This is a genomic window from Massilia sp. YIM B02443 (genome assembly GCF_030411955.1).
In the GTDB taxonomy this organism is placed as follows: Bacteria; Pseudomonadota; Gammaproteobacteria; order Burkholderiales; family Burkholderiaceae_D; genus Telluria.
On the sequence record NZ_JASNRA010000035.1, the window covers coordinates 1 to 42,926 of the forward strand.

Below are 42,926 nucleotides of genomic sequence, written 5' to 3' on the forward strand. Positions count from 1 at the left end.
ATCGTCGACCGCTGGTACCCCAGCAGCAAGACTTGTTCAGGTTGTGGCGCCCGGTTAGGCCAGCTTGCGCTGGCGGACCGGCACTGGACCTGCCCCGGATGCGGGGTATTGCACGACCGGGACGTCAACGCAGCGATCAACCTGAGGAACATGGCGGTGAGTTCCACCGTGTCGGCCTGTGGAGGAGAAGGCTCTGGCCTTGCAGCAATGCGAGGTGAAACCGGCTCCGGCGAAGCAGGAATCCAACCGCAAAGCTAATTCCGGTTAGATTTGCATAAGTTTGGAGGAACGGTTCGGCGACGGGCCGCCGGCGTCGTGGACCAGCCTGTACGACCCGTCGCCGGTCAAGGCCCTGGTCGCCGACTACGTCGACTTCGGCGCGCTCAAGACCAGCCCAGTGCGCCTGCTGGTCAGCGCGGTGGACGTCGAAAGCGGCCGCCTGGCGGTGTTCGACAGCTACGTCGACAACCTGACGCCCGAGCACATCCTGGCCAGCGGCAGCCTGCCGCCGGGCTTCCCCTGGACCACCATCGACGGCCGTCACTACTGGGACGGCGGCATCGTCAGCAACTCGCCGCTGGAGCTGCTGGCCACGCACTGCGGCAGCGCCAGGAAGCGCGTGATCGTGGTCGACCTGTATCCGGAGGCCAAGGCGCTACCGACCAACCTGATGGAGGTGCTGGGCCGGCGCGACGAGATCGTCTACGCCGAGCGGATCCGGCGCGACGACGCCCACACGGCGCTGCTGCGCGACTGGCGCAAGCTGGTCGAGGGCATTCTGGCCTACGCCACCTCGCCGGCCCAGGCCGACCAGGTGCGCCAGTGGCCGACCTATATCCAGCTGATGGGCGACAAGGACGCCGCGCCCGACATTACCCGCATCGTGCGCCAGGGCTCGGAGTGCGAGACGGCCGCGCGCGACGTCGACTTCTCGGCCGGCACGGTCGAGCGCCACATCGCCGAAGGGCGCTCCGCAGCCGAGGCGGCGCTGGCGGCGCGCCGCGGCGAGGGCCGCGCAGTACAGGGATAGCGGACGGGTGCCGGAACTGCGCGCGCCGCAGATGGCCTAAAGCTTGTGGCCCAGGAGCGACAGGCCTGCGGTTTGCGCGTCTTGCAGCCGGCCGCCAATCCGATCAGCGAGGAGTCCATCATGCCCATCAAGCACATCGCCGTCGCCTGCCAGGGCGGCGGCAGCCACGCCGCCTACGCGGCCGGCGCACTGCCGGTCCTGCTGCCGCAATTTCACAACGCCAGGCTGGCCGCCGACCCGGGACCGGCCGGCGCCGGCGCCGAGGAGGTGCTGCAGCTGGCCGGCATCAGCGGCACCTCGGGCGGCGCCATCAGCGCGCTGCTGGCCTGGTACGGCTTCCTGCTGGGCGGGCCGGAGGCGGCGCGCAGCCGGCTCGAGAACTTCTGGCACGCCAACTGCGCCAACGCGCCCGGCGAAAAACTGTTCAACGACGCGCTGCAGTGGATGGGCAGCGTGGCCCAGGTCGACCTCAAGCTCAGCCCCTACCTGTCGCCGCTGCGCGACATCGAGACCGCCGCCACCGCCACCTGGCCGATGCTGGCCAGCATGTGGCCGCCGCTGGGCAGCTGGATCCGCGGCCATTATTTCCAGCTGCGCGAATCGGTGGCGCCGCACGTCGACTTCGACCTGGTCGGCGCGCTGGGCGACTTCTGCAGCATCCCGCTCGAGGTCAAGCGCTGGCAGGCCTGCGAGCTGGAAGCGCGCATCACCGCCGACGCGCCCGCACGCGAACGCCTGCGCGCGCGCCAGGACGACATCGCCCAGGACGTCCGCGCCCGGCTCGCCGTCGCGCCCTGGATCGTCGACTGGACCCGGCGCCACGACATCGCGCCCGACGCGCTGCTGCGCGCCGTGTTCGACGCCTGGCGCGCGCCCGAGCTGGTGTTCGAGGCGGCCACGCTGGAGCGCCTGGCCGACGCGGTGCGGCAGGCCACCGACGCCATCCCGCAACTCTTGATCGGCGCGGTCGACATCGACAGCGGCGCCTTCGTTGCCTTCAGCTCCGAGCGCGCCGCGCTGGACGCCGGCATCACGCTCGACGCGGTGGTGGCCTCGGCCTCGCTGCCGTGGGTGTTCATGGCGCAGACCATCCAGGGCACCGACCCGGAAACCCACGAGAAGCGCCGCATGTCGTGCTGGGACGGATTGTTCTCGCAGAACCCGCCGATCAAGAATTTCATCAGCGGCACCGCGGGACGCGCGCGCAAGCCGGACGGGATCTGGATCCTGCAGATCAACCAGGATACCTACGACTTCAGCAACCGGGTCGGCAAGGCCGGGGCCCAATCGGGCGACGAGCTCTGGCACCGGCGCGACACGCTGTCGGGCAACCTGTCGCTGAACCAGGAGGTGGCCTTCATCGAGGCGGTCAATGCGCGCCTGGATGACCCGGCCCAGCGCGCGGGCCGGCGCGACAAGCCGATCGAGGTGGTGCGCATCGTGATGGACGGCGAGGCGGTAGGCGCCAGCGCGCGGCGCGACATGGGTCTGTTCTCCAAGTCCGACCGCGACCCCGGCCTGGCCAAATCGCTGCTGGCGCACGGGCGCGAACAGGCGCGGCGCTACCTGGCGCTGCGCGCCCAGTCCGGCCAGCTGTGGGAAACGCTGGCGCAGGGCATCGGCGCCATGGGCGCCCAGCCCAGCGCGCGCCTGGCCCAGGCGCTGCCCTACCTGGCGGGGCGCGAGCGGCTGGCCGGCGGCCTGGTGGCGCCGGACGTGATCACGGTCGGGAGCGCGGGGCAGGCGACCCTGCGCTGGCACGCCAGCGAAGCGGTGCTGGACGGGCGCACCTTGCGCATCAAGGGCAGCACGCTGCTCAAGATGGATGACGGCGCCTGGCGCCTGGATGCGACCCGTTTGCTCGACGTCGAACAGCGCGGCGCCAGCGGCGCGCCGGCCGGGCCGCCGCTGCCAACGCGCGCCGGGGCGCCGTGGCCCGTTGCTGGCGAGCAACGACCTGACGGTGGCGCGGGCGAGACCCTGCATTGAAGCGGAAATATGCTGTGAGAATTGGAGAGGTTGCCTGCAATAATTTTGGCACGGTCGTACAATAACGTTCGGCACGGCACTGTTGGGACCGATGCGGCCAAATATTGTTTTCCTGCTACGACTATGTCCACTGCGTAAAATACTTATTTGTCCTGTTCATGAAATCCTATATAGTCCCGTTATATCTCAGCAGTATTAGCTAATAACCCGTGTTAGAAAGCGCACAAGTGAAGATGCAAACCGTATTCAAAGGTCTGGGCGTCGCGGCCGCATTGGTCGCGCTGGTGGCCTGCAACCGCCAGGCCGACACCGCCAAGGTGCCGGACACCGCCGCCGCCAACACCGCGCCGAATGGCGCCGCCGTCGATCCGCACGCAGCGATCGTGCCGGAGACGGTGGAATCGGACAAGACCGTCTCGGGCGCCAGCCCGGGCGAAGGCAGCACCGCCATCGGTGGCGTGGTTGCAGGACAGGACAAGGACAAGCCGCGCGACACGGGCGCGTCCGAACCGACCGGTGGCGACGGCGCCACCACCCAACCAGCGGCGGCGCCTGCCAAGTAAAGCAGGCGAAGTTGCAAGGCGTGAACGTTGCGAAGGCAGTACGGACGGCGGCCGGGGAGATCCCGGCTGTCCCGCGTTGCGGCGTGCACAATCCATTACTAGTAGGAGAACCTAGATGGGCATGAATCGTAGGCAGTTCCTCCGCGTAAGCGGTGCGGGACTGGCCGCTTCCACCATCGTCGCGCTCGGCTTCTCGCCGTTGCCGGCGATGGCGGAGACGCGGCACTTTAAATTGGCGCGCGCCAAAGAAACGCGCAATACCTGTCCGTACTGCTCGGTCGGCTGCGGCCTGCTGATGTACAGCATCGGCGATGGCGCGAAGAACGTCACGTCGGACATTATGCATATCGAGGGCGACCCGGACCATCCGGTGAACCGCGGTACGCTGTGCCCCAAGGGCGCCGGCCTGCTGGACTTCGTCCACAGCCCGAACCGCCTGAAATATCCGGAAGTGCGCGAGCCAGGCAGCAACGAATGGAAGCGCGTTTCCTGGGATGACGCGATGTCGCGCATCGCCAAGCTGATGAAGGAAGATCGCGACGCGAACTTCATCGCGACCAATGCCGAAGGCGCTCTGGTCAACCGCTGGACCAGCACCGGTATGCTGTGTGCGTCCGCGGCGAGCAACGAAACGGGCTACATCACGCACAAAGCGATGCGTTCGATGGGCATGCTCGTCTTCGATAACCAGGCTCGCGTTTGACACGGACCTACGGTGGCCGGTCTGGCCCCGACGTTCGGACGAGGTGCGATGACCAACCATTGGGTTGACATCAAGAATGCCGATGTAGTACTGATTATGGGCGGCAATGCCGCCGAAGCTCACCCATGCGGTTTCAAGTGGGTGATCGAAGCCAAGCATCACAATAAAGCGAAGCTGGTCGTGGTCGACCCGCGCTTCACGCGTTCGGCCGCCATGAGCGACTATTACGCGCCGATCCGCGCCGGTTCCGACATCGCCTTCCTGGGCGGCGTCCTGAACTACCTGCTGAGCAACAACAAGATCCAGACCGAATACGTCCGGAACTACACCAATGCGCCGTTCATCGTCGGCCCTGACTTCCAGTTCGAGGACGGCCTGTTCTCGGGCTACGACGAAGCCAAGCGCCGCTACGACAACAAGAGCTGGGGCTACGAGCTGGGCGAAGACGGCTATGCCAAGGTCGACATGACCATGGAACACCCGAATTGCGTCCTGCAGGTGATGAAGCGCCACTACGCGCGCTACACCCCGGAGCAGGTCAGCAAGATCACCGGCACCCCGGTCAAGCAGTTCCTGAAGGTATGTGAATACATCGCGTCGACCGCCGTCCCGGGCCGCGCCATGACCATCATGTACGCACTGGGCTGGACCCAGCACAGCCAGGGCTCGCAGATCATCCGTACCGGCGCCATCATGCAGCTGCTGCTGGGTAACGTCGGCGTCGCCGGCGGTGGCCTGAACGCGCTGCGCGGCCACTCCAACATCCAGGGCCTGACCGACCTCGGTCTGCTGTCGAACTCGCTGCCGGGCTACCTGTCGCTGGCGACCGACAAGGAACAGGACATCGAGACCTATTACAAGGCTCGCGCCCTGAAGCCGCTGCGTCCGAACCAGATGAGCTACTGGCAGAACTATCCCAAGTTCTTCGTCAGCCTGCAAAAAGCCTGGTGGGGCGATGCCGCGACCGCGGAAAACAACTGGGCCTTCGACTACCTGCCGAAGATCGACAAGCTGTACGACGTGCTGCAGGCGTTCGAGCTGATGGGTCAAGGTAAATTGAACGGTTACATCTGCCAGGGCTTCAACCCGGTCGGATCGTTCCCGAACAAGAAGAAGATCATCGCCGGCCTGTCGAAGCTGAAGTTCCTGGTGACGATGGACCCGCTGAACACCGAGACGTCCGAGTTCTGGAAGAACTTCGGCGAGTCGAACGACGTCGATACCGCGTCGATCCAGACCACCGTGTTCCGCCTGCCGACCACGCTGTTCGCCGAAGAAGACGGTTCGCTGTCGAACTCGTCGCGCTGGCTGCAGTGGCACTGGAAGGGCGCCGAGGCGCCGTACGAGTGCAAGCCGGACATCGAGATCATCGCCGACCTGTTCACGCGCATGAAGAATGCGTACCTGAAGGAAGGCGGCGCGTTCTCGGATCCGATCACCAAGCTGGCCTGGCCGTACAAGATTCCGCACAGCCCTTCGGCCGAAGAGCTGGCCATGGAATTCAACGGCAAGGCGCTGGCCGACATCTACGACGCCAAGGATCCGACCAAGATCGTGGTCAAGAAGGGCGAGCAGGTGCCGGGCTTCGGCGTGCTGCGCGACGACGGCACCACTTCGAGTGGCTGCTGGGTGTACGCCGGCGCCTGGACCCAGGCCGGCAACCAGATGGCGCGCCGCGACAACGCCGACCCGTATGGCATCGGCCAGACGCTGAACTGGGCCTGGGCCTGGCCGGCGAACCGCCGCATCCTGTACAACGGCGCCTCGACCGATCCGAAGGGCAAACCGTGGAATCCGGAGCGCACCCTGATCAAGTGGAGCGGCACCAGCTGGGTCGGTTCCGACATTCCGGACATCCGTCCTGATGCGGACCCGAACGAAGAGAACCGCGTGCAGCCGTTCATCATGACCTCGGAAGGCGTGGCGCGTCTGTTCGCACCGACCGGCATGGCCGAAGGCCCGCTGCCGGAGCACTACGAGCCGTTCGAGTCGCCGTTCCCGGTGAACCCGATGCACCCGAAGAACCTGAAGGCTCGCTCCAACCCTGCGGCGCGCGTGTTCAAGGGCGACATGGAAGCATTCGGCACTGCGAAAGACTTCCCGTACGTGGCGACCAGCTATCGTCTGACCGAGCACTTCCACTACTGGACCAAGAACGTGCAGAGCAACGCGATCATCCAGCCGCAGCAGTTCGTCGAAATCGGCGAGCAACTGGCGGCCGCCAAGGGCATCAAGAATGGCGACATGGTGAAAGTCTCGTCGATGCGCGGCTACATCAAGACCAAGGTGGTGGTGACCAAGCGTATCCCGCAACTCGATTGCGACGGCATGAAAGTCGATACGGTGGGTCTGCCGAACCACTGGGGCTTCGTGGGCCTGACCAAGCCAGGCTTCCTGGTCAACACGCTGACCCCGTTCGTGGGCGACGCGAATACCCAGACGCCTGAGTTCAAGTCGTTCCTGGTGAATATCGAAAAGGCCTGATAAATGTCTTCACTTCAATCTCTCGATATCGCCGCCCGTTCGGCGACCACGGCCACCACGCCGATGGCCCGTACTCACAAGGCCGAAGTGGCCAAGCTGATCGACGTCACCAGCTGCATCGGCTGCAAGGCATGCCAGGTGGCATGCATGCAGTGGAATGATCTGCGTGACGAGATCGGCGACAACCACGGCGTGTACGACAACCCGCTCGACCTGACCCCGCAGTCATGGACGGTGATGCGCTACTCGGAAATCACCACCAAGACCGAGGACGAAGGCGACCGTCTGGAGTGGCTGATCCGCAAGGACGGCTGCATGCACTGCGACGAACCGGGCTGCCTGAAGGCGTGCCCGGCGCCGGGCGCGATCGTCAAGTACACCAACGGTATCGTCGACTTCATCAGCGAGAACTGCATCGGCTGCGGCTACTGCGTCGCCGGTTGCCCGTTCGACGTGCCACGCATCAGCAAGGTGGACTCGAAGGCGTATAAATGCTCGCTGTGCGCGGACCGGGTGGCAGTCAACCTGGAACCGGCCTGCGTCAAGATCTGCCCGACTGGCGCCATCCGTTTCGGCACCAAGGAAGACATGATCGACTACGCAGCCGACCGCGTGGTGGACCTGAAGGAACGCGGCTACCAGAACGCCGGCCTGTACAACCCGGCCGGCGTCGGCGGCACGCACGTGATGTACGTGCTGCAGCACGCGGACAAGCCGGGCCTGTACCACGGCCTGCCCGAGAATCCTTCCATCAGCCCGACCGTGGCGCTGTGGAAGGGCGCCGCCAAGCCGCTGGGCGTGGCAGCGATGATCGGCGCGGCAGTGGCCGGCTTCTTCCACTACATGAAGGTCGGCCCGATCGAGACCCATGTGGACGATCCGGATGTGCAACCGACGCCGCCAGCCGCGGCGCGTGAAGACGAACGGGTATAAGGAGAAATCATGTTCATTACTCGTTATCGCGACTTCACGCGCATGAACCACTGGTTCGTGGCGCTGCTGTTCATCGCCGCGGGCCTGACCGGCCTGGCGCTGTTCCATCCGTCGATGTACTTCTTCTCGACGCTGTTCGGCGGCGGCTACTGGACCCGCGTCCTGCACCCGTTCTTCGGGCTGTTGATGGTGCTGGGCTTCGTCGGCCTGTTCTTCGCCGTGGTGCGCGACAACTTCTGGACCAAGTCGGATACCGCCTGGGTCAAGAAGGCGCCGCAACTGCTGAAGGGCGACGAAAGCGGCATGCCGCCGGTGCACAAGTACAACGCCGGTCAGAAGGGCGTGTTCTGGATCTTCGCCATCAGCCTGGTGCTGCTGTTGATCACCGGCTTCATGTTCTGGCAGCCATGGTTCGCGCACTTCTTCCCGATCCCGCTGCGCCGCATCGCGATGCTGGTGCACGCCATCGCCGCGTTCGCGCTGGTGATGAGCGTCATCATCCACGTGTACGCCGCCATCTGGGTCAAGGGCTCGTTCCGCGCCATGACCCGTGGCACGGTACACGAGGACTGGGCCAAGTCGCACCATCCGCTGTGGTATAAGGAAGTTGCTGGCAAGGCCAACCAAGAAGTTACTCGTAAGAAACATTAAGGAAGCTTCATTCCAATGAGTCTGTCCAAAGCAACACCGTTGATGAGCCCGGAAGAAATCGCGGTCCGGGCCGGTCAACAGATGCCTTACCTGCACGTACCCGTGCGGGCCGAGGTGTTCGCCAACCGGGAAACCCGCCTGCGCGAGCTGGCGGCCGGTCATGCGATGCGCGACTTCCTGCTGTTCGGCGCCGAACTGGCGCACGTCCAGCATGAAGTCTTGCAGGACTACCCGCAGGCAGCCCTGCCGAGCGAGGACGACCTGGCAGCCGCCGGGCGTGCCGCCCGGCCGCCGCTGCCGGCAGCCCTGTGGCCGCGCGATCCGGCCTGGCGTGTGGCGACCCGCCGCATGCTGGAACTGCTGGTCCCGCGCCTGGCCGGCAGCCCGGCGCAAGCCGTGGTGCAGGGCCTGCTCGACGGCGACGACAGCCATCTCGAAGGCCAGGCCGAACTGCTGCTCAATGGCGCAGCCGGCCTGGACATGAGTGCTGCGCCGCTGGTGGCGGCCGGCCTGCAGGTCTACTGGACCCAGCTGGTGCTGGAGGTGGAACGCCTGCACGGCAAGGCGCGCCAGGCGCCGTTCGGGCGTACGCTCGACACGACCCTGTGCCCATGCTGCGGCAGCCTGCCGGTGGCCTCGGTCACCAAGGTCGACGCCCAGGGCGGGAATTATCGTTACCTTCACTGTTCGCTGTGCTCGACGCAGTGGCATATGGTGCGGGTCAAGTGCAGCCACTGCGAAAGCACCAAGGGCATCCACTACCAGTCGCTGGAGGCGCTGGCCACCGACGGCGCCACCCAGGATCCGGGCATGGCCTCGGTGCAGGCCGAAACCTGCGACGAGTGCGGCCACTACCTGAAGATGGTGCGTCAGGAACGCGACCTGCATGTGGAACCGGTGGCGGACGACCTGGCGTCGCTGACGCTGGACATCCTGGTGTCGGAAGCGGGCTTCCAGCCGCATGGCATCAACCTGCTGCTGCTCACCGGCGAAGGCAATCCTTCGGCGGAGACCAGCTTTACCGAAACCGCAAGGAGTTCCTGATCATGTCGCTCGACGAGTCCGTGGTCCACGGCTCGAAGGCGACAGTCAAGGATCTGCCTTCGATCGATAAACTCTTGCGCCTGCCATCCGTGCAGGCCTTGATCCCCCTGCATGGCCACACCCTGGTCGCGGCGCAAGCGCGCGGCCTGGTGGACGGCCTGCGCGCCCAGGCTTTGGCGGGCGCGCTGGACGTCGCCGCGCTTGCTCCAGATGCTCTGGGGCAGGCCGTGGCGGCACGCGTCGCCGCCCGCCTGGCGCCGCGCATGCGGCGGGTGATTAATCTCACCGGCACCGTCATCCACACCAACCTCGGCCGCTCGGTGCTGCCGGAGGCGGCGATCCGTCACCTGACGGCGATGATGAGCGGTCCGAACAACCTCGAATACGATATCGCCAGCGGTTCGCGCGGCGATCGCGACAGCATCGTCGAAGGACTGCTGTGCGACATCACGGGCGCCGAAGCTGCGACCGTGGTCAACAACAATGCGGCGGCGGTGCTGCTGTCGCTGGCCGCCCTGAGCGCCGGGCGCGAGGCGATCGTCTCGCGCGGCGAGCAGGTCGAGATCGGCGGCGCCTTCCGCATGCCGGACGTGGTGGCCAGCGCCGGCGCCCACATGGTCGAAGTCGGGACCACGAACCGTACCCACCTCGCGGACTACGAGCGCGCCATCAGCGAGCGCACCGCGCTGCTGATGAAGATCCACACCAGTAACTACGCGATCCAGGGCTTTACCAGCTCGGTGTCGGAAGCCGAGCTGGCGCCGCTGGCGCGAGCGCGCGGCGTGGCCCTGGTCACCGACCTGGGCAGCGGTTCGCTGATCGACATGGGCAAGTATGGCTTGCCGCAGGAGCCGACGCCGCAGCAGATGCTGCTTGACGGCTGCGACGTCGTCACCTTCTCGGGCGACAAGCTGCTGGGCGGGCCGCAGGCCGGCCTGATCGTCGGCTCGAAAGAACTGGTGACGCGCATCCGCAAGCACCCGATGAAGCGTGCGCTGCGCCTGTCGAAACTGCCGCTGGCGGCGCTGGAGGCGACGCTGCAGCTGTATCTGCAACCCGAACTGCTGATCGATCAATTGCCGACGCTGCGTTGGCTGACGCGCAGTCAGGAGACGGTTGCTGCCACCGCTGCCTCATTGCTGCCGGCGTTCGGCGCCGCACTGGCGCCGCGCTTTTGCGTCACCCTGGCGTCGATGCAGAGCCAGATCGGCTCCGGCTCGCTGCCGGTCGACCGTCTGCCGTCGAGCGGACTGGCGATCACGCCCGTGTTGTCGGGCAAGCGCGGCGTCGGCAGCGCCCTGGATGCGCTGGCCGAAGCGCTGCGCGGCCTGCCGCTGCCGGTGATCGGCCGCATCGCCGACGACCGCCTGTGGCTGGATTGCCGCTGCATCGACGACCCGGCCGAGCTGCTGGGCCAGCTGCATGCATTGCGCGCCGCCGTCATCGGCGACTGAATTTAGGAAAGAAACAAGCATGATCGTAGGCACCGCAGGCCACATCGACCACGGCAAGACCGCACTGGTGCGCGCCCTGACCGGGATCGACGCCGACCGCCTGCCCGAAGAAAAGAAGCGCGGCATCACCATCGAACTCGGTTACGCATGGATGCCGGAGCCTGGAAATGCAGATGGCCGCATCGGCTTCGTCGACGTCCCCGGCCACGAAAAACTGGTGCGCACCATGGTCGCCGGCGCCAGCGGGATCGACTACGGCCTGCTGCTGATCGCGGCTGACGACGGCCCGATGCCGCAGACGATCGAGCACGCGACCATCCTGTCGCTGCTCGGCGTGCGCCGCGGCGCGGCCGTGATCACCAAGATCGACCGCGTCGACGCCGAGCGTCTCGCGGCCTGCGAAGCGCAGGTGCGCGCGCTGCTGGTCAGCGCGGGACTGGACGATTATCCGGTGCTGCAGGTGTCGAGCATTCGCGGCGACGGCATTGACGACTTGCGTGCGCGCCTGGCGACGGAGGCTGCGACGGCGCGCGGCGACAACACGCCGGGCGCGGGTTTCCGCATGGGCCTGGACCGCGCCTTCACGCTGGACGGCGTCGGCACCGTGGTCGCCGGCAGCATCGCCGCCGGCGCTGTCGTCATCGGCGACGCCCTGTGCCTGGCCGGCGCGCCGGACCGCAGCTACCGGGTGCGCAGCTTGCAGGTGCACAGCCGCGGCGCCGAGTCGGCCGATGCCGGCCAACGCTGCGCGGTCGGCCTGGCCGGCTTGGAACGCACGGATGACCTGCGCGGCCAGGTGCTATGCGATCCGGCGATCGCCTTGACCACCCAGCGTATCGACGTCTGGCTCGACGTCGCCGCCACCGAGGAACGCGCGCTGCGCTCGGGCACCCTGGTGCACCTGCACGCCGCCACGCAGGACCTGCTGGCCACCGTGGCCGTGCTGGGCCAGCCGTCGATCGCGCCGGGCTCCGGCGCGCTGGCGCAACTGGTGCTGCAGAAAGGCGTCAACGTCTGGCATGGCGACCGCTTCATCCTGCGCGACGCTTCGGCCGTGCGCACGGTGGCCGGCGGCAGCGTGCTCGATCCGCTCGGTCCTGCGCGCTACCGCCAGACGCCCGAGCGGCTGGCTTACCTGGACAGCCAGCGCGCCGCCGAGCCCTTGGCGCGCTTGCAGGGCGCGCTGGCCCAGGCCCAGTACGGCGTGAATGGCGCGGCCTGGCTGCGCAGCGCCGGCTTGGCAAGCTGGCCGTTCGCGCTGGACGACGTGCCGGATGCGGTGGTCGGCGCCGGCGGCGAGTGGCTCATCGCGCGTGCGCGCCTGGAACAAAACGAAGCCGGGCTGCTCGACGCGCTGCGCGACTTCCACGTCAAATACCCGGACGAGATCGGCCCCGACCTGCTGCGCGCGCGCCGCCTGGCCGCGCCGCGCATGCCCGAGGCCTTGTGGCTGCAGCTGGTCGAGCACCTGATCGAAGGGGGCAAGGTCAATCGCCGCAACGGCTTCCTGCACCTGCCGGAGCACGGCGTCGCGTTACGCGCCGCCGAGCAGGTGGTGGCCGAGCGCGCGTTGCCGATGCTGCTCGACGGCCGTTTCGATCCGCCCTGGGTGCGCGACATCGCCGACACCGCGCGCCTGCCCGAGCAGCAGGTGCGCCAGGTGCTGGGCCGCATGGCGCGCGGCGGCGACGTGTACCAGGTGGTCAAGGACCTGTTCTACCATCCGGCCGTGATGCAGGAAGCGGCGTCGCTGGCACGCCGGCTGGCGGCCGAAGGCGAGGGCGGGGCGATCACCGCCGCGCGCTTCCGCGACCATACCGGTCTGGGACGTAAGCGCGCGATCCAGATCCTGGAGTTTTTTGATCGCATCGGCTTCCTGCGCCGGGTGGGCGACACCCACCTGCTGCGCCCCGGCACCATGCTGTTCCCGGAGCCTGGGGAGTCGGAGCCGGCCTGACCCTGTCGCGTTTTGCCCGTACGGGGTAAAATACGGGCTCATCGGAAGGAAATCGTCCCTGGTGGGGCGGCTGGGCTTCAAACCCAGTTGGTGGCGCCATGCGTCGCCGGGTGGGTTCGACTCCCGCATCCTTCCGCCATTGCCTTCCTCTCATTCTTTCTCCACGACGCCATGCAGATCCTCGGCTACGACTATCCCGACGATTGTTATTTCGACCTCGAGAACGACATGTGGTGCCGCGACGTTGGCGACGGCCGCATGCAGGTCGGCGTCAGCGCCTTCGGCGTCAAAATCAGCGGCAACTACTTCTACATGTGCCGTCCGAAGCCGGTCGGCACCGAGGTCGAGCAGGGCAAGACCATGGGCGTGGTCGAATTGAGCAAGACCGTGGTGACCATCAAGACGCCGGTCAGCGGCGCCGTGGTCGAGATCAACGAGGCGCTCGAGGACACGCCGGAACTGATCAACCAGGACCCGTACGGCGCCGGCTGGATCTGCGTGATCCAGCCTTCCCGCTGGGAAGAGGACAAGGCCGCGCTGGCGCACGGCGCGACGCTGCCGGAGGCGGCTGAACGGCGCATGAAGCTGGAACCGGTCGACGACTGGATCAAGCCGCAACTGCCATGACGGGCGGCCTGGCGATCATGGTCTGGTCGTGCGACCTGACCCGACCCGAACTGCTGGCCACGCCGTTCATGACCGCGCAGGCCGCGGCGGCGCTGGACATGCCGGTCAAGATGCTGTTTTCCAGCCAATCGGTGCAGTGGCTGCTGGCCGCGAACCGTGACCGGCTGGTCGGCTTCGGCGCCGAGCGCTGGAGCATCGGCCGGCACCTGGAGACGACGGCCGGGCTGGGCGTCGAGATCCGCGCCTGCACCCAGGCGCTGCATGCATCCGGCGCGGTTCGGTTTGACCTGAATGAGTTCTGCGCCGGTGTCGAAGGCATGGTGTCGTTCGTCGAACAGGGCCGCGCGCCGGGCTGGCAGATGCTGGTGTTCTAAGACCGCCAAACCTGCATAACGAAATAAAACGCCGGGCTTGCACCCGGCGTTTTTGTTGTCACAACGCTTGAATCAGAGCGAGCGCAGGAACGCCATCAGCGATTCCCGATCGTTTGCCGGCAGCTTCTCGAAGCGCTTGCGCGCCGCCGCCGCTTCGCCGTCGTGCCAGAGAATGGCCTCAAGCAGGTTGCGCGCGCGGCCGTCATGCAGGTAACCGACCTTGCCTTCCTTGCCCATCACCTTCTCGGTGTAGCCGATGCCCCACAGCGGCGCGGTACGCCACATGCTGCCGCTGGCCTGGCCTTCGCTGTAGTTGTCGGCCAGTCCCGGACCCATGTCGTGCAGCAGCAGGTCGGTGTATGGACGGATGGCTTGGCCCCGCAGCTCGGCGAACAGGTGGTTCGAGCCGGTCTTCATCGACGCCGTATGGCAGGCCACGCAGCGCAGCGCTTCGAACAGCTTCGCGCCGCCAGCCACCTGGCGCGTATCGACACGGTGCTCGTCGAGCGGCGCCACGCCTTTCGGGAAGCCGCTTTCCAGGCTGCGCTGAGCCGGCACCGCCAGCAGGGTCAGGTAGTGCGTGATCGACTGCAGCTCGGCTTCCGAGATGCCGCGCTGGGCCACCGCGTTGCGGCAGCCGGCCGGGTTCATGTCGCACGATCGGCTCGGGTACACGGTCGAGGTCACCGACATGTCCTGCAGCAGCGCCGCGGCGCTCTGGTGGCGCAGCGTGGCTTTCGAGGCTTTCCAGCCGAAGCGGCCCAGGCGCACCGCGCCGGACTCGGGATCGAACACGAAGTTGGCCACGCCCTTGACGCCATCCTGATCGGCGCTCTGGCGCACGCGCGCCAGGATGTCGGCCTCGGGCACCGCTTCGAGCAGGCCGGCGCCGATCATCGGCTGCGCCGCGCGCAGCGACGCCACTTGCGGCGCCGGGCCGTCGTAGGCCAGCTTCGGCTTGCGCAGCTCGACCGCGGTGCCGTCGGCCAGGGTGACGGAACGGGTCTCGAAGCCCGCCACGCGCACGCCCGTGCCCCAGTCCTGGGCCGAGCCGCTTGGCGACAGGCCGTTCATCTGCACCGTGCTGCCATAGGTCGGGTGCGGCAATTGCGTGCCGTCCGCGCCAAGCCGCGCCACCCGCACCGCCATGCCGTCCAGGCGCTGGTCGATCGCGGCCGGGGCCGGGCTGCGGCCGTTGTTGACGTGGCAGCCGATGCAGGCCGACTGGTTGAAGCGCTGGCCTTGCAGGTTCATCGCCGCCGTGTAGCGGTCGTTGCCGGGTTCGTTATGCTCGCCGGTGGTGAAGTTGGTGTGCAGCAGGCGGCGGCCTTCGACGAAGCGCTGGATGTTCTGCATGCCCGCATGGTTGTGCGGCTGCTGGAACATGAACAGGCCGTTGTCGCTGTAGTTGTACGAGACCGATCCGAGGCCGCCGGACAGCGTCGTGTCGGGCAGCGGCACCGAATTCAGGCGCGGCTGGACGCCGTACCATGGGCGCAGGCCCTGGCCTACCACATAGCTGTACTCGGTCGAGTAGTAGCGGATGCCGCCGTTGTCGCCCTTGGCCAGCATCCCTTCGACGGTCGAGAACATCGACGGCGAGACTTCGATGATGTCGCCCGCGACCAGCGCGCGCGAAGGCACGTTGCGGCCGGTCGGGAAGCCGTCGGTATTCAGTTCGCCGTGGCCCGGATAATCCTTGACCACCAGCGTGCAGGCGCCGTTGATGCCGTTCGCATTGAGCAGCTTGCCGCCCGCCGGATGCGCGACCGGTTTGCAGATCGGGACGTTGCGGTCGACCAGTTCGCCCGGCGCCATCCAGCCGTAGCCGGTCACGCCGACGCGGTCGAAGCCGCGGAAGAACGCCACTTCGCCGGGGCGGAAGTCGACCTGGGTGTACTGGTTGACGACCAGCTGCGGCCTGGTGACGCCCGCCACACGGCTGTTGTCGATGATCTCGACGCCCCAGGTGCGGTTCTTGAAGTACTGCGGCACGAAGGTCAGGTAGTTGCCCGGACCCTTGTCGAGCGGCAGGCCGGTGCTGGCGTCGACCGTCTCGTTGGGGCCGTAGCCGATCTCGTTCCACTCTTCGCCGCGCTCGCGGCCGTGGCGCGCCAGGGCGCGCGCACCGAAGCGCGTGACCAGGGTGCCGTCGGCCAGCGTGAACTGCAGCGTCTCGATCGGCTCGCTGCTGCCCGGCAGCGGCTGCCAGCCGGCGCCGCTGGCCGGGAAGCGCAGCGCCGAGGTTTCGGCTTCCGGCAGCGTGTTGTCGCTGCCCGGGGTCTTGAACTCGACCTCGAACAGCGAGTAGCCGTATTGGCTGGCGCGCGCGACGCCCTGCAGGCGCAGGTAGCGCGCGCTGGTGTTCAGGTTGAAGAATTCCTCCGTGCCGCCCTTGCCGTTGCCGACGTGGCGCAGCTGGGTCCACGACTGGCCATCGTCGGAGGTGAGCAGCGTGTACTTCTTGCCGTACGAGGTTTCCCAGACCAGCTTCATGTAGCCGAGCGGGGTGCGGCTGCCGAAATCGAACTGGATCCAGGCGCCGTCTTCGGCGCGGCTCGACCAGCGCGTGCCGGGCTTGCCGTCGATCGCCATCGCGGCGGACAGGCCGCCGTTTTCGGGCGTCGACGAGGTGGCAGCCACCGGCTTCACGCTGACGCCCGGCTTGGTAAGGTCGACCGGCAGCGGTTCGGGTTCGGGCTGCGGCTGCGGCGCGGCCGGGCTGCCGGTGAAGGCCTGGATCTCGAGGATCGAGTAGCCGTACTGGCCGGCGCGCTTGACGCCTTTCATGCGCAGGTAGCGGCCTTCGCCCGCCAGGCCGGTGAAGTCTTCGGTGCCGCCCATGCTCTCGGCCACGGTCTTGATCGTGGTCCAGGTGCTGCCGTCTTCGGACACCTGCAGCAGGTACTGGCTGGCGTGCGCGTTTTCCCATTCGATGCGCACGCGGGTGATGGCTTCGACCTGGCCGAAGTCGAGCACCAGCCATTCGTCGTCGGTGAAGCGGCTGCCCCAGCGGGTATTGCTGTCGCGGTCGATGGCGGCGCGCGCATCGAGGTCGCCGCGCTCGGACGAGCTGGCGGTGGCGTTGACGGGGGTGAGCGCGGTCTCGGTGTCGCCGAACATGGCGGCCATCGAACGCATCACGCCGCTGGTGGCGTTTTGCAGCGAGGCCACGGCGCCGGCGGATTCGCCGTTGCCGCCGCCGCAGCCGGCTAAAAGAAGAGTAAGAGCGAGGGGGAGTGCGCGCGGCAATCGTTGCAGCGGACGGCGGCCGGCGAACTGGCGGCGGGACATCTGGGGCATGTGGATCTCCATGGGTTGAATATTGCGCTGCAGCAATATTAACGATAACGTAACCCGACTCGTCAATACGTGTCAAGCGGATGTTCAAGATTTCACAGAGTGGCGTTGTGGGATGACAGCAGGGCGGGCCGCGACGATAATGATTGCCCTCCGATAATAACGTTCGAGACCGCCGCAGCATGTTGCACACCCAGCCCATGGCGCCGCCGGCGCCCGCCAGCCATCCCACCACCGTGCTCGAAGCACTCGAGCGCAAGGCCCAGGCCCAGCTTGCGCTGTATCGCAGCGAGCCAAATCGCATGCTCAGCGACTTCAACCGCGAACGTGAGCTGATCGGGGAATACAACGGCCGCCAGTTGCTGGAGATGCTGCAGAACGCCGACGACCAGGGATCGAAGCGGGTGCTGGTCAAGTGGGACGAGGCCGCGCGGCGGCTGGTGATCTCGAACGAGGGCGCGCCGTTCAGCGCGCAGGGGTTCGAGTCGCTCATGTTGTCGAACCTGAGCACCAAGACCGGCGGCGGCTACATCGGCAACAAGGGACTGGGCTTTCGCTCGATCGTCAACTGGGCCAGCGAGATCGCGATCGGCAGCGGCGGCTTGAGCGTGACGTTTGCGGAGCGCATTGTGCGCTCGGCCTTCGCCCGCATGTTCACGCCCGACGAGCAGGATGCGCTGCGGGCGCAGCGCAAGCTGGCAATGCAGGCCGTGCCGATGGCTTTCCTGTCGGTGCCGGAACTGCGCACGGCAGCGCCGGGCGACTGGACCACCACCATTGCCATCGTTTGCCGCGAGGCATTCGTGGAAGACATCCGCACCCAGCTCGATGAGCTGACGCCGCAATGCCTGCTGTTTTTGAACCATATCGACCGGATCGAGATCCGCAGCGATGGGCACAGCCGTGTGCTGGAGCGTGAAGTGGATGGCGGCACGGTGACGATCAACGGCCAGCCGTGGACCATCCATGCGCTCGACCTGCCGCTGCCGGGTGACTTGCGCAACCAGGACAAGGCGGAACCGGAGCGCTACAGCCTGAAGCTGGCGCTGGCGCCCGACTTGCGGGATGGTGCCCGCACGCTGTACACCTTCTTCCCGACCCGGGTTGGCGTGAACTTCCCGATGGTGGTGCACGGCACCTTCGAACTGGATGCCTCGCGCAACCAGCTGATCGTCTCGAAGCGCAACGAGTACATCCTCGAACAACTGGTGAAGCTGATCGTCGACACTGCCCAAGGGCTGGGTGCGCGGGGAGATGGCTGGCAGCAGGTGCGCCTGATGCGCTACGGGCATCCGAACCCGGTCCTGGCGGACCTCGGGTTCTACGAGCTGATCGACGGCGCGCTGCGCGAGTTGCCGCTCTTCCCATGCGTCGACGGTGTCTACCGGCGCATGGACGAGGTCTATTATCTCGACGAGGAGTTCTCGAACCTGGTCGCTCAGGTTGGGGCGGGAGCCAGCTTCCCGGGGCTAGTGAGGGCAGGGCCGGAGAACGAGCACTACGCGAAGCGTTACCGCAAGCTCGAACAGATCCCGGACTTCGCGAAATCCATCCGCATGTTGAGCGAAGCATTGTGCGCACACCACCTCGACCTGCGGGTGCGCCTGATCGCGATCCTGGACAAACTCGATCCGCGCCGCCCTTATGCGGTGCTGGTGAATGGCCGGAACCAGGTGCTCAACGAACACGCCACCGTATTTACTCGGCTCACCGCAGGCAACGAGAAGTTCCACCTGCCGGAGTTCGTGAATATCGACTTCATGCATGAGGATCTGCACGAGAAACTGGTGAAGGTTTTCACGATCGCCCCGGGCGCCGCGCCGCGCGTGCTCGAGCAACGCCTGTCCGGCATCGCGGACATTCACAGTTTCGAGCCGGCGCAGGTCTACAAGCGCATCGTGACGGCCAGTACCGCAGCGCTGGGCGAACCTGGCGCCGACATGCGTGGCATCATCGTCCAGACAGTGGCGGCGCTGTTTGCAAATTACCGGCAGGTGAATTCGAAGGGGAGCCTGGCCGACGAGAACATGCGCCTGTTCGACCGGGCCGGCAACATCCGTCCGGCACGCGATCTGGTGCTTTCGCAAGGATATCCCGACGGACGGCATACCGAGCGGCTGTTCGCGCGCGTCTATGACGATGCCATGCTGCTCGCGCCCCCGGAAGCGTTCGGCGACGCGTTCGCCGCTTGCGATCCGATGCAGGTCCAGGAATTTTTCATCTGGCTCGGGGTCGGGCGCTACGTGCGCTATGTGCCCGCGCCCCGGCACGTCTCGAGTGGTTACGAAGCTTTCGTGTTCCGTGCGGTGGACAAGCCCGATGCCTACCGCCATGGCGAGTACAATGGACCGGCGCTGCAGCAGGGCGATCTGGAACGCATCTGTATTCATCTGAGTCCGGAGCAGATCGTGGAATGGCTGTTGCGGGATATGGATGCGCGCGAACGGCTGGAGTTGAACAACCCGGACGAATTCAAGTATTCAAGAGTCAGGGATAGCCGCGATTCGAATGACCACAAGCTGGTGCGCAAGCCGTCGTTTCTGCTGTATCAGCTGCGCCAGCTGGGCCTGTTCGACGATTTCCTGATCACCGACGACGCAACGATAGCGTTCGTCAACGATATCCCGTTCAACTATACAGCCGACGGCTTCAAGGCATTGCGCGTGGAGCGCGGCGAGATCGGCGCCGTGCTGCTACGGCTGGGGGCCAAACTTCATTTTTCCGAGCTGAGCCTGGAGCGCATTGCTGCAGTCCTGCGCCATTTGCCGATCAGCCAGCCCGAGGGCAGGCAGGCGCAAAAGCTATATCGTCTCGCTCTCAACCGCTTCGATCGCAACCGCGAGTGCCTGCCCGGCGACGTGCACTTGCTGGCCCGGCGCGGTGGGGAGACTGCCTATCGCCCGCAATGCGAGGTGCATTACGCCGATAACAGCCGACTGCCGCGCCGGATTGCCGATCAGCTCTGGTTGCTAAGCTATCCACGTCGGGCCGGCGCCCAGAAGGTACCCGAGTTCTTCCGTGTGCATAACGCCAACGCACTTGACGTGAAGGTGGAGCACGCCGTGCCGTTGGACGTGCTCACTGCCCAGTGCGAAGCGCACCTGGAGCCGCGCAAGCCTCTGCTGCTGGCGTACCGGATCGAGAACCTGGACAGCGACAAACGCGACCTGGCGCGCAAGCTGGCGTCCTTCTCGCTGACCCTATGCAGCGAACTGATATGCGTGGTCAGGGACGAACGGGTGGCGCTGGCGCCCAACGATTACGTCAAGGCTCCGGGTAGCGGATGGCATTTCAAGGTATGTGTAGCGTCTGGCCTGTCGCTCGAGGGTCTGCGCCGCGATTCCGCGTTCTGCGATGCGTTCGCCGATATCGTGGGTTCCGTGTTCGACGTGGCCGAGCACCAGGCCGAATTCAGGGCCGTGTTCAAGGACCCTTTCGATGATGTGGTTCACGTGGCGAACGAACGTCTTACTCCCGAGATGGTGGCGGAAGCGCGCGTCCTGCTGGAAGCGCTGGATCCGCGCGCCGACTTTCTGGCGGCGCTGGTCCGTGCGAAGGGAGATATCCAGGACGACGTGGAACTGGCGGCCGCCATGCGTGCGCTGACCGGGAAGCTGGTTGGCGCCGGCATCGATCTCTCCGCTCTGGAACTGGCGCTGCCGGTGGACGCCGTGAATGCTGCGACGCTACGGCGCATTTTCGAGGTGCTGGATGTCTCGCCCCAAGCGTTCGACGCCGTCGCGCAGCACAAGCTGCACCTGGGGAATTACCACCGTACGCGCCTGGAAAGTGCGCGCAACGCCGCCTTCCATCATTTCAAGCATGCCCTGGTCAAGCGGCTGAGTGGTCAGGACTGGACTGCGCGCGGCCGGCTGCTGGAGCAGCTGCACGACTACGAACGCGACGACGACTGGATCTCTGCCGCCGTACGCGTTCATGCCGACGACTTCGATATCGACGTCGATATGCTGCTGGCCGCGCACGTGCATGATCGGTTCGGGGCCCTGCAACTCGTCACGGTCAATGCCAGTGAGCCACCGTACGAAGAGATGCATCGCCGCCGTCTCCTCCCGGTGGCCGCGGCTGGGTTGTCGCTGGAGCAGGCCAGCTGGTTATATTTCGAGGGTGGACTGGAACAGGTGAACGATTGGCTCGCAGCGCAGCCGATACACGATGAGGCACTTGCGCATCCCGACGGCCAGGCGGCACCGGCTGCCGCCGCATTACCCGCACAATCAGCAACGCCCATCGCTGGCATGCTTCCGCAGGTCAGTCGTACAGGCAAGCCGGCGCCGTTCAAGCACACACCGGCCGTCGATGCTCGCAACAAAGCCAGCGGAATGCGCGCCGAAGCGCTGGTCTATGAGAGTCTGGCGAAGACTTATGGAAAAGACTGCGTCGAACACGTGGCGCTGCGCGCCGACGGCTATGGCCACGACATCCGCTATTCGCCGGACGGCCAACAGACCTGGAAATACGTAGAGGTGAAGCGCTATACGCAGGGCTGCATCCACCTGAGCGAAAACGAACTGCAGTATGCGGTCGCGCATCGCGCCGACTATGAGCTGTTCCTGGTCACGCGAGAGGATCGCATCCATATCCTGCGTAACGTGAACTTCGAAGACCGGGACTGCTTCCGCCTGGCGCCGACGGAGTACCTGGTCCACTTCGACCTGGACGAGGGCAGCGAAGGCCAGCCGGACCCGGCTCCAGCGCGGTCTGCATGACCGCATCGACTATACTCTCCGGCTTCACTTACCTCGTAACACAATGACAGGAGACCGCATGCGCGTCGAGAAGCGCCTATCCAACACCTTCCAGGAATTCCTCCAGTCCGGCCAGGCCGGCGGCGTGCTGCTGATCCTGTGTACGCTGGCCTCGCTCGTGGTCGCCAATTCCGCAGCGGGCGGCGCCTACCTCGGCTTCTGGCACACGGTCATCGGCGGCTTGAGCATCGAGCTGTGGGTCAACGACGCACTGATGGCGGTATTCTTCCTGCTGGTCGGGCTGGAGCTCAAGCGCGAACTGGTGAGCGGCGAGTTGTCGTCGCTGCGCAATGCTCTGTTGCCGGTGGTGGCGGCCTTCGGCGGCGTGGCGGTGCCGGCGCTGATCCACTTCGCGCTCAACGGCGGCACGCCGACCCAGGCCGGAATCGGGATTCCGATGGCGACCGACATCGCCTTCGCGCTGGGCGTGCTGACGCTGCTGGGCAAACGCGTGCCGGCCTCGCTCAAGGTGTTCCTGGCGGCGCTGGCCGTGATCGACGATCTGATCGCCATCGTGGTGATCGCACTGTTCTACACCAGCCAGCTGTCCGTGGCTTACCTGGCGGCCGCGCTGGGCATGTTCGCGGCGCTGTTCGCGCTCAATCGCTTGTTCAAGGTGCGGCTGCTGGCGCTGTATCTGGTAGGCGGGGCGCTGATGTGGTTCTTCATGCTCAAGTCGGGCGTGCATGCGACCATCGCCGGCGTGCTGCTGGCGTTCGCCATTCCGCACTCGTCGGTCCAGGACGACGCCGCCTCGCCCTCCGAGCGCCTGGAGCACGTGCTGCATACCCCGATGGCGTTCCTGATCCTGCCGGTGTTCGCGCTGGCCAATACGGGCGTCGTGATCGGCGCGGACTGGATGGCGCAGCTGGCCTCGAGCAACAGCCTGGGCGTCATCCTCGGGCTGGTGGCGGGCAAACCGGTCGGCATCATGCTGGCCTGCTTCCTGGCGGTTACGATCGGCATCTGCCGCCTGCCGCTCGACCTGGCCTGGCGCCACGTGCTGGGGGCAGGCATGCTGGGCGGGATCGGATTCACCATGTCGATGTTCATCACCAATCTCGCGTTCGCCGGATGCCCGGAACTGGTCGATGCCTCCAAACTGGCGNGGCAGGCATGCTGGGCGGGATCGGATTCACCATGTCGATGTTCATCACCAATCTCGCGTTCGCCGGATGCCCGGAACTGGTCGATGCCTCCAAACTGGCGATTCTCGTCGCCTCGCTGACGTCGGGCGTGCTGGGTTTTGTGTGGCTGACCCTGCGCGGTGCGCCGACTGCCGCTGACGTCGATCCGGACACCATGGATGTCGAGGTGGAGGACGGGGCTCGGTAAGCCGCCAATCTGGCACTCCTGGAGTTGCGGAAGAGGCGCTTTCCGCCGCTCCAGGAGTTGCGGTTTGATGTCCTGACTCCGAAACTTGTCGAGTTGCGGTATGCTCACAGGAAAGGAGGAGCAAGAATGAGGGCAGATTTTCGGTTGGCGCGCATGCTGCACGTATTGGTGCATCTGCATGGTCGCAAGGGGGCGGCGAGTTCGGAAGAGATTGCCGGCATGCTCGACACCAATCCGGTGCTGGTGCGGCGCATGATGGCCGGCCTGCGTACCGCCGGCTACGTCAGCTCGACGGCGGGGCGCAGCGGCGGCTGGATGCTGGTGGCCGATCCGGAGCAAATCACGGTGCTCGACGTCTATCAGGCGCTGGAAGAACCGGTGATCTTTGCCATCGGTTCGAGCGTCGACCATCCGGGCTGCGCGGCCGAGCGCGCGATCACCAGTACGCTGGACGTGGCGCTGGCGCAGGCGGCCGGCACGCTGCTGCGTGAATTCGGGGCCACGCGGCTGTCCTCGTTCCTGCCGGCCACCCAGGAGTAAGCATCGGTTATCGCCGCGATGCGACGGGTTTTCACAACAAACCCGTCGATACCAATCGTGCGCGCCATCCGGTTCCGTACAATCGTTGGATTCCCGACAAGCTGCCGCGTTCGGCAACGTCGGTCTAATTCTTCGACCCGGAGCCATCATGCAGCGAACCACGACCCCGATACTGGCCAGGCCAGGCGAATGGCTGCTGCTGGCGGCGCTGTTGGCGAGTTATCCGCTCAGCGCCGTATTCGCCCCCGGCTGGGGGCGTGAAGGCGGCATCCTGGAGAACGCCCAGGTGCTGGTGCTGGGCGCGGGCCTGGTTGCCGCGACGCTGGCGTTCGGGCGCACCCGGCCAGGCCGCACCGCGCTGCTGGCGCTGTGGGCCGCGCCGGTCTGGCTGCTGCTCGCCGGGCGCGAACTGAGCTGGGGCAGGGTGTTGCTGCCGCAGCCGGGACTGGAAGCGACGCACGGCCTGGCTGCGAACGGCATCCACTGGCTGCAGCACTTCGTGCGCCCGGGCGCCGTGTTGCTTGCGCTGGCGCTGCTGCTGGCCGCCTGGCGCTTCCGGCTCGACGAAGTCGTGCGCGCCGGCCTGGCGCGCCGGACTCCCTGGTTATGCTTCGCGGTGGCGCTGGCCGCCGCGCTCGGTTCCACCTGCGCCGAAGGGCACATGGGTTGTTCATTGGGTCTGCCTGCCGGCCGCTCGGTCGTGTTCGAGGAACTGGCCGAACTGCTGGCCTATGTTTCCCTGATCATGATCCAAAGCGCGGTATTGCGCCAGGCGCCGGCGCTGCGTCACCCCGCGGCGCCAGTCTCGGCGCCAGCCGTCGCGCCCATCGACACGGCCGCGGCGCGCGGCGCCGACTAATCCGAAACTCCTGGAGTTTCAGTTTTCCGGGTCCGGTTTCACCCGCGTAAACTCGTAGTCGGCGGCGGACCGCTCCAGCGCCAGACCGAGCACGTCCTTGAGTTCTTCCGGCGTCGCACCCTGGTCCAGCTGGCGTTTGGCGAAGGTGTTGCGCAAGGTGCGTCCGCCCGAGCGCGACAGGTCCATGCCGGCGCGCTCGAAGGTGGCGCGCATCTGCATGTAGACGGTCTTGCGGGTCATCCGCGCGCCGGTCAGGTTGGCCGGAAACACGAACTCTCCCGGCAACGCCATCGTTTCCCGTTCGTCCAGCCACGCGCGCAGTTCTTCGGCGCCTTCGCGGGGCAGGGTCACCTCGTGCTCATGGCTAGTGTCGTGCTTCTCGTCCGGGGTGATGGTCAGCACGATCGAGCCGTCGATCGCCGCCTGGCGGCCGACTTCGGACACCAGCAGGCCGACCGCTTCGGACACCTTCAGCCCGGCCAGCGCGATCACCACCTGCATGGCGCGGTCGCGCCGCCGCTTCCAGCCGTCGAACGGGGTGTTGCGGCGCTTCCTTGGCGCGTCCGCCGGCAGGGCGGCGAAGAAGCGCTCGAGCTGCGCGTCGGACAGCGTGCGTCCGGCCTCGTCCTTCGTCATGTGGGCGCGGTCGACGCTCAGGATTGCCAGCTGCGCCGGGTTGGGGGAGAGGTCGAGGTGCTCGTAGCAGCGTTCCAGCAGGCGCAGGTAGCGGTAGGCGATCTTGCTGTTGAGGACGCGCTTGCCTTTTTCGGTGCGGTTGATGAAGCGGATCAGGTCGGCCTGGGTGACGGCGGAGAAGGCGATGCGCTGTTCCTGCAGCCATCCGGCCAGGTTGTTGAACATGAAGACATAGATCTTGGCCGAAGCCGGCGACAGTTCGCGCAGGGTGCCATCGGCGCGCAGGCGCCGGCCGGTCTTGGAGAAGGCGGTGGTGGAGACGAAGTCGCGGAAAGCGCGGACTGGGTCGGCATCCCAGGAAGCAAGCGTGGACATGGTTGAGGCAATCGAATCGAGATGCCATCACCATACCACAGAACGTAACTAACCAACATAAACAAAAGAACACCAATTACATTCATCCGCTAACAACTACGACGAAACCACCAACATCCAAGCAAGCCACCAGGAACAGGGGCCGGCCAGTCATCCCTTATCCGGCTGCCAACATCGCCGCCGGGTATAATCCAGGCCCATGAACGAGGTCCTGAAACCCACCCCGGCGCCGACACTGTCCGATGTCGCGGCGCTGGCGGGCGTCTCGCGCGCGATCGCCTCGCGCGCCTTGTCGACGCAACCGCGGCCGGTCTCGGCCGACAAGCGCGAGCGGGTGCTGCGCGCCGCCGAAACGCTGGGCTTTCGTCCGAATTCGCTGGCACGCGGACTGGCCAATCAAACCGTCAACCTGGTCGCGATCCTGGTCAACCACATCCACGACCTGTCCGACCTCGACCTGTTCGACCTGCTGCTGGCCGAGATCCAGGCGATCGGCAAGCAGGTGATCTTCATCCGCGTCGGCGCCGGCCAGGATGCCGCGACCTTCCTGCGCGACGGCGTCGCCTACCACGTCGACGCGGCGCTGGTGTTTTCCGATTTCGCCGACGCCCCCACCGTGCGCCGCATGTTCCGCAACAACGCAGTGCTGATGCTCAATGGTCACCACGACGCGGGCACGGCGTCGGTGACGCTGGACGAGGGCCACGGCATCGGCGAAGCCGTGGCCGACGCGGCGGGCAAGGGCGTGCGCAGCGCGCTCCTGGTGACCGGCCGTCCCGAGTCGCTGGTGGAGCAGGCGCGCATCGCATCCTACCGCGCGGCCCTGCAGCGGCACGGCATTACCTTGCTGGCCGAACTGGCGGGCGACTATTCGTATGCCAGCGGGCGCGCGCTGGCCGGGCATATCGACGTGGAAACTACCGGCGCCGTGTTCTGCACCTCGGATGCGATGGCGATGGGCGTGCTCGATGCGCACCGCGCCCATTTCCCGCAGCACCGGCCGCAGCGCTTCCGGCTGTACGGCTTCGATAACATCTCGCTGACCCAGTTCGACGCCTATCCGATCTCCTCGATCGGCGCGGACCGGCGCGACTACGTGGCGCAGATCGTGCGCATGCTGAAAGAGCCGGCGCACCTGGCGCACGGCAGCGGCCAGGTGCTGGTCGCGACGCGCTTCGTGCCCCGGCTTACGGGGTAAGGGCGCTGCGGCGCATCACCGGGCGCCAGGCGTCAGCGCCGGCGGCGCGGTCTTGCTGCCCCACCATTTGCGGTAGTTGGCCGCATAGGCGCCCGACCGGATGTAATCAGCGACGAAGCCGTTGACGAAGGCGAGCAGCGCCGGATCGCCCTTGGCCATGGCGATGCCGATCGGCGTGTTGCCATACATCTCGGGCAGGGTCTCGAACTGGTCGTACTTGCTCGCCATGTAGTCGAGCAGCGAGGAGTCCTCGATGCCGGCATCGGCGCGCCGTTGCAGGAGCAGCAGGACGCCGTCGGGCGAGAAGCTGTCGGCATAGATGAATTCCGCCCGCGGCGCCGCTTTCTTGAGGAAGGCGCTGGCCGTGGTGCCGCGCCCGACCACCACGCGTTTGCCGTTCAGGTCCGCCAGCGTCCTGATGCGCGCCTTCTTTTGCGTGAGCACGCGCAGGCCGGCCGCGTTGTACGGGATCGAGAAATCGACGATGCGCGCGCGTTGCGGCGTGATCGAGACGTTGGCCACCACCAGGTCGAGCTGATTCGCGCGCAGCATCGAGATGCGCGCATCGCCTGAGACGTCCGAGAAGCGCACCGGCACGCCCAGGCGCGCCGCCAGCTGGCGGGCCACGTCGACGTCATAGCCGACCGGCTGGTTGCGGTCGTCGCGAAAACCGATCGGCTCCCCGCCCAGCGAGACACCGATGCGCACGTAGCCGCGCGCCTTGATGTCCTCGAGGCGTCCGGCCTGGGCCGGCATGGCCGCCGTCATCAGCACGGCAACAGCGGCGGCGGCGCCCCAGGCCAGCCTCGATCGCATACGCAGCATGTGCAGTCCCTTCACGCCTTGACGCTGGTGGCGACCCGTTGTTCGGGCGCCGCCATGCGTTCGTCCCAGTACCAGTAGCGGATCTCTTCGTCGCAGCGGTAGTTGACCACCTGGTGGTTGCCCCTGGCGTCCATCGCATGGATCACCACGCCGGCCAGGAAGCCGGTGCTCAGTTCCGACAGTTCTTCCACCGCCAGCTTGACCGCATCCTCGAGCGAATGCCCGAGCCGGAGCGCCAGCACGATGCTGCGCGACGTCCCGCAGCGCATCGTCATCTCGCCGGTATGGGTGCAGGCGGCGGCGCCGTAGCGGCTGTCGGCATAGAAGCCGGCGCCGGGAATCGGCGAGTCGCCCAGGCGCCCCGGATACTTCCAGGCCCAGCCCGAGGTCGAGGTCACCGCGCCGATGCCGTTCGCGGCGTCCCGCCCCAGGAACACCGTGGTGTCGCGCACCCGCTCGGGATCGGTGATGGTATTGCTCAGCGGCGCCAGCGCGATATCGGGGAAGGCCGCCAGCTGCTCGGGCGACATCTCCTTCTGCAGCCGCTCCCACCAGACCCGCTTGCTGTCCGGATGCAGCACCTCGTCGACCGCGAAACCGCGCTCGGTGGCGAAGCGCCGCGCGCCGGCGCCGGTCAGCATCACGTGCGGCAGGTGCCGCATGACTTCCAGCGCCAGCCGCGAGACGGGCAGGGTGGCCGGCACCGCGCCGACCGCGCCGACGTCGCGCGTGGTGCCGTCCATCACGCCGGCGTCGAACTCCATCTCGCCCACCATATTGGGCCAGCCGCCATAGCCGACGCTGCGCACCTTGGCCTCAAGTTCGACCCTGGCGATGCCGGCCACCATGGCGTCGACGCCGGCGCCGCCTTGCTTCAACAGGTCGACGGTGGTCTCGAAACCGGGCCAGGCTTCGGCATTCGCAAGCAGCATTTTCATAAGGGGTCTTTCATGACTTCGACATTTTGGAAAGGAATTGGGCGATGCGCGGCTGCGCTAACCCGCCGCTTGGGGCGAAGAACTGCGCGGTCGGCAGGTCGGCCAGCAGGCGGCCCCGTTCGAGGAACACGATGCGGCTCGAGATCTGGCGCGCGAACTCGATCTCGTGCGTCACGAACAGCATGGTGGTGCCTTCGTGCGCCAGCTTGGCCAGGATCGCCAGCACCTCGGCCGTCATCTCCGGATCGAGCGCGCTGGTGACTTCGTCCAGCAGCAGGTAGCGCGGCTTCATCGCCAGCGCGCGGCAAATGCCGACGCGCTGCCGCTGCCCGCCGGACAGTTGCGCCGGATAGGCGTCGGCGCGCTCGCCCAGGCCGACGGAGGCGAGCAGCGCGCGCGCCTCTTCTTCGGCCTGGCGCCGCGGCACCTTCAGCACCTCGACCGGCGCCAGCGTCACGTTCTGCAGCGCCGTCATGTGCGGGTACAGGTTAAACAGCTGGAACACGGTGGCGCAGGCGCGGCGCGCGGCCTGCAGGCCCGAGGGCGTATCGATGCGCTGGCCGTCGACCGCGATCGCGCCCCCATCGAGCCGTTCGAGCCCGTTGAGGCAGCGGATCAGGGTCGACTTGCCGGAGCCGCTGGCCCCGAGGATCGACACCACCTCGCCCGGCGCGATGCGCAGGTCGATGCCGTCCAGGACGGTATTGGCGCCGAAGCGTTTGACGACGCCGTCGAGTTGGATCATCCTACAAACCTTTCCATTCACTATGCGCGCGCAGGCGCGTCTCGGCACGTGCGCACACCCGGGCGATCAGGCGCGCCATCAGGTAGTACAGCACGCCGATCACGGTCCAGACCAGGAACGGCTCGAGCGTGCGCACGTTGAGGATCGCGCCCACCTTGGTGAGATCGACCACCCCGATCACCGAGATCAGGGACGTGACCTGCAGCTGGTTGATCAGCAGCCCGGTGAGCGGCCCGAAGCCGAACGCCGCCGCCTGCGGCGCGATCACCCGGCGCAGCGTCTGCCAGCGGCTGAGGCCAAACACGCGCGCCGTCTCCAGCTGCTCGCGCCCGACCGATTCGATGCTCGATGATGCGATCACGTAGATGAACGCCGCCGTATTGCCGGACAGGGTAATCAGGGCCGCCTCGACCGGCGTCAGGTCGGCGCCCAGCAGCACCGGCAAACCGAAGAACACCAGGAACAGTTGCACCAGCACCGGGGAATTCTTCAGCAGCTCGGCGAGCGCGGCGACCAGTGGCGCCAGCATCGGCGTGCGGTAGTAGCGCACCGTGGCCCAGGCAAGGCCGAGCGCCAGGCCGATGATGGTGGTCGCGATGAACAGGGCGACCGAGACGCCCAGCCCCTGCAGCAGCACGACCAGGTCATGCCAGGTGAAGCCGGAATAGCGCATCAGGCCGGCCCCCCTTGCAAATGCCGGTTCATGCGCCGGTGCAGCGCGCCGGCGGCCAGCGACACCAGGGTGGTCAACGCGAAGTAGGCCAGCAGCAGCAGAGCGTAGACCTCGAACGGCTGGAAGGTGTCCGAGGCCACGATCTTGGCCACGCCGGTCAGTTCATTGATCGTGATCGCCGACAGGATCGACGAGGTGAGGATCAGGTTGACGAACACCGCGCCCAGCGGGCGGATCGAGGTGCGCAGCGCCATCGGCAGCACGATGCGGCGGTAGATGGTCAGGCGCGACAGGCCGCTGACCTGGGCGGCTTCGAGCACGCCCGGCTCCAGCGCCAGGATGCCGGAGCGGATCACGTCCGAGGTGAACGCGCCGCCCGCCAGCGCCAGGCCCAGCACGCCCGTATTGAAGGGGCTCAGCTCCGGACCGATCTCGGGCAAGCCGTAAAACAGGAAGAACAGCTGGACGATGAACGGCACGTTGCGGAAGACATCGACGTAGAACTCGGCCACGCGCCGCGCCAGCGGCATGGCCGCGGTGCGCATCAGCGCCACCGCGACGCCGATCGCCAGAGCACCGGCCAGCGCCAGCAGGCACGCGAGGGCGGTCAGGCGGGCGCCGGCGGCGAGGTCGCCCAGATACGGCGTGATGGATGTCAGGTCGAACGGCAAACGGATGCTCCGACGGATTCAGCTGAGAGTAGAAAGTGAAACCGGTTTCACTCTGATGCGGCCGAGTTTCCCATGAAGTAATGAAAATATCAAGAGAAACGCCGGCCGTTCGGGGTGTCAGACCAGCAAGGCCGCTTTAAGAGAGGCGACTTTGCTACTGTCGGTCTGTCGGCGTCCGCCTGAATCGAAGCCGAAAGCCGCCACCTGTGGCGACGGCGCCGGCAATGGCGCCGAGCAGGAGGCATGGACGTCGGTCAGCGCCAGGCGTGAGCGCAGCAGGTTGACATTACCTGCGTTGATGCCGGCGCCGGGCATGATCGTGATGCGGCCGGCGGCGGCGGCGAAGCAGCGTTGCAGCCCGTCCAGGCCTTCCGGCGCACTCCTGGCGCCGCCCGAAGTCAGGATGCGTTCGAAGCCCAGCTCGATGGCCTGAGCGGTGGCTTGCGCCAGGTCCGGACACAGGTCGATGGCGCGGTGCAGCGTGCAGCGCAGCCCGTGATCGGACGCCCGGCGTACCAGCCGCTCCAGGGTCCGGGCGTCGAGCCCGCCGTCCGGCAGCGAGGCGCCGAGCACCACGCCTTGTAGCCCGGCGTCGGCGACGGCGTCGATCTCGTGCAGCATCACCTGCGTTTCCGTTTCGTCGAAGCAGAAGTCGCCGCCGCGCGGACGGATCATGGCTACTACCGGAACCCGGCTGGATGCAGCGATGCGCAGCAGACCGAAGGAGGGCGTCAACCCGCCAATTTCGAGTGCGCTGCACAGCTCGATGCGGTCGGCGCCGCCTTCGATCGCCGTGGCCAGGCCCTGGGCGCTATCGACGCAGACTTCCAGCGTGATCGGCTCAGGCATGTGCGCTTCCGATGTTCTCCAGCCCCAGCCAGGCTGCGCCGATCAGTCCCGGCTCCGCGCCAGCCTGGCCCGGTACGATGATCGGGGTGTCGGTCTTGCGCAGGATGGATGCGCGCACTGCCTGATCCAGGCGCGCGATCAGCGGCGCGCTGTTCGACAGGCCGCCGCCGACCGGCAGGATCGAGGCGCCGACCGTGTTGACCAGCATCGCCAGCGGCCCGCTCAGCAGGTCGGTGAAGCAGTCGATGGTGCGGCTCGCGTTCGCGTCGCCGGCCTGCCAGGCGTCGACGATCGCGCGGCTGTCGAGCGTCTGGCCGTGAAGCATCAGGTGCAGCCGCTCCATGCCGCGTGCGCCGCCGACCGTGTCCAGGCAGCCGCTCTGGCCGCAGCCGCATGGCAGGCGCGGGATGGCGACGGGGGGCGAGCCGGCACATTGCGCGGCCGCCGGGCCGTGTCCCCATTCGCCTGCGAAACCGCCGGGACCGCTCACCAGCCGGCCGCCGATCACCAGGCCGCCGCCGACGCCGGTGCCCAGGATCAGGCCGAACACGTTGGCGTGGCCGCGTGCGGCGCCGGCATTGGCCTCGGCCAGGGCAAAACTGTCGGCATCGTTGATGATCCAGACCGGCAGCCCGAGCGCGGCGGACAGGTCGGCGGCCAGCGCGCGACCGTCGATGCAGGGGATGTTGGCGCACTTGATGCGGCCATTGTCCGGGTCGACCACGCCGGCGATCGAGATGGCCACGCCGCGCGAGGCGCCGCCGGCGTCGATCAGGGCCGCCATGGCGGCGCTGAAGGCGGCGAAGTCGTGGAGCGGCGTCGGCACGCGCCGGAGAGTGCCGAGCTGGCCGTCGGCGCTCGCGACGGCGCATTTGATGGCGCTGCCGCCAATATCGAAACAGGTAATCATGGCGGAAATCATAAAGCCAACCGTGCCCGGATGGCTAGCCGCGACTGAAAAGCCCGGCGTGTTTCGTCATTGCCGGCGCAACATCGACCCGAGCGCCTCGGCCGGCAACGCGCGCGAGTACAGATAGCCCTGGCAGGCGTCGCAGCCGTGCTGGAACAGAAAGTCGCGCTGGGCCGCCGTTTCGACCCCTTCGGCCAGCACCCGCATGCCCAGCCCGCGGCCGAGCGCCAGGATGGTGCGGGCGATCACGGCGTCGTCGCGGTCGGTCAGGAGGTCGACGACGAACGAGCGGTCGATCTTGAGCATGTCGAGCGGCAGCTGCTTGAGATAAGCGAGCGAAGAATAGCCGGTGCCGAAGTCGTCCAGCGCGAAGCTCACGCCGTGGGCTTTGAGCGCGTGCATCTTGGCGATGCTGTCGCCGACGTCCTCCAGCACCGAGGTCTCGGTCAGTTCGAGCTTGAGCCGGCGCGCATCGACGCCGGCCGCCGCCACCAGTTCCAGCACCTGGTCCACGAACTGCGGATGATGCAACTGGCGCGCGCTGATATTGACCGCGATCTCGAGCCCTGCCGTGGCCGGGCTGGCGGACCAGGCCAGCAGCTGGTGGCAGGCCTGCTGCAGTACCCAGCGTCCGAGCGCCAGCACCAGCCCGGTTTCCTCGGCCAGCGCGATGAAGTCGGCCGGCGCCACCATGCCGCGCGTCGGATGGCGCCAGCGCAGCAGCGCTTCGACCCCGCTCACCCGGCCGTGGCGGTCGACCTGCGGCTGGTAGTGCAGCTCGAACTGGCTGTCGCCGTGCGCCTTGTCTTGTACTTCGCACGCGAGCAAGGCCTGGCGCCGCTCGGTGAGGTCGACCATGGCGCCGATCATGCGCGTGGCGCGGCCATCGGCGTCGCGCGAGATGAAGCCGCGGTCGAGCACGAAGGCGGGCGAGCCGTCCTTGCGCAACAAACGGTATTCGTCCTTCCACTGAGCGGCGTCGCCCGCGATCGCGGCGCGGATGTCGGCGACGACGCGGTCGCGCTCGTCCGGATGGATATGATCCGACCAGGCCTGGATCGGTCCGCAGAAATCGGCGACCGGGTAGCCGAATACCGCTTCGACGCTGTCGCTGATCCACAGCGTGTCGCGTTCCAGGTCCCAGTCCCATACCACGTCGGTGGTGGCGCGGGCGATGGTGCGGAAACGTTCCTCGCTCAGGCGCAGCGCCTCGGCCGCCCGGCGCGCCTCGCTGATGTCGCGGAAATAGACGGTGAGCCCGTCGTCGGCCGGATAGGCGCGCACTTCGGACCAGCTCCGGTACGGCGCGTAGTATTCCTCGAACACCACGGTGCGCTGCTCGCGCAGCGCGCGATGCAGTTCGCGGTAGCCGATCTGGCCCTTCAGCGCGCTGAATTCATCCCACAGCACCTTGCCCAGCAGCTCGGCGCGCGGGCGCTTGAACAGGCGCTCGGCTTCGCGGTTCAGATACGTGAAGCGCCATTCCCGGTCCAGCGTGTACAGGGCGTCGGTGATCGACTCGAGCGTGGCCGACAACCGCTCCAGCACGGACAGCCCCTGCGACGCCTGTCCCGGTTCGCGCGACCCGGCCGGGCCGTCGGCCGCGCCGCCGCGATCCGGCGGATGATCTGAACATTGGTCTGGAGCCATGAGGTGCAGGTAAGGACAGGAGGGTCGCATTGTAGACCGTCCGGCCGCCAGCCTGGTGTCCGCAAGGCCCGGCGGCCGGCCTCACGGCGCGAACACCGCGCGCACGCAGCCATCCGTCTTGTGCTTGAACATGTCGTAGCCGCGCGGCGCCTCCTCGAGCGGGAAGCGGTGCGTGGCCAGGTAGGCGGGGTTCAGTTCGCCTTTCTGCGCATGCGACAGCAGCCGCTCCATGTACGCCTGCCCATGCTGCTGGGCGGTGCGCAGCGTCATGCCCTTGTTCATGATGGCGCCCATCGGGAACTTGTCGATCAGGCCGTAGACGCCGAGCACCGACAGCGTGCCGCCCTTGCGGCAGGCCATGATGGCTTCGCGCAGCGCCTGCCCGCGGTCGGTTTCCAGGCGCAGCGCCTGTTTCACCCGGTCGTAGGCGTATTGCGGCCCGGTGCCGTGCGCCTCCATGCCGACCGCGTCGATGCAGGCATCGGGGCCGCGTCCACCGGTCATCTCCTTGAGCGTGTCCAGCACGCTGTCGACCTGGGTGTAGTCGATCGTCTCGGACCCGGCGTGCTCGCGCGCCATCTGCAGGCGCTCGGGAAAGCGGTCGATCCCGATCACCCGCTCGGCGCCCATCAGGCGCGCGCTCTGCTGGGCCATCAGGCCAACACCGCCGCAACCCCAGACCGCGACCGTGTCGCCCGGCTGGATGTCGCAAAAATCGGCGCCCATGTAGCCGGTCGGCGCCGCGTCCGACAGGAACAGCGCGGTCTCGTCGGCCACGCCGTCGGGCACCTTGAAGCAATCGTTGTCGGCGAACGGCACCCGCACGTATTGCGCGTGGGCGCCGGCATAGCCGCCGAAGGCATGGGTATAGCCGTAGATGCCGGCGGTGGTATAGCCGCCCAGCAGCGGCTCCTGCAGTTCGGGCTTGGGGTGGGTGTTGTCGCACAGCGAGTACTGCGCATGCTGGCAATACCAGCATTCGCCGCACACGATGAACGAGGGCACGACCACGCGGTCGCCTTTCCTGACGCGCTTGACCGCAGGGCCGACCTCCTCGATCACGCCCATGAACTCGTGGCCGATCACGTCGCCGGCCTTCATGGTCGGGATGTAGCCGTCGATGAAGTGCAGGTCGGAGCCGCAGGTGGTCGACAGGCTGACGCGCAGGATGGCGTCGTGGGGATTGACGATCTCGGGGTCTTTCACGCTGCCGACCCGCAGGTCGTTCACGCCGTTCCAGTAGAGTGCTCGCATGGTGTGCTCCTTCAGTGGGTGTCGGCGCGAGCGGCGGGCTGGCGCGCGGTGGTGGGAATTTCCCCGGTCTCGACCAGGTTCTTGAAGCGCCGCAGCACGCCATCGGCGGCCACGCGCAGCGGCGCGCCGCCCAGCAATTCGAACACCCACTCGCCGAGCGCGCCACCGGGCGGGTCGAAGCGCCAGTGCAGGGTGACCACGGTGCCGCGGCCAGCCGGGGCGGGGGCGAAGCGCACGGTGGCCTCGGTCGCGACGGCGCCGCCGGACAGCGTGCGCCACCCGACCGCCTGGCCGGCGTGCTCGACGCTCTCGGTCTCCCATTCGCAAACGCGGCCGAGCGGCCCTTCCAGCTTCCAGTGCAGGCGGCCCTCCGGGCCGGGGCGCACGGTGGCGAAGCCGGCCATGATCTGCGGCAGCGTGCGCGGGTCGCGCCAGGATTCGCGCAGTTCGTCGGCGCTCTTGCCGATGGTGATCGAACGCTCGACTTCGGGCGTGCCCCCCGCTTGCGCCGGTCCGGATTGCGCGCGGCGCAGCGCGCTCAGCGCGCCGGCCCCGGCGAGTGCGCCGAGCGCGAGCGCCGCTTTCTTGCGCCCGCCGAGTCCGGCGACGACGGCGGCTCCCCCGAGTGCGATCGGAATCCAGCCCAGCCCGTGCGCCGCGCCGCCGTCCGCGTCCGTCGCGGATGGTCGATCGCGGCGCGCTGCGCTGCTCCCTGGTTGAGGATAGAGTCTGCTTGCCATGTTTGAATCTCCCGTTGTCGAGTGAAGTGGGCGCGCCGGTCCGTCAGTCGCGTGGACGCGGCAGGCGCCACAGCTGGGTTGGCAGCGCCAGCGGCGCGTCGCGGTTGAAGAAGGCCGAGTCCTGGATGCGCGAGCTGGTCACGTACAGGCTGCCGTCCGGCCCTTCGCTGAAGGTGTCGGGCCAGCGCAGGCGTGGATCCTGCAGCAGCGTGCGCACGGCGCCGTTCGGACCCTGCGACAGCTTGCGCGTCTTGATCGCGTTGTCTTCGATCGCGCTGAGATACAGGGTGTCGCCGCCGCGCCCGACCCACAGGCCGTCGGTTGGTCCGACCTTGCCCCAGGGCTGCACCTGTCGTGCAAGGTCGTCCGCCGCCATGCCGGGCGTAGTCAGGGCCGCGCTGCGGATGCGGTACAAGGTACTGCCGGTGAGCGCTTTCCAGTACAGCCAGGCGCCGTCGCCCGACAGCGCGATGCTGTCGGCGGCGAACAGCACCGGCCGCCCGTCCGGATAGCGCAGCGGCTTGCCGTCGGTGCGCACCGTCACGCCTTTCTCGGGCTGGGTCGATGGATGGCCGTCCAGCACGCGGCGCGCCCGGCCGCTGGCCAGCTCGACCACGACCAGGGCGCCGCGCTGTCCGGCATCGGTGAGGAAGGCGTGTTTGCCGTCGGGCGAGAACCGCACGTCGTTCAGGTAGGAACCGGGAATCGCGACATCCTGGCCAAAGCGGATCACCTGGGTCACGCGGTCGCTGGCCAGGTCGATGCGCACCAGCTTGGGCCCGCCCGGCACCAGCCCATCCACGGCGGGCGCGGCCGGATCGACCACCCACACGCTGCCGCGGCCGTCGGCCACCACGCTCTGCACGCAGACCCAGTGTTCGCCCGGGTCGAGCTCGTCGCGGCGGACGTTGCGCCAGGCATTCCATTGCGCGTCGGGATAGGGACGCAGGCTGCCGTCCTGCATGACTTCGGCGACCGAGAGCGGCGCGTCTTCGGTCCAGCGCGGGAAGTTGACGAACACGCGTCCGCGCTCGCTGACGGTAACGCCGGTGACCTGGTGTTCGAACCGGGCCACCTGTTGCAGTACGGCGGCTCCGGTGCGGGCTTGCTCGGGCCGGGTGGGCGCCGCGGCCGGGGTTTGCGCCGGGGCCGACGTGCTCGTGAGGCCGGCGAATACGAGGGCGAGGCCGGGGACCAACAGCATGGCGGTGATTCGCATGATGCTTCCTTCAGGAAGACGGCAGCGTGGACTGCAAGAGCCCAGTGTGACCGGGCTGCGCAGCTGGCGGGGGGGCGAGGTGAATGCCGAAGGCTACATGCATACACCGCAGCCAGCAAGCGCATTTCGGAAGTTGTTGAACAGGTGGAGAAAAAGCGACTCGGCGGTTGACGCCTCAATCGAATCGCCGCTTGCGGTGAGACGAACACGTGTCTAACCTGATTCTCTTGTGCCGCCGGACCTCGCTGGTCCAGCTGCAGCCAGACGGTCCCGCGGGCGCTTTTCGCGGCCATCACGAACGACTGCCGGAACCCGTCGCCGCGTCGTTTCGTGGAGGGCTAACTATTGCCCGGCAGCTCAAGGAGTAGACCATGAAAGCTGTTGTCTATCGCGGTCCCAACCAGGTTGCAGTCGAAGACGTGCCGGACCCCAAGATCGAGCGTCCGACCGATGCCATCGTCAGGATCACCAGCACCAATATCTGCGGGTCCGACCTGCACATGTACGAAGGGCGCACCGACTTCGAGCAGGGCCGCGTGTTCGGCCACGAGAATCTCGGGGTGGTCATGGAAGTCGGTCCGGCGGTCGAGCGGCGCAGGCCCGGCGACTGGGTCTGCATGCCGTTTAACGTCAGCTGCGGCCACTGCAAGAATTGTGAACGCGGGCTGACCAACTATTGCCTCAAGGCGAACGAGCCGGGCGTGGCCGGCGGCGCCTTCGGCTTCGCCGACATGGGTCCCTGGCAGGGCGGGCAGGCCGAATTCCTGCGCGTGCCGTGGGCCGACTTCATGTGCCTCAAACTGCCGCCGGACGCAGAAGAGAAGCAGTTCGACTACGTGATGTGCGCCGACATCTTCCCGACCGGATGGCACGCCACCGAACTGGCCGGCATGAAGCCGGGCGACGCGGTGGTGATCTACGGCGCCGGACCGGTGGGCCTGATGGCCGCGCACTCGGCGATGATCAAGGGCGCTTGCAGCGTGATAGTGGTCGACTGCCATTCGGACCGGCTCCAGCTGGCCGAGTCGATCGGCGCGATCGCGATCGATTATTCGAAGGAAGACCCGGTGCAGCGGGTGATGGAGCTGACCCACGGGCGCGGCGCCGACGCCGGCTGCGAATGCGTCGGCTACCAGTGTCACGACCATCATCATCATCGCCAGGAGCGGCCCAATCTCACGATGAACAACCTGGTCAACTCGGTCAAGTTCACCGGCGGCATCGGCGTGGTCGGGGTGTTCGTGCCGGAAGACCCGAACGGCCCGGACGCGCTCGAGAAAGAGGGCAAGATCGCGCTCGACTGGGGCATGCTCTGGTTCAAGGGACAGCGCGTGGGCACCGGCCAGTGCCCGGTCAAGGCCTACAACCGGCAGCTGCGCGACCTGATCCACGCCGGCCGCGCCAAGCCCTCGTTCATCGTGTCGCATGAACTCAAGCTGGAGCAGGCGCCGGACGCCTACCAGCACTTCGACCAGCGCGACCATGGCTGGACCAAGGTGATCCTGCATCCGGGAGCGTAATGCAGCAGGGCGCTGTCCGGGATGCGACGCGCGTTCGCATCAGGAACGCGCAGCCTCCGCGGCTGTCCGGGCCGACTACGCCGGCGATCGGAATACATGGCGGTGTCATGAAGCCGGACCACGCCTTGCAGGCCAGCGCCGGTCTGCGCTTGGGCCAGCGCGAAGCTGTCGGCGTCGTTGATGACCCAGACCGTACGTTGAATGGGTCTGCTAGGTCGAATGGGTACTGACGTTAGCCGGTCAACAAACTCGATCACGTAAGGCAACCGGCACAATGCTGGCGGCTATTCGTATTCATGACCCTGCGGTGCACAGCGACCCGGAAGCGCCAAATCCGCAATGCTCAAGCCGGTTGTTCATCTTATCGTTTTACTTGGCAGGCACGTACAGATTGGTGTCAGCAAAGAGTTGTACATGACCGTATAGGAAATGACCGGAGGAGCGATCGGCCCAAAGTACTCGTACCTAAATCAGGTGACGTAATTTTCGACTAAGTGACTGAATTGTTTGGGATTCGTGCAAGAGTCATCTATTTTGAGTACTTCGGCATTTCTCTCGTCGGCAACATTGTACCTAAATATGGTGACTTAGTTGATGGGATCGAATTCAAACCTATAGATGTAGACTTAGCGCACATCCCCGCATTTTCCTTGACCTGCTAGTTAGCAAGACGTTGGCAGCACTGGGCAAATTGAAACCAGCTCAGCTTTCAAATATCCTCGCAATAGTCACCCTCCGTACGAAGTTCAAGCTTCATGGATTTAGCAAAACATCGAGCATCAATCGCATTCAATTTTCCTTATCGAAATACCAATTTCCAGGAGTAATCATAATGCTCCTTGGTAGAGCTGCCGACTCGGCTACGCCGATTTGATCCATAGTTAGTTATTGATGTCGGAAAAAGTTACTTTTCAGGTGCTTGGCGCGGAGGATCGCTACGGGACCGACCCACTGTCCTCGTAGGCATGGCAAAACCGAACCCTAGGCCAAGCAGCGTCGCCTTAAAAGTTAGTTTTGAGCGATTCGTCTAGACGTTATCTAGATAATCCGTAGTTGGTTGTTGACGTCGCAAAAAGTTACTTTTCAGGTTTGCGCGCGAAGGCGCTTTGCCACACAGATGCTCTGTCCTCGTAGAGATGGAGAAACGGCACCCTCGGGCCAAGCAACGGCGCCCTAAAAAGTTAGTTTTTGGCGAATCGACCAGGCGTTATCTAGACATCTGCCCTTACGAGCACCGCGTTCTTGTCTCGCAACTGAATATACGTGGTGCAGCCTTTGGAACACCAACGCAGATATTATCTGGGGCGGTCGTCGTAGCAGAGAAAGCAGTATCGCCAGCATTATCTAAACCCAGGGAATATTTTGCTTGCGGAATACCGAAAGCAGTTGTATAAACTGCATTCGCACTCAAAATCAGCTTCCGCCTTAAAACATGCGAGCAGCCGAAACTAACTTTGGCAGTGAATTGTATGCCCTAAGAATTCGCACAGGCGTGACGCAAGCAGACGTTGCCTCTCGTGCCGGATTGGGTAGAGGCTACTACTCGCAGCTGGAGAATTCAAGAAAGGGGCCGCCTTCGACGCTCCTCTTGTGCCGCATCGTCGAGGCGCTGGAACTGAGCGACGCTGAGTCGCACCGTTTGTTCGCTGTCGCGGTTGCAGATCGGTGCGCCGCGACTTGTCACAGTTCTGTGGCCTCGACCTCTATAGCACCACTCGTGAAGTCATTGATTCAATCGGCGCCCAGGATTACACACGAGCAAGCGGCGCGTATCGCAGCGATCCTTAAGGAGGAATAAATGTAGAAAACGACGAACCCCCTACAACTGAGATCCGCCGCTTTCTGGCCGAGATAGTATCTTCGAACGTGGAAATTCTAAGATATCGCTCTCCGGCCGGACGGTCAACTGTTGTTTTCAAAAAAGCTGCATCCGTCTATTAACTGGAGGGTAGAGCAATGGTGAAAGCAGTCTTAGAACCCGTTTGCGCAAGTGCACATGCGCGGGAAACTTTTACGCCTTTGTCCGTGATACGCAAACGCGCGGCCAAGGTATCGAATCTCTGGATCTTCGATTCCCCCAAGAACAATCGCCGCCTTACCGTGTCCGGTGACGTGCCCTTCATGCACTTGATGCTACTTGAAGGTGATACGGGCGTTGCTGGTTACGAACTCGTCGATGATCCTTTTAAAGTTGCTTCAAACAGTGATGCCGGCTATGTCAGGGTACGCAGCCGCGACGGCGCTGAGCATTGGATCGTCATAGCTCGTTCTGGGCGCTCTTCATCAGGCAAGGAAAGTGATCCCTCGATTCCGGAGGGTCTGCGAGAGAAGGCATCATCGGCCGGTGTAGAAGTTCATGCGCGCAGCGAACTTGAACTGCTTGGGAAAGAAGTCTTCCTGGACAACTGGCTCATGCTCTGCGCAATCATGACCCGTGTCAAAGCTTATCCCACGTATCGCGAAACCGAGCTGTTCTTGGCATTAATGTCTCGACATGGCGCGTTGCGCGTACAGGATGTCTTGGCCGACGCCCGGGCCGATCGGAGCATCATGCTTGCCGTGGTGGCCAGGGCGCTCCAGGAAGGCACGGTGCATACCGATCTGACTCGCCGCCTATTCGGAACTCACTCGCAACTCGACCGGGTGCGGTCATGAGTGTCCCACGTAGCCGGACCCTTATTCCTGCTGCCTTTGCGAACTTGTCGCAGTGGCCAGCACCTGATGAGGAAGTCCTGAACGAAGAAATCCTGCGTATTTACCGACCTCGTAAGCTGGCTGTCGCAATGTACGCGGACGGAGTAGCGCACGAACAGATCACAGCTGCTACGGCGATACCGCGCCAGAAGATTTTCTACCTGGTTGGCCGATGCATGGCTGGTGGTGAGGACGGCACGATCGCCGGCTTTCGTGCGCTGGTGCCTTGGAAGCGTTTGCGCGGCTACGAGCGACGTGCTCCAGTTGTCCATGAGCTAGGTGAAGGATCGGGTGGGTGTGCAGGTGCTCTATCGCAGCTGTTCGCGCGATTTCCCGAAGTGGAGCTACACATTCGGAACCGCTTTCTTGGCACTGGAGAGCGTTCGGTTCGAGTAGTTCGGATCAGCTACGCCGAGCTTCATGGTGAATTTCTTGACCAGCTACGCTCACTGGGTTTTACGTCGGAGGACTGGCCATTCAGTACGAAGAATTGCGGATACAAGTCTCTTCGGCAATTTTGTATCGGTTTGCTGAGCGAGAACGCAACGCGCTGGTTCTCGGCTCGCTCTGGAGAGGAAGCGGCGCGTCGACATGGGGTCGGTTCTGGGAGGCGCAGCCTTTTTCCGCAGCTTCGCGGCTATGGCGCCTGCCAATTAGATTTCCATAAAGTCGACGCAGCTTCAGTTCTGATCCTGGAGACCGAAGATGGCGGACGCTTGCCAGTACCGCTTGCTCGCTGGCACATCGGCTTTCTTATTGAGGAGCGATGGAATCTTGTGCTGGGCGCGTTTGTAGCGCTCGAGGGGAACCCGAGCGGGGACAGTGTGCTAGAGGTGGTCGAGTCCGCGATACGTCCACCGGCCGAAGAAAGCGATGCGGCTACTTGCCCATTAACTGTTGACGGCAAGGTTTTCCCCATACAAATCATGCCCGAGATAGCGTTCCAGGGCTTCGGCGTCCTGAAAATGGATAACGCATGGTCGAATGCGGCGACCGAAGTCGTCGATAACATAATCCGTACACTCAGTTGTGCGATCAATTTCGGTCCGGTCAAGGCGTGGTGGCGTAGGCATCCAGTTGAAAGGATTTTTGGCAAACTGAGCGAGCGTGGTTTAAAAAGACTGCCTTCCACATTCGGGTCTGGGCCAAAAGACACGCGCCGCAATAAGCCCGTCGAGCAGGCCGTGAAGTTCGAGATCACCATACGTGACCTCATTGATGTCATTTATGCCTGCATCAGAGAGCACAACGAGGAAGGGAATGAGGGTAACAATTTCTCTTCGCCGATAGGAGCGCTCCAGCATGGCTTGAATCGCTCCGATTCGGGAGTGTTTCTGCAGCCTTTACCCATTCCGGCGCAGCAAGACTTGAAGCTTCTTTGGTAATCCCCCCATTTTTAGAGCACGCTAAAAGTAGAGGT

The 42,926-nt window shown here is 65.7% G+C and carries 33 protein-coding genes, 1 tRNA gene and 3 pseudogenes; 23 read left to right on the forward strand and 14 right to left on the reverse strand.

The annotated features are described in order from the left end of the window. The 13 genes from QPK27_RS23430 to QPK27_RS23490 all read left to right on the forward strand — a co-directional run. Positions 1 to 258, forward strand: a 258-nt coding sequence (locus QPK27_RS23430; protein WP_290420586.1) for a zinc ribbon domain-containing protein, incomplete at its 5' end; no start/stop codon positions are given. Between the two features lie 22 nt (positions 259 to 280). Continuing rightward, positions 281 to 1,030, forward strand: a complete 750-nt coding sequence (locus QPK27_RS23435) for a patatin-like phospholipase family protein (protein ID WP_290420587.1) — start codon at positions 281 to 283, stop codon at positions 1,028 to 1,030. 120 nt (positions 1,031 to 1,150) lie between these two features. Beyond that, positions 1,151 to 3,019, forward strand: a complete 1,869-nt coding sequence (locus tag QPK27_RS23440) for a patatin-like phospholipase family protein (RefSeq protein WP_290420588.1) — start codon at positions 1,151 to 1,153, stop codon at positions 3,017 to 3,019. 233 nt (positions 3,020 to 3,252) lie between these two features. Continuing rightward, positions 3,253 to 3,582 (forward strand): hypothetical protein, encoded by a 330-nt coding sequence (locus QPK27_RS23445; protein WP_290420589.1) that lies wholly within the window; start codon positions 3,253 to 3,255, stop codon positions 3,580 to 3,582. 115 nt (positions 3,583 to 3,697) lie between these two features. Continuing rightward, positions 3,698 to 6,769, forward strand: a complete 3,072-nt coding sequence (fdnG, locus tag QPK27_RS23450) for a formate dehydrogenase-N subunit alpha (protein ID WP_290420590.1) — start codon at positions 3,698 to 3,700, stop codon at positions 6,767 to 6,769. 3 nt (positions 6,770 to 6,772) lie between these two features. Next, positions 6,773 to 7,702 carry a formate dehydrogenase subunit beta gene (gene fdxH / locus QPK27_RS23455; protein ID WP_290420591.1) on the forward strand — a complete coding sequence of 310 codons (930 nt, stop codon included), beginning with the start codon at positions 6,773 to 6,775 and terminating at the stop codon, positions 7,700 to 7,702. A gap of 9 nt (positions 7,703 to 7,711) precedes the next feature. Further along, entirely contained in the window at positions 7,712 to 8,353 is a 642-nt protein-coding gene (locus tag QPK27_RS23460) for a formate dehydrogenase subunit gamma (RefSeq protein ID WP_290420592.1), read from the forward strand. 42 nt (positions 8,354 to 8,395) lie between these two features. Beyond that, positions 8,396 to 9,397 (forward strand): formate dehydrogenase accessory protein FdhE, encoded by a 1,002-nt coding sequence (gene fdhE, locus QPK27_RS23465; protein WP_290420593.1) that lies wholly within the window; start codon positions 8,396 to 8,398, stop codon positions 9,395 to 9,397. Between the two features lie 2 nt (positions 9,398 to 9,399). Continuing rightward, positions 9,400 to 10,851, forward strand: coding sequence for an L-seryl-tRNA(Sec) selenium transferase (gene selA, locus QPK27_RS23470; protein WP_290420594.1), 1,452 nt, complete (start codon positions 9,400 to 9,402; stop codon positions 10,849 to 10,851). 19 nt (positions 10,852 to 10,870) lie between these two features. Then, positions 10,871 to 12,808 carry a selenocysteine-specific translation elongation factor gene (gene selB / locus QPK27_RS23475; RefSeq protein WP_290420595.1) on the forward strand — a complete coding sequence of 646 codons (1,938 nt, stop codon included), beginning with the start codon at positions 10,871 to 10,873 and terminating at the stop codon, positions 12,806 to 12,808. Between the two features lie 43 nt (positions 12,809 to 12,851). Beyond that, positions 12,852 to 12,947: transfer RNA gene (locus QPK27_RS23480), tRNA-Sec, on the forward strand. A 32-nt stretch (positions 12,948 to 12,979) separates the two neighbouring features. Continuing rightward, entirely contained in the window at positions 12,980 to 13,435 is a 456-nt protein-coding gene (locus QPK27_RS23485) for a glycine cleavage system protein H (protein ID WP_290420596.1), read from the forward strand. Further along, on the forward strand, positions 13,432 to 13,809 hold the full coding sequence (locus QPK27_RS23490) for a hypothetical protein (protein WP_290420597.1): 378 nt from the start codon (positions 13,432 to 13,434) through the stop codon (positions 13,807 to 13,809). The genes QPK27_RS23485 and QPK27_RS23490 overlap by 4 nt, the downstream gene beginning before the upstream one ends. 72 nt (positions 13,810 to 13,881) lie before the next feature. On the opposite strand, the gene QPK27_RS23495 is transcribed toward QPK27_RS23490, so the two are convergent. After that, complete coding sequence (locus tag QPK27_RS23495) at positions 13,882 to 17,103, reverse strand: di-heme oxidoredictase family protein (protein ID WP_290420616.1); 3,222 nt, start codon at positions 17,101 to 17,103, stop codon at positions 13,882 to 13,884. Between the two features lie 188 nt (positions 17,104 to 17,291). On the opposite strand from QPK27_RS23495, the gene QPK27_RS23500 reads away from it, so the two are divergent. The 5 genes and pseudogenes from QPK27_RS23500 to QPK27_RS23520 all read left to right on the forward strand — a co-directional run bounded on the left by QPK27_RS23500 (position 17,292) and on the right by QPK27_RS23520 (position 24,609). Then, on the forward strand, positions 17,292 to 21,836 hold the full coding sequence (locus tag QPK27_RS23500) for a DUF3883 domain-containing protein (protein WP_290420598.1): 4,545 nt from the start codon (positions 17,292 to 17,294) through the stop codon (positions 21,834 to 21,836). Positions 21,837 to 21,894: 58 nt separating this feature from the next. Further along, positions 21,895 to 22,923: pseudogene (gene nhaA / locus QPK27_RS23505) on the forward strand (Na+/H+ antiporter NhaA); the annotation flags it as partial. 68 nt (positions 22,924 to 22,991) lie between these two features. Then, complete coding sequence (locus QPK27_RS23510; RefSeq protein WP_290420599.1) at positions 22,992 to 23,210, forward strand: Na+/H+ antiporter NhaA; 219 nt, start codon at positions 22,992 to 22,994, stop codon at positions 23,208 to 23,210. Positions 23,211 to 23,336: 126 nt separating this feature from the next. Further along, complete coding sequence (locus tag QPK27_RS23515; RefSeq protein ID WP_290420600.1) at positions 23,337 to 23,750, forward strand: Rrf2 family transcriptional regulator; 414 nt, start codon at positions 23,337 to 23,339, stop codon at positions 23,748 to 23,750. Positions 23,751 to 23,898: 148 nt separating this feature from the next. Continuing rightward, positions 23,899 to 24,609 carry a hypothetical protein gene (locus QPK27_RS23520; protein ID WP_290420601.1) on the forward strand — a complete coding sequence of 237 codons (711 nt, stop codon included), beginning with the start codon at positions 23,899 to 23,901 and terminating at the stop codon, positions 24,607 to 24,609. Positions 24,610 to 24,627: 18 nt separating this feature from the next. Here the strand turns inward: QPK27_RS23520 and xerC are convergent, their stop codons facing one another. Continuing rightward, entirely contained in the window at positions 24,628 to 25,620 is a 993-nt protein-coding gene (gene xerC, locus QPK27_RS23525) for a tyrosine recombinase XerC (protein WP_290420602.1), read from the reverse strand. A gap of 199 nt (positions 25,621 to 25,819) precedes the next feature. Here xerC and QPK27_RS23530 point away from each other — a divergent pair, with 199 nt between their 5' ends. Continuing rightward, a complete protein-coding gene (locus tag QPK27_RS23530; protein ID WP_290420603.1) occupies positions 25,820 to 26,818 on the forward strand; it encodes a LacI family DNA-binding transcriptional regulator in 999 nt (332 codons plus the stop codon). A gap of 15 nt (positions 26,819 to 26,833) precedes the next feature. Here QPK27_RS23530 and QPK27_RS23535 read toward each other — a convergent pair whose 3' ends face one another. The 12 genes and pseudogenes from QPK27_RS23535 to QPK27_RS23590 form a co-directional block, all read right to left on the reverse strand. After that, a complete protein-coding gene (locus QPK27_RS23535) occupies positions 26,834 to 27,643 on the reverse strand; it encodes a transporter substrate-binding domain-containing protein (protein WP_290420604.1) in 810 nt (269 codons plus the stop codon). 11 nt (positions 27,644 to 27,654) lie between these two features. Then, a complete protein-coding gene (locus QPK27_RS23540) occupies positions 27,655 to 28,581 on the reverse strand; it encodes an isoaspartyl peptidase/L-asparaginase (protein ID WP_290420605.1) in 927 nt (308 codons plus the stop codon). A 10-nt stretch (positions 28,582 to 28,591) separates the two neighbouring features. Then, the gene (locus QPK27_RS23545) at positions 28,592 to 29,326 is read right to left on the reverse strand and encodes an amino acid ABC transporter ATP-binding protein (protein WP_290420606.1); all 735 of its coding nucleotides are present in this window, start codon (positions 29,324 to 29,326) and stop codon (positions 28,592 to 28,594) included. A 1-nt stretch (position 29,327) separates the two neighbouring features. Continuing rightward, on the reverse strand, positions 29,328 to 29,999 hold the full coding sequence (locus QPK27_RS23550; protein WP_290420607.1) for an amino acid ABC transporter permease: 672 nt from the start codon (positions 29,997 to 29,999) through the stop codon (positions 29,328 to 29,330). Next, on the reverse strand, positions 29,999 to 30,670 hold the full coding sequence (locus tag QPK27_RS23555) for an amino acid ABC transporter permease (RefSeq protein ID WP_290420608.1): 672 nt from the start codon (positions 30,668 to 30,670) through the stop codon (positions 29,999 to 30,001). The genes QPK27_RS23550 and QPK27_RS23555 overlap by 1 nt, the downstream gene beginning before the upstream one ends. Before the next feature lie 117 nt (positions 30,671 to 30,787). Continuing rightward, positions 30,788 to 31,519, reverse strand: a complete 732-nt coding sequence (locus QPK27_RS23560; RefSeq protein ID WP_290420609.1) for a copper homeostasis protein CutC — start codon at positions 31,517 to 31,519, stop codon at positions 30,788 to 30,790. Beyond that, positions 31,512 to 32,429, reverse strand: a complete 918-nt coding sequence (locus QPK27_RS23565; RefSeq protein ID WP_290420610.1) for an ROK family protein — start codon at positions 32,427 to 32,429, stop codon at positions 31,512 to 31,514. Before QPK27_RS23565 ends, QPK27_RS23560 begins: the two co-directional genes overlap by 8 nt. A gap of 66 nt (positions 32,430 to 32,495) precedes the next feature. Continuing rightward, positions 32,496 to 33,215, reverse strand: a pseudogene (locus QPK27_RS23570) (putative bifunctional diguanylate cyclase/phosphodiesterase); the annotation flags it as partial. Positions 33,216 to 33,269: 54 nt separating this feature from the next. Beyond that, positions 33,270 to 34,109: pseudogene (locus QPK27_RS23575) on the reverse strand (PAS domain-containing protein); the annotation flags it as partial. Positions 34,110 to 34,160: 51 nt separating this feature from the next. Continuing rightward, positions 34,161 to 35,333: a zinc-dependent alcohol dehydrogenase gene (locus QPK27_RS23580; RefSeq protein WP_290420611.1), complete on the reverse strand. Its 1,173-nt coding sequence runs from the start codon at positions 35,331 to 35,333 to the stop codon at positions 34,161 to 34,163. A gap of 11 nt (positions 35,334 to 35,344) precedes the next feature. Beyond that, positions 35,345 to 36,073: an SRPBCC family protein gene (locus tag QPK27_RS23585; protein WP_290420612.1), complete on the reverse strand. Its 729-nt coding sequence runs from the start codon at positions 36,071 to 36,073 to the stop codon at positions 35,345 to 35,347. Positions 36,074 to 36,116: 43 nt separating this feature from the next. Next, entirely contained in the window at positions 36,117 to 37,292 is a 1,176-nt protein-coding gene (locus tag QPK27_RS23590) for an L-dopachrome tautomerase-related protein (protein ID WP_290420613.1), read from the reverse strand. Positions 37,293 to 37,663: 371 nt separating this feature from the next. Between QPK27_RS23590 and QPK27_RS23595 the strand changes: the two genes are divergently transcribed. From QPK27_RS23595 to QPK27_RS23605, 4 genes are all read left to right on the forward strand, one after another. After that, entirely contained in the window at positions 37,664 to 38,812 is a 1,149-nt protein-coding gene (locus QPK27_RS23595; RefSeq protein WP_290420614.1) for a glutathione-independent formaldehyde dehydrogenase, read from the forward strand. Positions 38,813 to 40,244: 1,432 nt separating this feature from the next. Then, the gene (locus tag QPK27_RS25555; protein ID WP_109343494.1) at positions 40,245 to 40,610 is read left to right on the forward strand and encodes a helix-turn-helix domain-containing protein; all 366 of its coding nucleotides are present in this window, start codon (positions 40,245 to 40,247) and stop codon (positions 40,608 to 40,610) included. Between the two features lie 158 nt (positions 40,611 to 40,768). Then, positions 40,769 to 41,467 carry a hypothetical protein gene (locus QPK27_RS23600; RefSeq protein WP_162819335.1) on the forward strand — a complete coding sequence of 233 codons (699 nt, stop codon included), beginning with the start codon at positions 40,769 to 40,771 and terminating at the stop codon, positions 41,465 to 41,467. Beyond that, positions 41,464 to 42,891, forward strand: a complete 1,428-nt coding sequence (locus QPK27_RS23605) for a hypothetical protein (RefSeq protein ID WP_290420615.1) — start codon at positions 41,464 to 41,466, stop codon at positions 42,889 to 42,891. Before QPK27_RS23600 ends, QPK27_RS23605 begins: the two co-directional genes overlap by 4 nt. Positions 42,892 to 42,926 lie beyond the last annotated feature (35 nt).

Bases quoted from the DNA above. Each gene is read 5' to 3' on its own strand.
- QPK27_RS23440 (WP_290420588.1), top strand. From the start codon at position 1,151: ATGCCCATCAAGCACATCGCCGTCGCCTGCCAGGGCGGCGGCAGCCAC.
- QPK27_RS23445 (WP_290420589.1), top strand. From the start codon at position 3,253: ATGCAAACCGTATTCAAAGGTCTGGGCGTCGCGGCCGCATTGGTCGCG.
- fdxH (WP_290420591.1), top strand. From the start codon at position 6,773: ATGTCTTCACTTCAATCTCTCGATATCGCCGCCCGTTCGGCGACCACG.
- QPK27_RS23460 (WP_290420592.1), top strand. From the start codon at position 7,712: ATGTTCATTACTCGTTATCGCGACTTCACGCGCATGAACCACTGGTTC.
- fdhE (WP_290420593.1), top strand. From the start codon at position 8,396: ATGAGCCCGGAAGAAATCGCGGTCCGGGCCGGTCAACAGATGCCTTAC.
- selA (WP_290420594.1), top strand. From the start codon at position 9,400: ATGTCGCTCGACGAGTCCGTGGTCCACGGCTCGAAGGCGACAGTCAAG.
- selB (WP_290420595.1), top strand. From the start codon at position 10,871: ATGATCGTAGGCACCGCAGGCCACATCGACCACGGCAAGACCGCACTG.
- QPK27_RS23485 (WP_290420596.1), top strand. From the start codon at position 12,980: ATGCAGATCCTCGGCTACGACTATCCCGACGATTGTTATTTCGACCTC.
- QPK27_RS23490 (WP_290420597.1), top strand. From the start codon at position 13,432: ATGACGGGCGGCCTGGCGATCATGGTCTGGTCGTGCGACCTGACCCGA.
- QPK27_RS23495 (WP_290420616.1), bottom strand. From the start codon at position 17,103: ATGTCCCGCCGCCAGTTCGCCGGCCGCCGTCCGCTGCAACGATTGCCG.
- QPK27_RS23500 (WP_290420598.1), top strand. From the start codon at position 17,292: ATGTTGCACACCCAGCCCATGGCGCCGCCGGCGCCCGCCAGCCATCCC.
- QPK27_RS23510 (WP_290420599.1), top strand. From the start codon at position 22,992: ATGCTGGGCGGGATCGGATTCACCATGTCGATGTTCATCACCAATCTC.
- QPK27_RS23515 (WP_290420600.1), top strand. From the start codon at position 23,337: ATGAGGGCAGATTTTCGGTTGGCGCGCATGCTGCACGTATTGGTGCAT.
- QPK27_RS23520 (WP_290420601.1), top strand. From the start codon at position 23,899: ATGCAGCGAACCACGACCCCGATACTGGCCAGGCCAGGCGAATGGCTG.
- xerC (WP_290420602.1), bottom strand. From the start codon at position 25,620: ATGTCCACGCTTGCTTCCTGGGATGCCGACCCAGTCCGCGCTTTCCGC.
- QPK27_RS23530 (WP_290420603.1), top strand. From the start codon at position 25,820: ATGAACGAGGTCCTGAAACCCACCCCGGCGCCGACACTGTCCGATGTC.
- QPK27_RS23535 (WP_290420604.1), bottom strand. From the start codon at position 27,643: ATGCTGCGTATGCGATCGAGGCTGGCCTGGGGCGCCGCCGCCGCTGTT.
- QPK27_RS23540 (WP_290420605.1), bottom strand. From the start codon at position 28,581: ATGAAAATGCTGCTTGCGAATGCCGAAGCCTGGCCCGGTTTCGAGACC.
- QPK27_RS23545 (WP_290420606.1), bottom strand. From the start codon at position 29,326: ATGATCCAACTCGACGGCGTCGTCAAACGCTTCGGCGCCAATACCGTC.
- QPK27_RS23550 (WP_290420607.1), bottom strand. From the start codon at position 29,999: ATGCGCTATTCCGGCTTCACCTGGCATGACCTGGTCGTGCTGCTGCAG.
- QPK27_RS23560 (WP_290420609.1), bottom strand. From the start codon at position 31,519: ATGCCTGAGCCGATCACGCTGGAAGTCTGCGTCGATAGCGCCCAGGGC.
- QPK27_RS23565 (WP_290420610.1), bottom strand. From the start codon at position 32,429: ATGATTACCTGTTTCGATATTGGCGGCAGCGCCATCAAATGCGCCGTC.
- QPK27_RS23580 (WP_290420611.1), bottom strand. From the start codon at position 35,333: ATGCGAGCACTCTACTGGAACGGCGTGAACGACCTGCGGGTCGGCAGC.
- QPK27_RS23585 (WP_290420612.1), bottom strand. From the start codon at position 36,073: ATGGCAAGCAGACTCTATCCTCAACCAGGGAGCAGCGCAGCGCGCCGC.
- QPK27_RS23590 (WP_290420613.1), bottom strand. From the start codon at position 37,292: ATGCGAATCACCGCCATGCTGTTGGTCCCCGGCCTCGCCCTCGTATTC.
- QPK27_RS23595 (WP_290420614.1), top strand. From the start codon at position 37,664: ATGAAAGCTGTTGTCTATCGCGGTCCCAACCAGGTTGCAGTCGAAGAC.
- QPK27_RS25555 (WP_109343494.1), top strand. From the start codon at position 40,245: ATGCGAGCAGCCGAAACTAACTTTGGCAGTGAATTGTATGCCCTAAGA.
- QPK27_RS23600 (WP_162819335.1), top strand. From the start codon at position 40,769: ATGGTGAAAGCAGTCTTAGAACCCGTTTGCGCAAGTGCACATGCGCGG.
- QPK27_RS23605 (WP_290420615.1), top strand. From the start codon at position 41,464: ATGAGTGTCCCACGTAGCCGGACCCTTATTCCTGCTGCCTTTGCGAAC.